Source organism: Pseudomonas sp. N-1-13, assembly GCF_057787095.1.
The window spans coordinates 225,945-282,034 of the sequence record NZ_JBYNRI010000001.1 but is presented as its reverse complement, the minus strand read 5'-3'; the positions used below and the strand labels follow the sequence as shown (position 1 = coordinate 282,034).

Sequence of the window (56,090 nt, the reverse complement as noted above, 5' to 3'; positions counted from 1 at the left end):
TCCAGGTGGAAAGCTACCTGCGCTACCAGGGCGAAGAATTCTCCGGACGCTTCGATGCCAACACCTACCTGTTGATGACGAAAGCCCTGGACTACTTCGATCCGGCGGCGAACTTCGACGATGACCTGGCAAAAACCTTTGCAGGCGCCACCGCCAGGTTCTGCGTGATGTCGTTCACCACCGACTGGCGCTTCTCCCCGGCCCGCTCACGGGAGCTGGTGGACGCGCTGATGGCTGCCCGCAAGGACGTCTGCTACCTGGAAATCGACGCGCCCCAGGGTCACGACGCCTTTCTGATCCCGATCCCGCGCTACCTGCAGGCGTTCGGCAACTACATGAACCGTATAACGCTGTGAGGACGCCATGAGAGCCGATCTGGACATCATCCAGGAATGGATCCCCGCCGGCAGCCGCGTGCTCGACCTGGGCTGCGGCAACGGCGAACTGCTGACCTGGCTGCGCGACCACAAGCAAGTCACCGGCTACGGCCTGGAAAACGACCCGGACAACATCGCCGAGTGCGTGGCCAAGGGCATAAACGTGATCGAGCAGGACCTGGACAAGGGCCTGGGCAACTTCGCCAGCAACAGCTTCGACATCGTGGTCATGACCCAGGCGCTGCAAGCGGTGCACTACCCGGACAAGATCCTCGACGAAATGCTGCGGGTCGGGCGCCAGTGCATCATCACCTTCCCCAACTTCGGTCACTGGCGCTGCCGCTGGTACCTGGCGAGCAAGGGGCGCATGCCGGTGTCGGAATTTCTGCCCTACACCTGGTACAACACGCCGAACATCCACTTCTGCACCTTCGAGGATTTCGAGGCATTGTGCCGCGAACGCCAAGCCAAGGTCATCGATCGCCTGGCGGTGGACCAGCAGCACCGCCACGGGTGGGCCAGCAAGCTATGGCCTAATCTGTTAGGTGAAATAGGCATCTATCGGGTCAGCAGCCCAGGCCTTGCCGATCATCAGGTCGCGGTGTGAAGCCCGACCTTACCAGGAGCACGACATGAAACGTCTAGCGTTGTTTCTCATTACCGCATGCCTGAGCGCCGGAGCCATGGCCGCGGATGTCATCAAGAGCGATCGCAAGGAAGTGTTCGGCGACATCACCGTGCACTACAACACCTTCAATTCCACCTTCCTGACGCCGGATATTGCCGACGCCGCCGGATTGATCCGCGACAAGACCCAGGGCGTGATCAACGTTTCGGTACTCAAGGATGGTAAACCCTTGAAGGCCGAGGTCAGCGGGACAGTCAAGGACCTTACCAGCAGCAGTGTCACGCTGAACTTCAAGGAGGTGGCCGAACCCAACGCGACCTATTACATCGCCCAATACCCGGTGAAACAGCAGGAAACCCGCACCTTCAACATCCAGGTGAAAACGGGCGATAAGATCAACACCCTCAACTTCAACCAGGAACTGTTCCCCGGCGAATGATGAATTTCACCCAACTCGTACTGGCCAGCCACAACGCCGGCAAACTCAAGGAACTCCAGGCCATGCTCGGCGGGTCGGTGCAACTGCGCTCGATTGGCGAGTTCAGCCAGGTCGAACCTGAAGAAACCGGCCTGTCGTTCGTCGAGAACGCCATCCTCAAGGCCCGCAACGCCGCGCGCATTTCCGGCCTGCCGGCGCTGGCCGACGACTCCGGGCTGGCGGTGGACTTTCTCGGCGGCGCGCCGGGCATCTATTCAGCCCGCTACGCAGATGGCAAAGGCGACGCGGCGAACAACGCCAAGCTGCTCGAGGCCCTCAAGGATGTGCCCGAAGCCGAGCGCGGCGCACAGTTCGTCTGCGTCCTGGCCCTCGTCCGCCATGCCGACGATCCACTGCCGATCCTCTGCGAAGGCTTGTGGCACGGGCGCATTCTCACCGAAGCCAGCGGCGAGCACGGTTTTGGCTACGATCCGCTGTTCTGGGTGCCGGAGCGCAACTGCTCCAGCGCCGAACTGGGCCCGGTGGAAAAAAACCAGCTGAGCCACCGCGCCCGCGCCATGGCTTTGCTGCGCCAACGCCTGGGCCTGCAATGATCGATGAGTCCCCCGCACCTCTGATCCATGGCGGTGCGCAAACGCCTCGGGCACCGCTGCCAATGCTGCCGCCCCTGGCGTTGTACATCCACATTCCGTGGTGTGTACGCAAATGCCCGTATTGCGATTTCAACTCCCATGCCGCCAGCCCGCAGTTGCCGGAAGAAGAATACGTCGACGCCTTGCTGGCCGATCTCGACCAGGACCTGCAGGCGGTGTATGGCCGGGAACTGAGCTCGATCTTTTTCGGCGGCGGTACTCCAAGCCTGTTCAGCGCCCAGGCCCTGGGCCGGCTGCTCAAAGGTGTCGAGGCGCGAATCCCCTTCGCCCATGACATTGAAATCACCCTGGAAGCCAACCCAGGGACCTTCGAGCAAGAGAAATTTGTCGCTTACCGGGCACTGGGCATCAATCGCCTGTCCATTGGCATCCAGAGCTTTCAGGAAGCCAAGCTCAAGGCTTTGGGCCGGATTCATAACGGTGACGAAGCTGTGCGCGCCGCCGGCATGGCCCGTCAGGCCGGGTTCGACAACTTCAACCTGGACCTGATGCATGGCCTGCCCGATCAGTCCCTGGACGACGCCTTGAGCGACTTGCGCCAGGCCATTGCACTGAAGCCCACGCATCTGTCCTGGTATCAGTTGACCCTGGAGCCAAACACGGTGTTCTGGAACCAGCCGCCGACCTTGCCGGAGGACGACACGCTGTGGGACATCCAGGAAGCCGGGCAAGCGCTGCTGGCCGAACATGGCTACAGCCAATACGAAGTCTCGGCCTACGCCCAGCCCGGGCGACCGGCGCGGCATAACCTCAATTACTGGAGTTTCGGCGACTTCATCGGCATCGGCGCGGGCGCCCACGGCAAGCTCAGCCATCCGGACGGGCGTATTGTGCGCACCTGGAAAACCCGCCTGCCCAAGGACTACCTCAACCCAGCCAAACGCTTCCTGGCCGGCGAGAAAACCCTGAGCAATGAAGAACTGCCCTTCGAGTTCCTGATGAACGCGCTGCGCCTGACCGAAGGTGTGGACGCGCGGCTTTACCCCGAACGCACCGGCCTGCCTTTGCAGAGTCTGGCTGAAGGCCGACGCGAGGCCGAACAAAGCGGGTTGTTGCGGGTCGAACCGGCACGTCTGGCAGCCACCGAGCGCGGACAGTTGTTTCTCAATGACCTGTTGCAGAAATTTTTGAGCTAATCACACAAGGAAACCCCATGGATCTGGTACTCGACCTGCTCGCCACCGTGTCCCGCTGGAGCCGCAGCAACCTGTCGGAAATCTCCCTGGCATTGGTAGGCTGCCTGCTGGTGCTGTTTGGTGCCGACATCAAGGGCTGGGTCGAACAACGCCTTGGCAATATTGCCGGGGCCTTGCGCGTCCCGCTGATCGCCCTGCTGTGCATGATCGGCAGCGGCGCGGCCTTGATCTACGCCACGCCGTGGGTCGTCCGGGGCTTGAGCCAGTTCAACAACTACAGCCTGGCACCGGTGCTGTTGGTGGTGCTGGTGTTGATTGGGGTGGTCGCTGACCGTCGCTGATTTTCGATGTAGCACAGAACGAAATGTGGGAGCGAGCTTGCTCGCGATGGCGGCCTGACAGTCAACATTGATATTGAATGTTTTGGCCTCATCGCGAGCAAGCTCGCTCCCACAGGGGATCCCATTTCAGCAGGATCTTCTGGTGTTTAAGCCACCTTCTCGAACTTCAAATCCCAAACCCCATGCCCCAAGCGTTCGCCACGGCGTTCGAACTTGGTGATCGGTCGTTCGGCCGGGCGCGGTACGCACTTGCCGTCTTCGGCCAGGTTACGGTAACCCGGGGCGACGTTCATCACTTCCAGCATGTACTCGGCGTAGGGTTCCCAGTCGGTGGCCATGTGCAGCACACCGCCGACCTTCAACTTGCTGCGCACCAACTCAGCGAACGACGCCTGGACGATACGGCGCTTGTGATGGCGGCTCTTGTGCCATGGGTCAGGGAAGAACAGCATCAGCCGGTCGAGGCTGTTGTCGGCCACACAGCGGTTGAGCACTTCGATGGCGTCGCAGTCGTAGACCCGCAGGTTGGTCAGTCCTTGGGTCAGTACGCCGTTGAGTAGCGCGCCCACACCGGGACGATGAACTTCCACACCGATGAAATCCTGTTCCGGCGCCGCGGCGGCCATTTCCAGCAGCGAGTGGCCCATGCCGAAGCCGATTTCCAGCGAGCGCGGCGCCGAGCGGCCGAACACCTGGTCAAAGTCCACCGGCGCATCGGCCAGGGGCAGGACAAACAGCGGCGTGCCCTGTTCCAGGCCGCGTTGCTGGCCTTCGGTCATGCGCCCGGCGCGCATCACGAAACTCTTGATGCGGCGGTGTTGGCGCTCTTCGCCTTCTTCCGGGAGGACAGGCGTGTCGTTCGATTCAGTCATCAATGGCTCTTACTTGATCAGACCATCCAGCGGCGAAGAGGCGCTGGCGTAGAGTTTTTTCGGCATGCGGCCGGCGAGGTACGCCAGGCGACCGGCCACAATGGCGTGCTTCATGGCTTCGGCCATCAGGATCGGTTGCTGGGCATGGGCGATGGCCGAGTTCATCAGCACTGCTTCACAGCCCAGTTCCATGGCGATAGTGGCGTCGGAGGCGGTGCCAACACCGGCATCCACCAACACCGGAATCTTGGCTTCTTCCAGGATGATCTGCAGGTTGTACGGGTTGCAGATCCCCAGACCCGTGCCGATCAGGCCAGCCAGCGGCATCACCGCGATGCAGCCGATTTCCGCCAGTTGACGGGCGATGATCGGGTCATCGCTGGTGTAGACCATCACGTCGAAACCTTCCTTGACCAGGGTTTCGGCAGCCTTGAGGGTTTCGATCACGTTGGGGAACAGGGTTTTCTGGTCCGCCAGCACTTCCAGCTTCACCAGGTTGTGGCCGTCGAGCAGCTCACGGGCCAGGCGGCAGGTGCGCACGGCCTCAATGGCGTCGAAGCAACCGGCGGTGTTGGGCAGGATGGTGTAGCGATCTGGCGGCAGGATATCCAGCAGGTTCGGTTCGCCCGGGTTCTGGCCGATGTTGGTGCGGCGCACGGCAACGGTCACGATTTCAGCGCCCGAGGCTTCGATGGCCAGGCGGGTTTCTTCCATGTCGCGGTATTTGCCGGTGCCAACCAGCAGACGCGACTGGTAGGTACGACCGGCCAGGACGAAGGGCTTGTCGCTACGAACGATGCTCATGGGAAATCCTCTGTTGGGGTGAGGTTCTGGCGAAATACTGGAAAACCGCAGGGACTAGCCGCCGCCGATGGCGTGGACCACTTCGACGCTGTCGCCATCGTTCAACGTGGTGTCGGCGTGCTGGCTGCGCGGGACGATATCCAGATTGAGCTCCACCGCGACGCGGCGTCCGGTCAGTTCCAGACGGGTCAGCAGGGCCGCAACGGTTTCACCGTCGGGCAGATCAAGGGGTTCGCCGTTCAATTGAATGCGCATGCCGGATGCCGCCATCATTTTTAGGGGCTGGCATTCTAGCCCGATCAGTCTGGACGACCCAAGCCATTCGTCATGAATTGGACCGTGCGGTCAGCCCAACCGCCAGGCGGCAAGCCCCAGGCACAACCAGCCGATCAGGAACGCCACCCCACCGAACGGCGTGATAATGCCCAGTTTGCTGATGCCCGTGAGCGTCAGCAGATACAGACTCCCGGAGAACAGCAGGATACCGATGACAAACGAAATCCCGGCCCAGGTGACGATACGTCCGGGGATGTGCGTGGCCAGCAGCGCGACGCCCAGCAACGCCAGGGTGTGTACCAACTGATAGGTGACGCCGGTATGAAAGATCGCCAGGTAATCGGCGCTCAGGCGATTTTTCAGGCCGTGGGCGGCAAACGCTCCCAGTGCCACGCCGGTGAAGCCGAAAAAAGCAGCCAGCATCAGAAAACTACGCAGCATGAGAACTCCAGTCAGACTCGGTGGACAGGGTCTGTATAATGGCCCGCTCGACGGGTTCGGCCAAGCCATCTCTATGTTGCGTTCATTGTTTCGACGATTCGTTAAAGCCCTGCTCTGGTTCGCCGTCGGCAGCGTTGTGCTGGTGCTGTTGTTTCGCGTGGTGCCGCCGCCGTTCACCGCGCTGATGATCGAGCGCAAGGTTGAGTCCTGGTTCGGTGGCGAGCCGATCGACCTGCAGCGTACCTGGCAACCCTGGGATCAGATTTCCGACAACCTCAAAATCGCGGTAATCGCAGGTGAGGACCAGAAATTTCCAGAGCACTGGGGCTTCGACTTCGGTGCGATCCAGGCCGCGCTTACCCATAACGGACGTGGCGGCTCGATTCGCGGCGCCAGCACCCTCAGCCAGCAAGTGTCCAAGAACTTGTTCCTGTGGCCGGGCCGCAGCTGGCTGCGCAAGGGCCTGGAAGCCTGGTTTACCGCGCTGATCGAAATACTCTGGCCCAAGCAGCGGATCCTCGAGGTGTACCTCAACAGCGTCGAGTGGGATGACGGTGTGTTCGGTGCCGAAGCCGCAGCGCGGCATCACTTTGGGGTAAGCGCCGATGCATTGTCCCGGCAACAGGCCAGCCTGCTGGCGGCGGTCCTGCCCAACCCCCGGGTATGGAGCGCCGCACGCCCAAGCCCTTATGTACTGCGGCGCGCGAACTGGATCCGCCGGCAGATGAGCCAGTTGGGGGGTGACAGCTACCTGCTGGGGCTCAATGATTCGCGGCGGGCGCCTTGGGCCCAGTAGCCGAGGCGCTGAAGATCCCCTGTGGGAGCGAGCCTGCTCGCGATGGCGTCGGATCATTCGACATCGTCATCGACTGACCCGACGCCATCGCGAGCAGGCTCGCTCCCACATCAGGGATCTGCGTGGCGTCAAACATTGGCGCACAAAAAAACGCCCCGATCATCACTGATCGGGGCGTTTTTTATGGCTGTTGCGCCGGTCAAGCCGCAATCGACACCTTGAGCTTGTTCATCGCGCTCTTCTCAAGCTGGCGAATCCGCTCGGCCGACACGTTGTACTTCTGCGCCAGGTCGTGCAGCGTGGCTTTTTCCTCGGCCAGCCAGCGCTGGTAAAGGATGTCACGGCTGCGCTCGTCCAGCACTTCCAGAGCTTCGTGCAGGTTGGTGTTGGAGTTGTCGCTCCAGTCGGCGTCTTCCAGTTGACGCGCCGGGTCATACCGGTGGTCTTCCAGGTAGTTGGCCGGCGACTGGAAAGCGCTGTCGTCGTCCGCTTCGGCGGCCGGGTCGAAGGCCATGTCATGGCCGGTCAGGCGACTTTCCATCTCGCGCACTTCCCGCGGCTCGACGCCCAGGCTCTCGGCCACACGATGGACTTCTTCATTGTTCAGCCAGGCCAGACGTTTCTTCTGGCTGCGCAGGTTGAAGAACAGCTTGCGCTGGGCCTTGGTGGTCGCGACTTTCACGATGCGCCAGTTGCGCAGGATGAACTCGTGGATTTCCGCCTTGATCCAGTGCACTGCAAACGACACCAGGCGCACACCCATTTCCGGGTTGAAACGCTTGACCGCCTTCATCAGGCCGACGTTGCCTTCCTGGATCAGGTCGGCCTGGGCCAGCCCGTAGCCGGAATAGCTGCGGGCGATATGTACAACAAAACGCAGGTGGGCGAGCACCATCTGCCGAGCCGCCTCAAGATCCTGCTCATAATAGAGACTCTCGGCCAGTTCACGCTCCTGCTCGGGCGTCAGCAAAGGGATGCTGTTCACCGTGTGCACATAGGCCTCCAGGTTCGCACCCGGGACCAGAGCATAAGCAGGTTGCAAAGAAGTGGTCATACGAAAAAACCTCCGACTCACATAACTCGTGCAGTTCAGCACTGCGAAAATTGACCGGGAACCGTAGGACAAGTTCCCACAAAAACCGAAAGGTCAATACGCGCAAAAAACACTATTTTGGAGCAAGCTCACGCAAGTGGCGTGCTACCGCAATCCATGCACCGATATAACCCAACAGCACCGCGCCAAGCAAGAGCGACAGACCGTCGGCGGCTGGCACTCCGGCCAGGGAAAAATCACTGCCGTACAAACCGGCCAGCCCCACTACCGCGTCATTCAGCCAGTCCAGGCCAAACGCCAATACGCCCCAGGACAGAATCCCCGCACCGAAGCCATACAGCGCCCCCATATAAAGGAAGGGCCTGCGTACATAACTGTCCGTACCGCCGACGAGTTTAATCACTTCTATCTCGGTGCGGCGGTTTTCAATATGAAGACGAATGGTATTGCCTATCACCAAAAGTAATGCAGAAACCAGAAGCACCGTCAGACCGAAGACAAATCGGTCGCCGAGCTTGAGGATCGCCGCAAGACGCTCGACCCAGACTAGATCAAGTTGCGCCTGTTGTACCTTCGGCAACTCGGAAAGTCTTTGTCTTAATGCTTCAAGGGTCGGCTTGTCGACTTCGTCGGGTGTCACCAGTACCACACCCGGCAGCGGGTTTTCCGGCAGTTCCTTGAGGGCATCGCCCAGGCCGGACTGCTGCTGGAATTCTTCCAGCGCCTGCTCGCGACCAATGTATTCGGCGTCGGCCACGCCCGGCATGGCCTTGATCTGCTCGCGCAACGCCTGGCCTTCGGCAGGGGTCGCTTCCAGCTGCAAATACAGGGAAATCTGCGCGGCACGCTGCCAGGAGCCACCCAGGCGCTCCACATTACTTAGCAATAATGACAGGCCCATGGGCAAACTCAGGGCCACCGCCATCACCATGCAGGTAAAAAAGCTGCCGATCGGCTGCTTGCCTAGACGCTTGAGGCTGTCCAGCAGGCTGGCGCGATGGCTTTCGACCCAGGCGTGAAACAGTGTCGCGAAATCCGGGCCGTCGTCATCGTCGCGCTTCTTCTTTGGCGGCTGCGGATCGGAGGCTTTCGGAGCCACGCGCTCGGCCACCTTGGGGCTGCGGGTCGCACTCATACGCCAGCCTCCCCGTCACCGATCAGTCGACCGCGTTGCAAGGTGAGCATGCGGTGACGCATGCGCGCGATCAGGGCCAAGTCGTGACTGGCAATCAGCACGCTGGTGCCCAAGCGATTGATGTCTTCGAATACGCCCATGATTTCCGCCGCCAGACGCGGGTCCAGGTTACCGGTAGGTTCGTCCGCCAACAGCAAGGCCGGGCGATGAACGATGGCGCGGGCGATGCCCACGCGCTGTTGCTGGCCGGTGGACAGGTCGCCGGGGTACAGATCGGTCTTGTCCGACAGCGCCACACGCTCCAGGGCCGAATCCACGCGCTTGTTGATCTCGGCCTTGGACAGGCCAAGGATCTGCAAGGGCAACGCCACGTTGTTGAACACCGTGCGATCGAACAGCAACTGGTGATTCTGGAACACCACGCCGATCTGCCGACGCAAGTAAGGAATCTGGGCATTGCTGATGGTGCTCAGGTCCTGGCCGGCCAACAGTAATTTGCCGGTGGTGGGCCGTTCCATCGCCAGCAGCAGGCGCAGCAAGGTACTTTTACCGGCGCCAGAATGGCCGGTGACAAACAGAAACTCGCCACGACGGACCCGAAAGCTCAGCTCATGCAAGCCGACGTGACCGTTCGGATAGCGTTTACCGACCTGTTCGAAACGAATCATGAGTGCTCCCGCTCGGCAAACAGTGCCTGGACAAAGGGCTCGGCTTCAAAGGTGCGCAGATCGTCGATGCCTTCACCCACGCCGATGTAGCGAATCGGCAGGCCGAACTGCTTGGCCAGGGCGAAAATCACCCCGCCCTTGGCGGTCCCGTCGAGCTTGGTCAGGGCCAGTCCGGTCAGTTGGACGGTCTGGTTGAACTGCTTGGCCTGGTTGATGGCGTTCTGGCCAGTGCCGGCGTCCAGCACCAACAGCACCTCATGGGGTGCGTCGGCATCGAGCTTGCCGATCACCCGGCGAACCTTCTTCAGCTCTTCCATCAGGTTGTCTTTGGTGTGCAGGCGACCGGCCGTGTCGGCAATCAGCACATCGATGCCACGGGCCTTGGCGGCCTGCACGGCGTCGAAAATCACTGAAGCGGAGTCGGCGCCGGTGTGCTGGGCGATTACCGGAATCTTGTTGCGCTCGCCCCACACTTGCAGCTGTTCGACCGCAGCGGCGCGAAAGGTGTCGCCGGCGGCGAGCATGACTTTCTTGCCCTCCAACTGCAGCTTCTTCGCCAGTTTGCCGATGGTCGTGGTCTTGCCGGCGCCGTTGACGCCCACTACCAGGATCACGAACGGCTTGTTCTGCGAGGCAATCACCAGCGGCTGTTCCACCGGTTTGAGCATGTTGGTCAACTCGCCCTGCAAAGACTTGTACAAAGCGTCGGCGTCGGTGAGCTGCTTGCGCGCCACCTTTTGAGTCAGGCTCTGGATGATCACCGACGTCGCCTCGACGCCGACATCGGCGGTCAGCAAGCGCGTTTCGATGTCTTCCAGCAATTCGTCGTCGATGACTTTCTTGCCCAGGAACAGGCTGGCCATGCCTTCGCCGATGCTGGCGCTGGTCTTGGACAGGCCTTGCTTGAGGCGGGCGAAGAAGCCGACCTTGTTCTCTTCGGCGGCAGGCGCGGGCTCTGCGAGAGCTGGCAATTCAACTGCAACAGGCTCCGGTTCAGGGGCGGCTGGGGCAGCGACAGGCATGATGGCAGGCGCTGGCACTTCGACGATCGGCTCCACGGCCGGGGCCGCGACAGATGGGGTCAGTGCCGGAATCGGCGGGGCGATATGCGGCGCCTGCGCCTCCTCCACCAGCGCTACCGGCTCTTCCGCCACGGGCAAGGTCAGCCAGGGGGTTTGCCCTTCGGGTGGGGTCAGCGGTTGCTCGGCCACCGGTTCAGCGCTCGACTTCGGCTCGGGCTCGGCCGGTTGCAATACCGGCTCGGCAATCGGCAGGACAATCGGGGCAGCTTGTTCGGCCACCGCCTCGGCATCGGGCTCAGGCAGCGGTTGCGGCTGTTCGACGACAGTTTCCTGCGGCTTCTTGCGCAGCCATCCGAACAGGCCTTTTTTCTCGCCAGCCGCAGCTGGGGTCTTCTTGTCGTCGTTGGAACCAAACATGGAGGACGGCTATCTCACGGTAGCGACGCGCCACCAGGGCGCCTCGGTGATAAATATTCGATGCTGAACAGACTGCGTTTCACCCAGCTTGTTCACGCGCAACATTTTGTCGAGTTGTCCCCAGGACACCTCAAGGTCGATTTTTTCGAAGGACTGGCAGGGCATCATCGGCGAAAACGCTGGGATCAACGAACAAACCCAGGGCTTCTTCCGAGAACCCAAACAACCCCGGACCGAGAAAAGGCCCGATAGGCGTGGCCGCCAGTAAAACGGATCAGTATCCTAGCACCCTCTCGCCCGCCGACGCTAAGACCTAGCGGGCAGCCCAACAGGTTTAAACACGAATGAATGCTCTTGCCCGCCGTGCTGCAGGCCTGCTGCTCAGCACAGTTTGTCTGCCTTTTTCAGCCTTGGCTGCCGATCCACAACCCACCCATGAATTTACCCTCGACAACGGCCTGAAGGTCGTGGTGCGCGAAGATCATCGCGCACCAGTGGTGGTGTCCCAGGTCTGGTACAAGGTTGGCTCCAGTTATGAAACCCCGGGCCAGACCGGTTTGTCCCACGCGCTGGAACACATGATGTTCAAGGGCAGCTCGAAAGTCGGCCCCGGCGAAGCTTCGCTGATCCTGCGCGACCTTGGCGCCGAAGAAAACGCTTTCACCAGCGATGACTTCACCGCTTACTACCAGGTGCTGGCCCGCGATCGCCTGGGCGTTGCCTTCGAACTGGAAGCCGACCGCATGGCCAGCCTGCGCCTGCCGCCGGAGGAGTTCAGCCGCGAGATCGAGGTGATCAAGGAAGAGCGCCGCATGCGCACCGACGACAAGCCGATGTCCAAGGCCTATGAGCGCTTCAAGGCCATGGCTTACCCGGCCAGCGGCTACCACACGCCGACCATCGGCTGGATGGCCGACCTGGAGCGGATGAAAGTCGAGGAACTGCGCCACTGGTACGAATCCTGGTACGCGCCGAACAACGCGACCCTGGTGGTGGTCGGCGACGTCACGCCCGACGAGGTCAAGACGCTGGCCCAGCGTTACTTTGGTCCGGTTGCCCGGCGCGACGTACCGCCAGCGAAGATCCCCTTGGAACTGGCCGAACCTGGCGAGCGGCAGATTACCCTGCATGTGCAGACCCAACTGCCAAGCCTGATGCTGGCCTTCAACGTACCGAGCATCGCCACCGCGACCGACAAACGCTCGGTCAATGCCCTGCGGCTGATCTCGGCCTTGCTGGATGGCGGCTACAGCGGGCGGATCCCGACCCAGCTGGAACGCGGCGAAGAGCTGGTGTCCGGCGGTTCGTCGAGCTACGACGCTTATACCCGTGGCGACACGCTGTTCACCTTGTCGGCCACGCCCAACACCCAGAAAAACAAGACAATGGCCCAGGCCGAGGCCGGTCTGTGGCGCTTGCTCGAACAGTTGAAAACCACTGCCCCGACCGCCGAGGAACTGGAGCGCGTCCGCGCCCAGGTCATCGCTGGCCTGGTGTACGAGCGCGATTCGATCACCAGCCAGGCCACCGCCATCGGCCAGCTGGAGACGGTCGGTTTGTCCTGGAAACTGATGGACACCGAACTCGCCGAACTGCAAAGCGTGACCCCGCAAGATATCCAGAAGGCAGCCCAGCTGTATTTCACCCGCTCGCGCCTGAGCGTCGCGCACGTCCTGCCCGAGGAGAAAGCTCATGAGTGAGCGCAAATCATCGCGTCTGGTGCTGATCGGTGTGGTGTTGATCGCCCTGATCGGCGCCTTGGCCTTTTACCTGTCGCCATCCAATGACACCAACGCCAGCCAGGCGCTGGACAAAGCCAAGGCCAGCAACAAGCTGCAATCTTTGGCCGAACTGGACGGCAAGGCACCCAGCCGTCGCCAGCTCGACGTACAAACCTGGACAACCGCTGACGGCGCCAAAGTGTTGTTCGTCGAAGCCCGGGAATTGCCCATGTTCGACCTGCGCCTGACATTCGCCGCCGGCAGCAGCCAGGACGGCGATACACCCGGCCTGGCGCTGTTGACCAACGCCATGCTCAATGAGGGCGTAGCGGGCAAGGATGTCAGCGCCATTGCCCAAGGGTTCGAAAGCCTCGGCGCCGACTTCGGCAACGGTGCCTTGCGGGACATGGCCCTGGCGTCACTGCGCAGTCTCAGTGCGGTGGACAAGCGCGAGCCGGCGCTGAAGCTGTTCGCCGACGTCGTTGGCAAACCGACCTTCCCCGCCGACTCCTTTGCGCGCATCAAGAATCAGCTGCTGGCAGGTTTCGAGTACCAGAAGCAGAACCCCGGCAAACTGGCGGGGCTGGAACTGATGAAGCGTCTGTACGGTGATCATCCGTATGCCCATTCCAGTGACGGCACCGCGCAAAGCATTCCTGCGATCACGCTGGCCCAGGTCCAGGCTTTCCACGCCAGGGCCTATGCCGCCGGCAACGCGGTGATTGCGCTGGTGGGGGACCTGTCCCGCGCCGAAGCCGAAGCGATTGCCAATCAGGTGTCCGCCGCACTGCCGAAGGGCCCGGCGCTGGCAAAGACCGTGCAACCGGTTGAACCGAAGGCGAGCATAGGTCACATCGAGTTCCCGTCCAAGCAGACCAACCTGATGCTCGCGCAACTGGGCATCGATCGGGACGACCCGGACTATGCGGCCGTGTCCCTGGGCAACCAGATCCTCGGCGGTGGTGGTTTCGGCACGCGACTGATGACCGAAGTCCGGGAAAAGCGTGGCTTGACCTACGGCGTGTATTCCGGCTTCTCGCCGATGCAGGCCCGTGGCCCGTTCATGATCAACCTGCAGACCCGCGCCGAAATGAGCGAAGGCACGCTGAAACTGGTGCAGGAAGTTTTCGCCGATTACCTGAAGAACGGCCCGACCCAAAAAGAGCTCGATGACGCCAAGCGCGAGCTGGCCGGCAGTTTCCCGCTGTCCACCGCCAGCAACGAAGACATCGTCGGCCAGCTCGGGGCCATGGGTTTCTATGACTTGCCGCTCAGCTACCTGGAAGACTTCATGCGTCAGTCCCAGGAACTGACCGTCGAACAGGTCAAGGCCGCGCTGAACAAACACCTGAGCACGGATAAAATGGTCATCGTCACCGCCGGTCCGACCGTGCCGCAAAAGCCGCTGCCGGCACCCACTGAAAAACCTGCCGAGCAACCGCTCGGGGTTCCGGAGCACTAATGGCCCGCCCATCCAATTCCAGCAAGAAACCCGTGCATAACGGTGTGAATCAGTTGCGCATCATCGGCGGCCAATGGCGCAGCCGGCGCTTGAGCTTCCCCGACGCGCCGGGCCTGCGCCCAACCCCGGACCGGGTACGCGAAACCCTGTTCAATTGGCTCGCGCCCTACGTGGCCGGCGCTCGGGTACTCGACCCGTTTGCCGGCAGCGGTGCATTGTTTCTTGAGGCGTTGTCTCGTGGCGCCGCCATGGGGCAGGCGCTGGACGCCAGCAGCCTGGCGGTCTCCAGCCTAAAAGAGCACCTGGGCACACTGCGCTGCACCGTCGGTCAGGTGCAGACCGCCGACGCGCTGCGCTATCTGGACAGCCAGCCAGCGACGCCTTTCGACTTGGTGTTCCTCGACCCGCCTTTCAATCAGAACCTGCTGCCGGCCGTTTGCACCCTGCTCGAAGAACGTCATTGGCTGGCCGACGATGCCTGGGTCTACACTGAAAGCGAAGCCGCCCCGTCCACATTGGGGTTGCCGGGCAACTGGCGCCTGCATCGTGAACAGAAATCCGGACGGGTGTATTACGCGTTGTGGCAACGTGTGGCCGAGGCCGTTGGCTGAACGGCTGGCCAGTGCATCGAGAAATGATCGTGTCTGCTGCATCTGAACACTTCGTCCCGGCCCTGGGCCTTGGCAACCCGCACTTGCAAACCTTGTGGGGACCGCTGTGGCGCAAGACCATCCACATCACTCGGGAACGTGAGCGCCTGTGGCTGGAAGACGGCGACTTTCTCGATCTCGACTGGCATGGCCCACATCGAGTCGACGCGCCACTGGTGCTGGTGCTTCACGGGCTGACCGGTTCTTCCAACTCGCCCTACGTGGCCGGCCTGCAACAGGCTCTTGGCAATCAGGGCTGGGCCAGCGTGGCGTTGAACTGGCGCGGTTGCTCGGGAGAACCGAACCTGTTGCCCCGCAGCTATCACTCGGGGGCCAGCGAAGACCTGGCCGCCGCCATCGCCCATCTGCGGTCCCGCCGCCCCTTGGCACCGCTGTTTGCGGTGGGCTATTCACTGGGCGGCAACGTGCTGCTCAAGCACCTGGGGGAAACAGGCGGCGACAGTCAGTTGCAAGGAGCGGTCGCGGTGTCGGTACCGTTTCGCCTCGACCAGTGTGCCGATCGCATCGGACAGGGATTTTCCAGGTTTTATCAGGCCCATTTCATGCGCGAGATGGTGGCCTACGTGCGCAACAAGCAACGCCAGTTCAAGCACGACGGACGCCACGAGGGTCTGGCGACCCTCACAGCGCTGGGCTCCCTGGAAAACATGCGCACCTTCTGGGACTTCGATGGACGCGTGACGGCGCCGCTGCACGGCTTCTCTGACGCGGCGGACTATTACCGCCGCGCCTCCAGTCGCTACTTTCTGGGCGAGATCAGCACGCCGACCCTGGTCATCCAGGCCTGCGACGATCCTTTCGTATTCCCCCACAGCTTGCCCGAATCTGGCGAGCTGTCTGCCTCTACCCAACTTGAACTGCATGCACAAGGCGGGCATGTGGGCTTTGTCGACGGGAGCTTGCGCCGCCCGGGGTATTACCTGGAGCGGCGAATCCCCAGTTGGCTGGCGGACCTGTCCTGTAGGAGCTGAGGAGCGTAACGAGGCTGCGATCTCCTGCGGGGCCTGCGTTCAGTCACCGACCGCCACTTGCCTTTGGGGATCGGTGATCCACTCACTCCATGAACCGGCGTACAACCTCCCCAACGGATACCCCGCCAGGCACAAGGCAAACAGGTTATGGCATGCCGTCACGCCGGAGCCGCAATAGGCCACCAGTTCCGTCGGCGAGCGTCCTCCCAATTTCTCGGCAAAACGCTGCTTGAGCTGGTCGACTGGCAGGAAGCGCCCATCAGCACCCAGGTTCTCGGTGAACGGTGCGCACTGCGCGCCCGGAATATGTCCGGCCACCGGATCGATCGGCTCGACCTCACCCTTGAAACGCGGCAACGCCCGGGCATCGAGCAAGGTCATGTCCGGCTCACCGAGACGCTGCTCAAGCGCCTCGGCACTGAGCAACAGGGTCGCGTCCGGCGAACCACTGAAGGTCCCGGGACCGTTGACCGGTGGATCGAGACTTAAGGGCAAACCGGCGGCATGCCAAGCCTTGAGCCCGCCATCGAGGATATAAACGCCATCGCGCTTACCCAGCCAGGCCAGCAACCACCAGGCCCGGGCGGCATAGGCGCCAGGGCCGTCATCGTACAAAACGATGTCACTGTCGTTGCCGATCCCCCAGGCCCGCAAACGCTTCATCAGGGCCTCAGGCTCCGGCAGCGGATGGCGGCCCGTCACGCCTTTGGTGACCGGCCCACTCAGGTCCCGTTCGAGGTCAGCGAAGGACGCCCCGGCAATATGGCCTTCGGCGTAACTGCGCTGGCCGTAGTCCGAGTCCTCCAGGGCAAAACGACAATCGAGGATCACCAGCCCGGGCTGCGACCGCCTGTGTTCCAGGGCTTGAGGACTGATGAGTTGCGCAATGGGCATAACGGGCTCCTGTGGCTCGATCGAATTTGAATCTTACGCCCCTTCTTCCAGGGTCTGGGCCAGGGGGACATAGAACTCCTTGAACAGCGCATCCACCGCTTCGCGGGCCTGCTCAGTCACGAAACCGGCCTCCAGCACCAGCACTTGATAGACCCCACGCTTGATGGCCTGCTCGCTCAAATGGTTGGAGTTTTCCCGTGTGGTGCAGAGGAAACGAACCCAGGACGTGAGGATGATCCAGGCATTGAGGGTGAGAGACTCGATTTGCACCCGGTCCATTTTCAGGATACCGGCGGCCACAAAGCCCTCGTAGATAGCGGTGCCGTGAATCAGACTACGCTGGGAAAACCGACGATAGCGCGCGGCAAGGTCCGGGTCGCTGTCGAGCAGATGCTCCAGGTCTCGGTGCAGGAAGCGGTAGCGCCACATCGCCGAGAGCAACTCCTGCAGATAGAAACGCTTGTCCTCGACAGTAGCCGCACGGCCTTGGGGCGGACGCAGGAAACTGTCCACCAGGTTTTCGTATTCACTGAACAATACGGCGATGATCGCCTGCTTGTTGGGGAAGTGGTAGTAGAGATTGCCCGGGGACATGTCCATGTGGGCGGCGATATGGTTGGTGCTGACGCTGCGCTCACCCTGCTGATTGAACAGCTCAAGGCTGTTCTGCACGATGCGCTCGCTGGTTTTTATTCGTATGGCCATGGCTTGAGCTTTAATTCGACGAAAGCATTGAACGGCATCTTACGACCTATCGGTCACGGGACAAACCCAAAGGCGTCACGGATGTCGGTTGACTTTTTAGAGCACAAGCTCTAGAAAACACTCACTCTAATACTATCGGTGCCCGCCCATGCCTGCCGACGTTGCTTACCTGCGCGAATCTCAACAGCACCTGGGCGAACTGCAAGCGCTTTTCGACACCCAGCGCCAGGCCTTTGCCGCCCACCCCATGCCACCTGCCGAGCAGCGGCGGCAATGGCTCAAGGCGTTGCGCGAGTTACTGAGCAACGAGCGACAAGCACTGATCGACGCTATCAGCCAGGACTTCAGCCACCGCAGCGCGGACGAAACGCTGCTGGCCGAGCTCATGCCGAGCCTGCACGGCATCCATTACGCCAGCCGACACCTCAAGGGCTGGATGAAACCTTCCCGGCGCAAGGTAGGCGTGGCCTTCCAGCCGGCGTCAGCCAAAGTGGTGTACCAACCGCTGGGCGTGGTCGGGGTCATCGTGCCTTGGAACTACCCGCTGTTCCTGGCTATCGGGCCGCTGGTGGGGGCATTGTCGGCGGGCAACAGGGTGATGCTCAAGCTGAGCGAATCGACCCCTGCCACCGGGTTGCTGCTCAAACAACTGCTGGCGCGCATTTTCCCTCAGGATCTGGTGTGCGTGGTGCTCGGCGAGGCTGAGGTCGGCATGGCGTTTTCCAGGTTGCCCTTCGACCACTTGCTGTTCACCGGCGCCACCAGCATTGGCAAGCACGTGATGCGCGCCGCCGCCGAGAACCTGACCCCGGTCACGCTCGAACTGGGAGGCAAATCGCCCGCCATCGTATCCGCGGACGTGCCCCTCAAGGACGCCGCCGAGCGCATTGCATTTGGCAAAACCCTGAATGCCGGACAAACCTGTGTCGCACCGGACTACGTACTGGTGCCGCAGAACCGTGTCGGCGAATTCGTTGAAGCGTATCGCGAAGCGGTTCGCGGGTTTTATCCGACCCTGACTGACAATCCGGACTACACCGCGATCATCAACGAACGACAATTGGCGCGACTCAACGGCTACATAAGCGATGCCACCAGCAAGGGCGCATTGCTGATCGAGTTGTTCGATCGAGGTCAGGGGCGACGCATGGCCCACAGCCTGTTGCTCAACGTCAGCGATGACATGACCGTCATGCAGGACGAAATCTTCGGCCCGCTGCTGCCCATCGTGCCTTATCAGGACCTGGACCAGGCATTTGCCTACATCAATCAGCGGCCTCGCCCGCTGGCGCTCTACTACTTTGGCTACAACAAGGCCGAGCATCATCGCGTGCTCAACGAGACCCATTCCGGTGGCGTTTGCCTGAACGATACGCTGCTGCACGTCGCCCAGGACGACCTGCCCTTCGGCGGCATTGGCGCCTCGGGGATGGGGCACTACCACGGTCACGAAGGCTTCCTGACGTTCAGCAAGGCCAAGGGCGTACTGAGCAAACAGCGGTTCAACGCGGCGAAACTGATTTATCCACCATACGGCAAGCCCCTCCAGAAACTGATCCAGAAGTTGTTTGTCCGTTAGCAGCAGTCTTTCCGGGTAATAACAATAATGAATCCAAGCCTGACCGATACACCTGCCCTCTCACGACGCGGCCTGTTGCAGTTCAGCCTCGGCGCCAGCGCCTTCCTGGTCACCGTCGGGCTGGGTGCCAGCCTGAGCGGTTGCGGCCCCAGCCGCTCGGCCAGCGGTTTTGTAGCCTTGCGTGACAACGACCTGCCGTTTTTGCGCGCCGTCATTCCCGTGATGCTGGACGGCTCCGTGGTCGCTGAAAAGCTTCCTGGCGCCGCTGAAGCGACCTTGCAAAGCCTGGACACCACCCTGGCTCATCTGTCCCCATCCATGCTCAAGCTCACGCACCAGTTATTCGACGTGCTCACGCTGGGCGTTACCCGTGGGCCACTGACCGGAATCTGGGGCTCGTGGGAAAACGCCAGCGTCGATGACATCCAGAAATTTCTCGGTCGGTGGGAAAACAGCTCGCTCGACCTGCTTCGCCAGGGGCACAGCTCGTTGCTGCAAATGGTCATGATGGCGTGGTACAGCCAGGCCGAGGCCTGGGCGCATTGTGGATACCCGGGACCGCCAACGGTTTAACAGTCACATCCAAACCCTTTGGGAGCGAGCAGGCTCGCTCCCAAAGGGGGGCATCACATACTCATAAAAATAAGAGAACACCAACATGCCCGTACCCGATCTCTTCCGCGAAGGTCTTGCCCGCGGCTGGACCACCTACAACGGTGCGCAGTTGACCCAGGACCTGACCCTGGAAGCGGACGTTGCGATCATCGGCAGCGGCGCCGGCGGGGGCACCACGGCAGAAATCCTCAGCGCCGCCGGCTACAAGGTGGTGTTGATCGAGGAGGGTCCCCTCAAGACCAGCCATGACTTCAAGCTGCTCGAGGACCAGGCCTACACCAGCCTTTACCAGGAAGGCCTCGGACGCATGAGCAAGGACGGCGCCATCACCATTCTTCAGGGGCGCGCGGTGGGTGGCACGACATTGATCAACTGGACCTCCTGTTTCCGCACGCCCGATCAGACCCTGGATCACTGGGCCACCGAGCACAACGTCAAGGGCCACAGCCCCGAGGAAATGGCGCCCTGGTTCGAAAAAATGGAACAGCGCCTTGGGGTGGCACCCTGGCAGGTTCCGCCCAATGCCAACAACGACGTGATCCGCAAAGGCTGTGAACAGCTGGGCTATAGCTGGCACGTCATCCCGCGCAATGTGCGCGGTTGCTGGAACCTGGGCTATTGCGGCATGGGCTGCCCGACCAACGCCAAGCAGTCGATGCTGGTCACCACCATTCCGGCCACGCTGGACAAGGGTGGCGCGCTGCTTTACCTGGCACGGGCCGAACGGCTGATGATCAAAAACGCTGCGGTTGTCGGCCTCGAATGCCTGGCCATGGACGAACGTTGTGTGGCACCGACAGGACGGCACGTCACGGTCAAGGCGCGGCACTACGTACTGGCCGGCGGCAGCATCAACAGCCCGGCCTTGCTGTTGCGCTCCGAAGCGCCCGACCCGCACGGACGCCTGGGTAAACGCACCTTCCTGCACTTGGTAAACATGTCGGCCGGTCAATTCGACGAGGTGATCAATCCGTTCTACGGCGCACCACAATCGATTTATTCAGATCATTTCCAGTGGCAGGACGGCGCCACCGGCAAGATGTCCTACAAACTGGAAGTTCCGCCCCTGCACCCGGCCCTCGCCGCCGCGCTACTGGGCGGGTTTGGCAGCGAGAACGCCGAGCATATGGCGCAACTGCCCCACACCCACGCCATGCTGGCGCTGTTGCGCGATGGTTTTCACCCCGACAGCAGCGGCGGCAACGTTCAGTTGCGCAGCGACGGCACACCTGTGCTCGACTATGCGGTGTCTCCTTATGCCTGGGACGGCTTGCGCCGGGCGTTTCACAGCATGGCCGAGATTCAGTTTGCCGGCGGCGCCAGGGCGGTCATGCCAATGCACAGTGACGCCCGTTACGTGAAAAACCTGGCCCAGGCCCGTACGCTGATCGACGGCCTGGACCTGGCCTTGTACCGCACGCGCCTGGGCAGCGCCCATGTGATGGGTGGTTGCGCCATGGGCGAAGATCCGAAAAGCGCCGTCACCGACAGCCTTGGGCGACATCATCAATTGAGTAATCTTTCCATCCATGACGGCTCGCTGTTCCCCACCAGCATTGGCGCCAATCCGCAATTATCGGTGTATGGGCTGACGGCACAATTGGCCACATCCCTGGCCGATCGCTTGAAAAACCCATGAGTTGGCGGATTATTCGCACTGTCTATAGTGCTTACTTACCTTACAGCCGACTTGGCCGACCGAGTAGGCTGCGATACCATCCGACTCCCCAACGGACACCCGCCAGGACGACGCGATGAACCGAGTGTTGTACCCAGGTACCTTCGACCCTATTACCAAGGGCCATGGCGATCTGGTCGAACGCGCCTCGCGCCTGTTCGACCATGTGATCATCGCCGTCGCCGCCAGCCCGAAGAAAAACCCGCTGTTCCCGCTGGAGCAACGTGTGGAGCTGGCCCGCGAGGTCACCAAACATCTGCCCAATGTGGAAGTGGTCGGCTTCTCGACGCTGCTGGCGCACTTTGCCAAGGAAAAGAACGCCAATGTGTTCCTGCGTGGCCTGCGTGCGGTCTCGGACTTCGAATACGAGTTCCAACTGGCCAACATGAACCGCCAGTTGGCGCCGGACGTCGAAAGCCTGTTCCTGACGCCGTCGGAGCGCTACTCCTTCATTTCCTCGACCCTGGTGCGGGAAATTGCGGCGTTGGGCGGCGATATCACCAAGTTCGTCCACCCGGCCGTGGCCGATGCGTTGACCCTGCGCTTCAAGAAATAACCCGCTGGCTGCGATCCGCTTCGCAGCCAACACAGCGCAGTCCATCGCGCCCGCGTGCACTGCGCTCGCCAATGCGGCACAATTGCGCACATACGTTTTTCAGATGCCCGGGCCCAACGCCCCGGCAGGAGCCTGCATGTCCCTGATCATCACCGACGACTGCATCAATTGCGACGTCTGCGAACCCGAGTGCCCGAACGAGGCCATCTCCCAAGGCGAAGAGATCTACGTCATCGACCCGAACCTGTGCACCCAGTGCGTCGGCCATTACGACGAACCTCAGTGCCAACAGGTCTGCCCGGTAGATTGCATTCCGCTGGACGAGGCCCATCCGGAAACGGAAGAACAGTTGATGGCGAAATATCGCAAGATTACTGGCAAGGTTTGAGCCAGGTAGTTCTGTAGGGCCTGTGCCGGCCTCATCGCGAGCAGGCTCGCTCCCACAGGGTTCTGTGGTGGCGACACCATTCATGTCTTAAGCAAAATCCCTTGTGGGAGCGAGCCTGCTCGCGATGAGGCCAGCAGCCACAGCGACATCACTCCTGCTCAAACCCCTCCCCAACACACCCCAGGCACCGCACAAACGTCGCCTTCGCCGGGTCCACCACCAACGCCTTCCCCGCATCGCCGACGCCACCGCCCAACGCCGTAAAGGGTAACGACACCACAAATGCCCCGGCACCGATCACGGTGGCGGCGAGCAGCAGCGGACGGGCGATCAGCAGGTCGCCGATCATGGCGTAGGCCGGCGGATTCTGGATGGTGTAGCGCGGGTCGCCGCTGCCGCTGTTCGCCTGGGCAGGCAAACCGAGACACAACAGCAGCGCGAGAACGACAGGTCGGAGCAGATTCATCGGGCGATCCTTCGGCTAGGCAGTATGACAACTGACTATAAGACTATAGACCGCAGGACGGATCAGCTCTGACAGCGTGGGCACCAGACGCTGGCGCGCTGGCCCAGGCGAATCTCCCGCAGCCCCGTACCGCAGACCTTACATGACTCGCCGCCCCGGCCATACACGAAGAGTTCCTGCTGGAAGTAACCCGGCTGGCCGTCTCCCCCGATGAAATCACGTAGCGTCGTACCGCCGCGCTCGATGGCATGGGCAAGGATGCGTTTGATCTCGATCGCCAGTTTCAGATAGCGCGCCCGGGAAATGCCCCCGGCTTCGCGGCGTGGGTCGATCCCGGCGGCGAACAGCGCTTCGGTCGCATAGATATTGCCCACCCCCACCACCACCGCGTTATCCATGATGAACGGCTTGACCGCCATGGAGCGTCCTCGGGAAAGCTGGAACAGACGCTCGCCATCGAATAGATCGGTCAACGGTTCCGGCCCGAGGCGAATCAGCAATTCGTGGTTGAGCGGGTCGAGGCTCCAGAGCATCGCCCCGAAGCGGCGCGGGTCGGTGTAGCGCAAGGCCAGGCCGGATTCCAGTTCGATGTCCACATGCTCATGCTTGGCGGCAGGCATGCCGACTTCCACCAAGCGCAGGTTACCGGACATGCCCAAGTGGCTGATCAAGGTGCCAACTTCGGCGTTGATCAGCAGGTACTTGGCCCGCCGCTCCACCAGCACTATCCGCTGACCCGACAGTCGCACATCAAGGTCTTCGGGGATCGGCCAGCGCAAGCGCCGGTCGCGTACGACCACACGGCTGACACGCTGCCCTTCCAGGTGGGGCGCAATTCCGCGGCGGGTGGTTTCGACTTCCGGCAGTTCTGGCATGGGGGTTCTCGAATAAGGCGAAGGCCTGGTGCTGGTTTTCGATGCTTAGCGCGTGGCGAGGTCGCGAATTTCCTGCTTCTGGGTCTGGAAATCGTATTCCGACAAACCGATGTAATCGAGCACCAGAGCGCCGACACAGGCCCACTCATGATCGACCGGCTGATTGCCCAGGACCCGGTGCGATGAGCAGATGTTTTCGGACATTTTCAGGATCGCCAGCAGGTTTTTCAGCTGACTGTTGTTGCGTGACGTCTCATCGCTGAAAATCGCCAGGGCGTTGTGATGGTTGGCGATGGCCTGGCTGACATGGTCCGGCAGGCGCCAGGATTTGGAAGTGTAGTACCCGACCACCGCATGGTTGGTGTTGAATTCGCGGTTCTCGGTGTCCACCACCCGGCACTCGGCGCTGGCATTGGCGTAGGCCTGCTCCAGCACACTCATGTAGTTGGGGAACTGCTTGAGCATCAACGGCACGCCGCAATCATGGAACAGCCCCAAGGCGTAGGCTTCATCACCGTTTTCCAGACCGACGCGCTTGGCCAGGGTCAGGCAGGTCATCGCCACGTCCTGGGCCGTATCCCAGAAGCGATTGAGGGTGACGATGGCATCATCGTGCAGCTCGCCCTTGATCGACTGCGCGTTGATCAGGTTGATGATCGAACGGCTGCCCAGCAGGTTCACCGCGCGCTGGATCGAAGTGATCTTGTTGCGCAGGCCGTAGTACGGCGAATTGACGATCTTGAGCAAGGCACCCGAGAGGCCCGGGTCATGGGAGATCAGCTTGGCAATGGTCTCCAGGTCCGGATCAGGCATGTACTGCTCCATCTGCAGATCCACCATGATCTGCGGCTGGGGCGGCACACTGATGCCTTGCAGGGACTGTTGGATCTGTTCGGCGGAAAGCTCTTGGGACATGGGCATACACTCTGGGTCAGGCGGCGATTCTAACCCTTAAAGATGGATCCGATACACCGTCGGGCAAATCGCGCCACATGTCCATCACAAGCCCCGCACAGGCCGCAACACGCTATACTCCCGCTCTTTTTTCCGGAGCGACGTCATGTCCCTGCCCAGCCTGCGCCTCAAAGCCAACGCCGACCGTCGCCTGCGCGCCGGCCATCTGTGGGTCTACAGCAACGAAATCGATGTAGCCGCTACCCCGCTGCACGGCTTCAAGGCCGGCGACCAGGCCATCCTCGAAGCCGCTGGCGGCAAGCCGTTGGGCATCGTCGCGATGAGCCCCAACAACCTGATCTGCGCCCGCCTGCTGTCCCGTGACGTGAAGCTGCCGCTGGACAAATCCCTGCTGGTGCATCGTCTCAACGTGGCGCTGTCGTTGCGTGAGCGCTTGTTCGACAAGCCGTTCTATCGCCTGGTCTACGGCGACTCCGACCTGCTGCCTGGCCTTGTAGTCGACCGTTTCGGCGACATCCTGGTGGTGCAGATCGCCTCGGCCACCATGGAAGCCCACAAGGACGACGTGATCGCCGCCCTGACCCAGGTGCTCAAGCCCAGCGGCATCCTGTTCAAGAACGATTCCGCCGCCCGCGATGCCGAAGGCCTGAACCGCTACGTCGAGACAGTGTTCGGCCTCGTACCGGAGTGGGTCGCCCTGGAAGAGAACGGCGTGAAGTTCGAAGCTCCAGTCATGGCAGGTCAGAAAACCGGCTGGTTCTACGACCACCGCATGAACCGCGCACGCCTGGCGCCGTATGCCAAGGGCAAGCGCGTACTGGATCTGTTCAGCTACATCGGCGGTTGGGGCGTGCAGGCCGCGGCGTTCGGTGCCAGCGAAGTATTCTGCGTCGACGCCTCGGCCTTCGCCCTCGATGGCGTAGAGCGCAACGCGGCGTTGAATGGCTTTGCCGAAAAGCTGACCTGCATTGAAGGCGACGTGTTCGAAGCCCTGAAAGAACTCAAGGCCAGTGAAGAGCGTTTCGACGTCATCGTTGCCGACCCGCCAGCGTTCATCAAGCGCAAGAAAGACCTGAAAAACGGTGAAGGCGCCTATCGCCGCCTCAACGAACAGGCCATGCGCCTGCTCAGCAAGGATGGCATCCTGGTCAGCGCTTCGTGCTCGATGCACCTGCCCGAAGACGACCTGCAAAACATCCTGCTGACCAGCGCCCGGCACCTGGACCGCAACATCCAGCTGCTCGAACGCGGGGGCCAGGGACCGGACCATCCGGTACACCCAGCCATCGCCGAGACCCGCTACATCAAGAGCATCACCTGCCGGTTGCTGCCCAACAGCTGAATCATTTGCTGACCCTTATTAAACGCAGCCCTGGCTGCGTTTTTTTTGCACGTGTGAAAAGTTACCGAGCGCTTAAGCAAAAGCCTACAAAATAACTTTTTGTATGAGTCATCCCACATTATTACTGGAACTTTCCTACTCAATATCCGCTTGCCAAGCACTCATTAAAAACTATGATTGAACTGTCACTTCGCAAGTGATGACCCTCGAAAAAAACAACATTTATTCAAACCTCTTATTCAAAAAAGGAGCTGTATCATGAAAGCAATCAATCTGGAAGCTAACAAGATCGCAAACCTGGCCGGCCTGATTGTTCCAACAGGCCGCTAAGTAAGTAAAGGGTGGAGCTGAGGAGTGCCGGCGCCTCAGCCCATCCATGCTCGCCCCCTCAGCGGAAAACCTTAATGCATATAAATCCGTGCGTTTTCATACTTGCGCGCCCGCCGCACCAGATTGTATGGAACTATGAGCAGCACACTCAGTTCGAGCTCGATCTGCATTATTCAACGCGACTGGCACAACTTATTCACAACCCTTCACACTTCGACACTTGCAACCCCATCGACATTGAATTCCTGAATGCCGGCATATTGACTGCAGAACCCAAGGAAGCCCTCGAATGGCGATGGGACGAGTTATCCAGAATATTTCATATCGGCACAAAAAATATTCCTTGCGAAAGTGTTCCCCAAAATGTCGAGGAATGGGCAACCCTGTACCTGCAGCATTGCCAAGAGGTTCTATCATCACCGCCGCCGGCCTGCCGCATAAAACCGTGCTCGGTTGACCTGATTGCCTTGACGCCCTGCTCCCTGGTCGACATCGAGGACGTTTCGGTGGGGCAGACGCTTGTCAGTCGAAGCACCTCTCGCTCATTCAGCGAACGAGCCATTTCAATCGAGCAGGTCAGCACCCTCCTCTACCTGACCCTGGGTTACCTGAACGAGCGCCCTTTTGCTCACGAGACCGGTCATCCCGAAACGCTGGGCGCGCGACGCAGTAGCCCCTCGGGCGGCGGCCTGAATGCCTGCGAAGGTTACCTGTACGTGCGTCACGTGGCCGGGCTGGAACCGGGAATCTACGCCTACCACCCGGCCGAACATGCCTTGAGCCTGATCCGATCACTTCCGGATGAACCCCTGGGCCAATTGTTAGCCGGACAGCACTTCATCAATCCGTTGCCATTCGGGCTATTCATCACTTCGCGCTTCGACAAGCTCTGGTGGAAGTACGAACACTCGCGCGCCTATCGAATGGCGTTTGTCGAAACGGGCCACGTGTCCCAGACCTTTTTGATGGTGGCGACTGCGCTGGGCCTCAAGACCTGGCTGACCGGGGCATTGAGCGACCGTCAGGTAGAACGGCTGCTTGACCTTGAAGACACTCCCGAACAGCCGTTGTTTTTTGTCGGTTGCGGTCATGGCGATGGGCAGGTCCACTGCCAGGCGCTGATGGCGCTGGTCAATGGCCAGGACTCTGCATCATGACCTTCACTCAGAGGCCGCGCTACACCTTGGGCGACTGGGATAACAAAGCTGCGGTGCGCGTGCGCAAAAACCACTACCGCCTACCCGACGATCTGGAGCATCAACTCGCCAGTCGGGACTGGTTTGCGCCAGCCTTCATACCCTATATCGAACATCCGCTGATCAATAAGGCGGGGCGCGCCATTGCCCAACGCCTGGCGGCCAATCACCTGGTGTACTTCCTCGACTACACCACCTTGCTCGAACACCGGGTGGTCAATCGCGCAGTGGAAACCATCGTCCATGGCGAACTGAGCGTACCCATCCCCAGCCAGATGAAAACCGCCGCCCTGCAGCTCTACACCGACGAGGGTTACCACGCACTGTTTTCCAATGAAGTGGCCGAACAGATCGTCGCCCTGTACGACATCCGCGACCGCTCGCTCCCCAGGCGCATCGACCGCCTGGTGGGCGTGATCGAAGCCACAAGCCCCCCGGATCGCCCTCTGGCGTGGTTTCTGCTGGGGTTCGTTTCCGAAACGATCATCGCCAAGGAGCTGCTGTCCATTACCCGCGAGACCTTGGTCTCCACGGTTTACCAGATGCTCAGGGATCATCTCGAGGACGAGGCACGCCATAGTCGCTATTTCAGCGAGGTGTTCCAGTATCTGTGGTCCTCCCTGGCCCCTGACCAGCGTGCTCTGGCCGCAAAGCTGCTGCTGGACATCATCGGCCTTTACTTCGAGCCCGACATCCCTTGGTTAACGCGCAGCCTCGCCAGCGTCGGCTTTGACGAACAGGACGCGTTGAAGATCGTTGCAAACCTCCTGCAACCGGACGCTCACGCCCAGCGAGTTCGCTCGGGGGCAGTCTCGACCTTCACAGCCATGCAGCAGGCAGGTTTCTTCGAAGACGGCCCCAATCGGCAGAGGTTCTTCCAGGCGGGGTTTATCGATGGCTGACACTCATGATCTCGCCACACGCAAAACGGCCACTGTCGGCTTATTGTTGATGCTGACCTTGCTCGGCGTATTCCCCATCGATGTGGTGCTGCCTTCGTTTCCGGCGCTGTCCGAACACTTTGAGCGTCCATCGCCCGATATCGCCCTGTCTGTCAGCCTGTTCGCAGTGGGGATCGCAGTGTCCCAACTGCTGGTCGGCCCGCTTTCCGACGCCATGGGACGAAAGAACCTGCTGCTGATCGGGATCATCGTCTCGGCCGTTGGCGCGACCGGGTGCGTCGTTGCCAATGACTACTGGTCCTTCCTGCTTTTCCGGGTCATCCAAGCCGTGGGATGCGGTTGTTTCGTGCTCTCTCAGGCACTGATCCAGGACCTGTTTACAGGTCAGGAGCAGCAGCGATTACGGATTTTCCTGGTCACCTGCGGCGGCATTTTCATTTCCGTTTCGCCCTTGGCCGGCACCGGACTGCAAAGCTGGATGGGCTGGCGCGGCAGCTTCCTGGTATTCATTGCCCTGGCTGTCAGTGTGTTCTTGAGCGCCAGTCTTCTACTCAAGCCTTTGCCAGCGGATAGCCAACCCAGGCGCCCGGACTTCATCGCGTCCTACCGGACGGTATGCAGTGACTTCAACTTCATGGCCTACTGGCTGACGTCAGCATTGGCTTTTTCTTGCCATTTCTCGTTCATCGTCATCTCACCGCTGGTTTTCATTGACCAGTTGCAACTGTCGCCGCAGGCATTTTCGCTGACGTTGCTGGGCTACGGGCTGGCCTATATCGGCGGTGGAGCGGTCGCGACCGTGCTGAGCAACCGGATCGACCCACAGACGCAAATCCTCACGGGGCTGTGCCTGATCCTGACGGCGGGAGTGTTGATGCTTGGGCTCTCCAGCCATCTGGGCTTGTCGGTCACCACGCTGCTGCTGCCCATGATCGTGTGCACCGCCGGAACGACCATTGCTCGTGCGGCGGCCCACACCCGGGCGATGAATATCTTCCCCGAGCAAGCCGGTACATCGGCCTCGGCAGGCAGCGTGCTGATCTTCATTGTCGGCGGTTTGACCAGCGCTGCGCTCAGCCTCACGCCGCTGGACCTGCAAACCACCCTGGCTCTATGCCTGATGTTGCTCAGCCTCCTGGGGCTGGCACTCAATGGTCTGCTCCGGCATCGTCACAGGACGCTGTTGACGGGTTGAACATCGCCAGTCGTCATCCCGAGCACGACATTGGCACCCGATCAGCGCTTTGCGTCATTTCATCCTGACGCCAGGGGTGTAGAATCGCGACATTCATCGCCATTCATCCCCGGCGGGTTTATGAGCTCATGCTGAGGCGCGCAGCGATCCTGCAAAGTCATCGGCCACTTCCGGACACACGGCCAAACCCGGGTGTTCCAGACGTCAACAGAAGCTCACTTCCCATTGATACCTGATACGTACCTGATTTGCCGCCCGGAGTGCTCCATGCCTGATTACCGCTCGAAAACATCCACCCATGGCCGCAACATGGCCGGCGCCCGTGCATTGTGGCGCGCCACGGGGATGAAGGATGACGACTTCAAGAAGCCGATCATCGCCATTGCCAACTCCTTCACCCAGTTCGTGCCAGGCCATGTTCACCTCAAGGACCTGGGTCAACTGGTTGCCCGGGAAATCGAACGCGTGGGTGGCGTAGCCAAAGAGTTCAACACCATTGCCGTGGATGACGGTATCGCCATGGGCCACGACGGCATGCTTTATTCGCTGCCCAGTCGCGAGATCATCGCCGACTCCGTCGAATACATGGTCAATGCCCATTGCGCCGACGCCATCGTGTGCATTTCCAACTGCGACAAGATCACCCCCGGCATGCTCATGGCGGCCTTGCGCCTGAACATCCCGGTGATCTTCGTTTCCGGCGGCCCGATGGAAGCCGGCAAGACCAAGCTCGCCAGCCATGGCCTTGACTTGGTCGACGCCATGGTGATCGCCGCCGACTCCAGCGCTTCCGATGAAAAGGTCGCGGAGTATGAGCGCAGCGCCTGTCCGACCTGCGGTTCGTGCTCCGGCATGTTCACCGCCAACTCGATGAACTGCCTGACCGAAGCCCTTGGCCTGGCCCTGCCGGGCAACGGTTCGACCCTCGCCACCCACAGCGATCGCGAACAGCTGTTCCTGCAGGCCGGCCGGACCATCGTCGAGCTGTGCAAGCGTTACTACGGCGAGGATGACGAGTCGGTGCTGCCGCGCAACATCGCCAACTTCAAGGCGTTCGAAAACGCCATGACCCTGGACATCGCCATGGGCGGCTCCACCAACACCATCCTGCATTTGCTGGCCGCCGCCCAGGAAGCCGAGATCGATTTCGACCTGCGCGACATCGACCGTCTGTCCCGTCACGTGCCGCAGCTGTGCAAGGTCGCGCCGAACATCCAGAAGTACCACATGGAAGACGTGCACCGCGCTGGCGGGATCTTCAGCATCCTCGGCTCCCTGGCCCGTGGTGGCCTGTTGCACACCGACCTGCCGACCGTACACAGCAAAACCATGGCCGAGGCCATCGCCAAGTGGGACATCACCCAAACCACCGACGAAGCCGTGCATCATTTCTTCAAGGCCGGCCCGGCAGGTATTCCAACGCAAACGGCGTTCAGCCAATCGACTCGTTGGGAAACCCTGGACGATGACCGTGAAAACGGCTGCATCCGCAGCGTCGAGCACGCGTACTCCAAAGAAGGTGGCCTGGCTGTGCTGTACGGCAACATCGCTCTGGATGGCTGCGTGGTGAAAACCGCCGGCGTCGACGAATCGATCCATGTGTTCGAAGGCAACGCCAAGATTTTCGAAAGCCAGGATAGCGCCGTGCGCGGGATCCTCGCCGACGAAGTGAAGGCCGGCGATATCGTGATCATCCGCTACGAAGGGCCAAAAGGTGGTCCGGGCATGCAGGAAATGCTTTACCCCACGTCCTACCTGAAGTCCAAAGGACTGGGCAAAGACTGCGCACTGCTGACCGATGGCCGTTTCTCCGGCGGCACCTCGGGCCTGTCCATCGGCCACGCTTCACCGGAAGCCGCTGCTGGCGGTGCCATCGGCCTGGTGCGCGACGGCGACAAAGTCCTGATCGACATTCCGAACCGCTCGATCAACCTGCTGATCAGCGATGAAGAACTGGCCGGACGCCGTGTTGAACAGGACAACAAAGGCTGGAAGCCGGTGGAAGTGCGTCCGCGCAAAGTCACCACCGCCCTCAAGGCCTATGCCCTGCTCGCCACCAGCGCCGACAAGGGCGCGGTGCGTAACAAGGCGATGCTCGACGGGTTGTAAGCGTCCATAAACAGCAATAAAAATGCCCCACTCAAGGTGGGGCATTTTTTTGCAGTGAAACAAACCATCGATGATCAACTGTGGAGCGAGCCTGCTCGCGATAACGTTCAGTAACATCTCAGTTGGCTGACACACCGTCATCGCGAGCAGGCTCGCTCCCACAAGGAGTCCTGGGGTTTACTGGATATCTTCCGGCTTGACGATCACCCAGTTCTTGTCCGCCGTCACTGGCAGCCCTTCCTTGGCCTGGGCCGCGGCGTGCTTGGCCATCATGCCGTTGATCTGGTCCATGTACTTGTCCTTGCGGTTGACCCACAGGTGAATGCCGCCCTTGGCCACGTTCACATCGTGGAACAGCATGTAGCCGTCGCTGCTGGGGGTGTCGCCAGCCACAAGCACCGGTTTTTTCCATTCGTCGATGTACGTCAGGATTGCCGCGTGCTTGCCGGCCATCCAGGTCGCCGGAGTCCACAGATACGGTGTGTACTCAAGGCTCAGGTTGGCCTTCTCGTCATATTTGCCATTGCTGATCTGCTTGCGGGCGGTGGTCAGTTCGCCGGTCTTGCGATCCTTGAGCAACGTGGTCACGCCGATGATGTTCTGCGGCTTGAGGTTGTAGCCGTACTTCGGATCGGCGGCGACCATGCGCACCAATTCTTCCGAAGCCGCGGTCATGACATAGACCTCGATGCCGTTTTCCATCAGTTTGTTGTACAGCTCGACCTGACCGGTGAAAATCTTCGGCGGGTTGACGTTGTAGTTGACCACCTTGTCGCCGTCGTAATACGTGGTCGGGACCGGCTTGCCAGAAGCCATCAATTCGTCAACGTAGCCTTTGAGTTCTTTGAGGGTAAAGCCGGAAAACACCTGGGCGACCCAGGGGTAGCAGACCATGTCGTCCACTTCGCACAAACGGTAGTAGTAGCTGAACAGGCTTTCCTTGTGTTCGGCCGTGTCTTTGAACGGCATCAGCTTCAGAGATGGGTCGAGGGTTTCGCGGGTGATGAGGCCCTTGTTCTCCATGAACGGCAGCAACGACTCTTCCAGGTCGTAGCGGTAACTGGTGTTGTCCATGTCGAACACCGCGTAGTTACCTTTGTTGGCGTTGGCCGCGATCATCGCGTCCAGCGCCTTGGCCTGTTCCGCTGGCCAGTGCTTGAGCTCAGTGGCGAGCGCCTGGCCAACGAGGCCCAGGCCCATGGCGACAACGAGAAGGTGAGGTGCAAGCTTCATCGGCGTTTCTCCAAGGTTCAAAGAACTCGACGCTAACAAATGCTTGTGACGTTTCTCTCCTGCCCGCGACCGCTTGCGTCTTGATACCGCCAGCGGCATGCCCATAAACGTCATTGCCTTATTCCATAAACGACAATCTACATACCTTTTTATTATTAATTCATTAGATATCAGGCTGTTAGGCTTCCCGCCTCGCAGTCGCGGCTTCAGGCGACTGGCACAAGTCCTATCGGAGTTTTTTTGATGAATCTGCCGCTGATCCTCAATCTGCTGGTGTTCCTCGCCTTGCTGTTTGGTCTGGCGCAAACCCGTCACAGCACCTGGAGCCTGGCCAAAAAAGTCCTGCTGGCACTGGTGCTGGGCGTGGTGTTCGGCACCGTCCTGCACACGATTTACGGCGCCGGCAACCCGGTGTTGAAAGCCTCGATCGGCTGGTTTGACCTGGTGGGCAACGGCTATGTGCAGTTGCTGCAAATGATCGTGATTCCGCTGGTCTTCGCTTCAATTCTCAGCGCGGTAGCGCGCCTGCATAACGCCTCATCCCTGGGCAAGATCAGCTTCCTGACCATCGGCACACTGCTGTTCACCACCGCCATCGCCGCCCTTATCGGTATCGGCCTGACCAACCTGTTCGGTCTCACCGCCGAAGGCCTGGTGGCCGGCACCCAGGAAATCGCACGCCTGCAGGTGATCCAGAGCGACTATGCCGGCAAGGTCGCAGACCTGAATATCCCGCAGTTGCTGCTCTCGTTCGTTCCGCAGAACCCCTTTGCCGACCTGGCCCGGGCCAAGCCGACCTCGATCATCAGCGTGGTGATATTCGCGGCCTTCCTGGGTGTCGCGGCACTGCAATTGCTCAAGGATGACGTGGAAAAAGGTCAGAAAGTGGTCAACGCCATCGACACCCTGCAAAGCTGGGTGACACGTCTGGTGCGGCTGGTGATGAAGCTGACCCCGTACGGCGTGCTGGCGCTGATGACCAAAGTGGTGGCCGGCTCCAACGTCCAGGACATCATCAAGCTTGGCAGTTTCGTGGTGGTGTCGTACCTGGGTCTGGGCCTGATGTTCGTGGTTCACGGTCTGCTGGTGTCCGCCGCTGGAATCAACCCGTTACGTTTTTTCCGCAAGATATGGCCGGTCCTGACCTTCGCCTTCACCAGCCGCTCCAGCGCCGCGACCATCCCGCTGAGTATCGAAGCCCAGACCAGCCGCCTCGGCATTCCACGGGCCATTGCCAGCTTCAGCGCGTCGTTCGGCGCCACCATCGGCCAGAACGGCTGCGCCGGCCTCTACCCGGCCATGCTGGCGGTGATGGTCGCGCCGACCGTGGGCATCAACCCGCTGGATCCGGTGTGGCTCGCGACGCTGGTAGCGATCGTGACCTTGAGCTCGGCCGGGGTGGCCGGTGTCGGTGGTGGCGCGACATTTGCCGCGTTGATCGTGCTGCCGGCCATGGGCTTGCCGGTTTCACTGGTGGCGCTGCTGATTTCCGTCGAGCCACTGATCGACATGGGCCGCACGGCGTTGAACGTCAGCGGTTCGATCACTGCCGGGGCGATCACCAGCCAGGTGATGCAGCAGACCGACAAGGCTTTGCTGGATGCCGAGGAGCATGGGGAGTTGGTGCAGGCTTGATTGCCCGATACTTGTGGGAGTAAAGCTTGCTCGCGAAGAACGGTGATGCGGTTCGACTGAAGCGCCGCGTCGTCTGAATCGCGAGCAAGCTTTGCTCCCACATGGCTTACAGCTTTTCCCACACCTCAAAGCTGTAGGCCGGCTTGTCACCCTCGGCCGGGTTCGGCTGGTTCGACACCTGTTTCCACTGGCTCGAATCGAACGCCGGAAACCAGGCATCGCCATCCGGGCTCAGCGCCACACGGGTCAGGTACAGTCGGTCCGCCTGCTCCAGGGCCTGGGCGTACAGCTGGGCGCCGCCGATCAACATCAGTTCGTCGACACCCTGCTGCAACGCCCACGCCTCAGCCCGTTCCACCGCTGCCTCCAGCGTGGAAAAGACTTCCGCGCCCTCCAGCACGAGGCCAGGCTGACGACTGACCACGATGTTCAAGCGCCCCGGCAGCGGCCGCCCCAGGGAGTCCCAGGTCTTGCGGCCCATGATGATGGGCTTGCCCAAGGTGGTAGCCTTGAAGTATTTAAAGTCCCCCGGCAAGTGCCAGGGCATGCTGTTGTCGACGCCGATCACACGGTTTTCACCGAGGGCTGCGATCAGGCTTAAAGGGAGTGTTTTTTTCATGCCGGCGAGGATACCAGAGGCCACAGCGGTTATGCTCAACCCTCATTTGCGACGGAAGCGCCTGTGTCTGAGCCTCTGACTGAACTGCATGACCTCTGGTTGACCGAGACGGTACGTCTGCGTGAAGAACACGCCGGCCCGCTCGAAGATCAGGAGGCCAATCGCCTGGCCCGCGCGGCGGGTGGCGATTTATCCAGCCGTATCCGTCACCGCGCCCGCTGGCTGGCCGAGCGCGACGGCCTCAGCCAGGCCTTGCATCACTGGCTGCAAGGGGCGCGCCTGGCGCTGATCATAATGGCCGTACTCGCCATCATCAGTGGCGCTGGCCTGGGCTTTGCCGCACTCGGCGACGGACGCACGCCGATCAATGTGTTCTGGGCCCTGGGCAGCCTGTTGGCGTTGAACCTGATCTTGCTTATCGGCTGGGCCCTGGGCCTGATCTTTGCGGGTGAGCAAGGTGCAGCGCTGGGGCGCCTGTGGTTGTGGCTCAGCGAAAAACTCGCCCGCGATGCCAAGGCTGCGCAACTGGCGCCGGCCCTGCTGCTGTTATTGCAACGACACAAGCTCAATCGCTGGGCCCTCGGTGCGCTGGTCAATGGTTTGTGGTTGCTGGCGATGCTCAGCGCGCTGGTCATCGTACTGATGCTGATGGCCACCCGGCGCTACGGTTTTGTATGGGAAACCACCATTCTCGGCGGTGAGACCTTCGTCGTCATGACCCAGGCCCTCGGCGCCCTGCCCGCCCTACTGGGTTTGAGCGGGCCAACCGAAGAGATGATTCGCGCCAGTGGCGACGCCGCGCTGAATATCGAAAGCGCCCGCCAGGCCTGGGCCGCTTGGCTGGTGGGCGTGACGCTGGTCTACGGCGTGTTGCCGCGCCTGTGTCTGGCGCTGTTGTGCCTGTGGCGCTGGCGTCGCGGCCGCGCCACGCTGCGCCTGGACTTGAACCTGCCAGGTTATGCCCAACTGCGGGAGCGGCTGATGCCCAGTAGCGAGCGCCTGGGCATCAGCGATGCCGCGCCCGCGCAATTGCATCAAATTGAAAGTGACGTTGGCGCGCTGCAAAGCGACGGTGCGCTGCTGGTGGCGATCGAACTGGACGACCGGCCTTGGCCACCGAAACTGCCAGGCACGGTGAAAAACGCCGGAGTGCTCGACAGCCGCGAATCGCGCCACAAGCTCCTCGAACAACTGTCACGCTTTCCTCCCGCGCGCCTGGCGATTGCCTGCGACCCACGACGTTCACCGGATCGTGGCAGCCTGGCGCTGATCGCCGAACTGGCCCGCAGCGCCGGCGCCACCCGCATCTGGTTGTTGCAGGCACCGCCCGGGCAAGCGCTGGACGCCGAACGCCTGGGCGATTGGCACAACGCGCTGCAACAGTTGCAATTGCCCTTCGCGGACTGCGCGCCTTTGAACTGGCTGGAGACCGGCCATGACTGAACCCACCAAGCCGCTGAAGCTGGCCGTGGTTGGCCACACCAATGTGGGCAAAACCTCCTTGCTGCGCACACTGACCCGGGACGTCGGCTTCGGCGAAGTGTCCCACCGCCCCAGCACAACCCGACACGTCGAGGGCGCGCGCCTGTCGGTGGACGGCGAAGCGTTGCTGGAGCTGTACGACACGCCGGGCCTGGAAGACGCCATCGCCCTGCTTGACTACCTCGAACGCTTGGAGCGCCCCGGTGAGCGCTTGGACGGGCCGGCACGCCTGGCGCGATTCCTGGACGGCAGCGAGGCACGACAACGCTTCGAACAGGAAGCCAAAGTGCTGCGACAATTGCTCGCCAGCGATGCCGGACTCTATGTGATCGATGCGCGAGAGCCGGTGCTGGCCAAGTACCGGGATGAGCTTCAAGTACTCGCCAGTTGCGGCAAACCGCTGCTGCCAGTGTTGAATTTCGTCAGCAGCGCCAGCCACCGCGAGCCCGACTGGCGCGAAGCCCTGGCACGGTTGGGGCTGCACGCTCTGGTGCGTTTCGACAGCGTCGCTCCGCCCGAGGATGGCGAGCGACGCCTGTATGAAAGCCTCGCCCTGTTGCTGGAAAGCGCCCGTGGGCAACTGGAACGACTGGTCGCCGATCAACAGGCCCAACGCCTGGCCCGTCAGCAGAGCGCGCAGCGCTTGATCGCCGAACTGCTGATCGATTGCGCCGCTTGCCGACGCAGCGTAGCCAGCGATGCCGAGCTGGAACGACAGGCCATCAGCGAGCTGCGCAACGCCGTACGTCAACGGGAGCAGCGCTGCGTCGAAGCCTTGCTCAAGCTCTACGCCTTCCGTCCCCAGGACGCCGCGGCTAGCGATTTGCCTCTACTTGACGGCCGCTGGGGCGATGACCTGTTCAATCCCGACACCCTCAAACAGCTGGGTGTACGTGTGGGTGGTGGGATCGCCGCGGGCGCAGCGGCCGGTGCCGGCGTGGATTTGCTGGTGGGCGGTCTGACCCTCGGCGCCGCCGCCCTGGCCGGCGCCATTGCCGGTGGCGCCCTGCAAACCGCCCGCAGCTACGGGAACAGGTTGATGGGCAAGCTCAAGGGCCAGCGGGAGCTGACAGTGGACGACAGTGTGCTACGCCTGTTGGCCCTGCGCCAACGGCAACTGTTGCAAGCCCTCAACCAGCGCGGCCATGCGGCAATGGACAGCATCCACATCGCCACACCCCAGGATAAAACCTGGCGCGAGGGCAAACTGCCCGAAGCGCTGAACAAGGCCAGAGCGTACCCGCAATGGTCGTCGCTTAATCCGCAGGCGCGGTTGAGCCAATCGGAACGCCAGGAACAGATCGAGCAGCTGGCTGAGCAGCTCTAGATGACACAACCCCTGTGGCAAGGGGATTTGTGGGAGCAAGGCTTGCCCGCGATGAGAGCGTCGCTACCGGTGCTTATTCGTCGGTCAAGGCCCTGAGCGCCGCCGCAGCTTCTGCCAATTCCAACTCACTGAACACTTGCACCCCATGACGTTTGAGCAAGGCCGCCGTCACACCTTCGCCAGGCACTTTCACGCCGCTGAACGTCCCGTCGTAGGTCAGCAGATTGCCGCACGACGGGCTGTTGGCCTTGAGCACGGCGATACGGATAGCGTGTTCGCGCACCCGCTCCAGCGCTTGATACGCGCCGGACAGAAACTGTTCACTGACGTCTTCACCCTCGGTGGTGATCACCGTCGCCTGGCCGTCGAGCACCTGCGTACCTTGCCCACCGGGAATTTCTGCCGCCGCCCGAGGCGTGGGCAAGCCGCCGGCGACTTCCGGGCACAGCGGCACGACCCGACCTTCGTCGAGCCAGCGTTGAAGCTGATCGAACGGGCCACTGGCACCGCCGTCGTAGCGCACGCGATGTCCGAGCAGGCAGCGGCTGACGAGGATCTTTTCCATGCTCAGAACACCTCGGTGCCGCGGCGCCGGAACCAGCCGGTCAAGGACAGGCGATCTCGCGCCGCCGGCAGGACTTCATGGGGGATGTCCCCCGACAGGAACACCACCAGACAACCGCCGGTGGGCACCACGTCGTGCTCCACGCCATCGTCCAGGTACATGCGTAACTGGCCGCCATGCTCCGGCAACCAGGCGTCGTTGAGGTAAAGCACCGCCGACACCATGCGTCGATCGTCATCGCGAAAGCGGTCGACGTGCTTGAGGTAGAAGGCGCCAGGAGGGTACAGCGCGAAGTGGCTTTCGAAATCCTCCAGCCCCAGGAACAACCCGCGATTGATCGCCTCCCGCAAGCTGTCCATCAAGCCCAGGTAACGGTCGCACGCTTGCGCCTGACCGGGCTCGATCCATTGGATACGATCACCCCGAATCCCTTCACGAATCTCCGAAAACGGCCCACGTCCGACCGCCGCCGGAGCCAGCTCGCCTTCGGCGGCGCGCTGGCGACATTCGGCTGCCAGGGCGCGGGTCAGCGCGTCCGGCAGGAAGATATTCTGCTGCGACCAGCCGCGCTCGGCCAGGTCGTCGACGATACGTAACAGCAGTGGGTGATCAGAAGGTATTTGCATGGCGCGCATAGTATTCCTGTGCCTGCAAAACCGACAGCGCCGCGCAGCGGGTTTGTCACGCCTGATGGCGCAGGCGCAGGAACTTGATACGAATTCTCGACAAGTCCCCACACCCCACGGAGAATAGTCGGCTGCTGACAGGAGTCCCTATGCGCCGTTTGCTTTTCTCATTGTTGATGTTCTGTGCGTTGCCCGCCTGGGCAGACAGCTACGACCAGTTGTACAAGGTCGCCGGCTGGCCGGAACAACGGGCGCATTTCAATGACGCCTTGAGCGCCGCGCAGCAGCGTTACCAGAGCAGCCTGCCACCGGCAGTGTTCCAGGCACTGGTCAACAACAGCAATCAACGCTTTGCCCCCCAGGCCATGGACCAGCGGGCCGAGGCGCAATTGCGCAAGAACCTCACCGACCCAGCCCCGGCCCTGAGTTTTTTTCAGTCGCCCCTGGGCCGCAAAGTCGTGGCAGCCGAGCTGCTGGCCACCCGTCGCGACCAATTGGCGAAGAACGCCAAGGGCCTGCCGAAGATGCAAGTCAGCGACAACCGCCTGTTGATCATCGGCCATCTTGCCCAGTCCCTGCCCGCCCGCGAGGCCGGCGCCGAAGTCAGCCTGGCGATCGCCGGCGTGGCGGCGGACAGCCTGAGCTCGATGATCCCCGGCCTGCTGGGTGCTGGCCAGGCCCAGGGCATGCTGAACGGTCAGCGCCAGCGTCTGATGGAGCAGATCGGCGCAGACCTGAACAACACACTGCTGTACGTCTACCGCGACCTGACGGACACCGAGCTGGAGGAGTTCGCCACCTTCGCCGAGTCGGCGGAGGGCCAGGCCTATTATCAAGCGGCCTTGGCAGCGATTCGGGCGGGGTTGGCGGTGGGGCAGACTCTCGGGCAATAGATAGATCTTCAGCGCCCCTGACACCGTTATCGCGAGCAGGCTCGCTCCCACAGGGTGTTTGAGTGAACTCAGATTTTGTGATCGTCGAAAAACCAGTGTGGGAGCGAGCCTGCTCGCGATAGCAATAGCCGGGTCAGCGCCGAACCCGGCTCATCCGCTTCGTCAGAAATCCAAACATCTCCTGCCGCATCGCCAGCGCCTCATTCGCCAGGTGATGCCGGCCTTCGGGCAACATCAGCACCTGGGGCCGATCGAACTTGCTGCGCAACACTTGCAGGTTATGCGCCCAATCCACCGTCATGTCCGCCTGGCCCTGCACGATCAAGGGCTGGCGCGGACTGCTCGGGGCGACTTCGATACGCTTGATCCATTGCCCCAACGCTCCGACCCACGCGGTGGGCAGGCGTAGCGGTTGCAACGGGTCGGCTTGCAGGAATGGCAGGAAGTCCGGGTCGGTGGAGTTCTCGCTGAAACGTCGGGCGATGCCGGTTACAAAGGGTTTGAGCAAGTAGTAACTCAGGCGCGACCAGCCCCAGGCCCGCGGCCGTACCAAGGGCGACAGCAGTATGACCTGACCTTGGGCAGGGCTGTGCTGGCCCTGGTTGAGCACGTGATCAACCACGATGGCCCCTCCGGTGCTTTGTCCGCACAGATGCCAGGGTTGCGGCAGCTCCAGCGTCCCGGCCTCGGTCAGCAGGCCTTGCAACGTGGCCTGGTACTCGGCGAAATCACCGATGCTGGCGCGCTCGCCACTGGACAGGCCGTGGCCCGGCAGGTCGCAGGCGATCACGGCGAATTTCTGCTCCAGCGCCCACTCGATCAAGTGCCGGTACAACCCCATATGGTCGTAATAGCCGTGGAACAGAAACAGCGTCGCTAGCGCTTTTTCCGGCCACCAGACCTGACCGACCAGCTCATATCCGTCTATCTCGAAACGCCCCAGGCCCTTGCGCAACGTGCGGTGAGGAAAATCCAGGCCGTAGAACCGCTGATAAGCCAGCGCCTGCGCAGACAGCGGCTGCCACTGAGCCAAAGGTTGCAGGCTGGCACGCAGGTGATCGGGGTCGAAACTGACGGGCATAGGATTTCCACATAAAAGCGCAACGCGCGAAACAGACTTTGTAGGCCTGCGATATTCATCTGTCGCGCCAGGCATGGCAAGCTACGCGGCCTCAGAGGATCGACTCCATGCGCCCGTCCCACCGCACGACCTTGCTTGCCAGCTTGCTTGCCCTCGGGTGCGCCGCCGTGTTGTGGATCGCCTACGACTGGTTCCAGGGCCGCTTTCTGCGAGCGTTCAGTGAACACACGGCGGTATTTTCCGGCGACCCTTTGCGCCTCCCCCCCGGCCTGGCCGGCCCTGGCCCGATCCGTCTGGTGCATTTCTGGGATCCCGCCTGCCCATGCAACGTCGGCAACCAACAGCACCTTTCCGAGCTGGTGGAGAAATACGCCCCCCAAGGTGTCGAGTTTTATGCAGTCCAAAAAACCGGCAGTCAGGGCCAATTGCCGACCACGCTGAGCAGCCTCAAACCGCTTTCGGTGCTCCCCGGCTCAAGCCAGATTCCCGCCAGTCCGGCAGTAGCGATCTGGGATCGCAGCGGCAAACTGGCGTACTTCGGTCCCTACAGCGAAGGCCTGACCTGCAATTCGAGCAACAGCTTCATCGAGCCGATTCTCGAGGCCCTGAGCAGCGGCCGGGCGGTGAATGCGACCCACACGCTGGCGGTAGGGTGTTATTGCCCGTGGGGGCAGGACACATCCGCCAAAGAATAGGCCGCAGGGAAAATCCCCCCGAGCAAGGATACGCAGACACCCGGCGGCATGTTAAACATGGGAATAAACAGCGAAACCATGGGACCGCTGTCACTCAATAAGGATTTAGCATGAAACGCACCCTCATCGCCTTCCTGTCATTGGTCGTCACCGCCATCATCGTCGCGGGCGGCTACCTCTACAGCAAGCAGCCCACCCGCCAGGGCACGGTGCAGCTGCAAGGTCTGCAAGGCTCGGTGACCGTGCGCTACGACGAACGCGGCGTGCCGCATATCCGTGCTGAAAACGAAACCGACCTGTACCGCGCCCTGGGTTATGTCCATGCCCAGGACCGGCTGTTTCAAATGGAGATCATGCGCCGCCTCGCCCGTGGCGAACTGGCCGAGGTACTCGGGCCGAAGCTGCTCGACACCGACAAACTGATGCGCAGCCTGCGCATTCGCGAACGCGCCGCGACCTATCTGACGGAACAGGACCCACAGTCCCCGGCCTGGATCGCGATGCAGGCGTACCTGGATGGCATCAACCGCTACCAGGAAACCCACGCCAGGCCGGTGGAGTTCGATGTGCTGGGCATCCCCAAGCGTCCTTTCACCGCCGAGGACACCGTGAGCATTGCCGGCTACATGGCCTACAGCTTTGCGGCCGCGTTTCGCACCGAGCCGCTTTTGACTTACGTGCGCGATCAGCTTGGCAGCGACTACCTGAACATTTTCGACCTCGACTGGCAGCCCAAGGGCGTGCTGGCCGAGACTCGCAAGAGCGGCCTGCCCCTGGCCGCCGCCGACTGGAAAGACCTCAACACCCTGGCCCGTCTCAGTGAACAGGCCCTGGCCGAAAACGGCCTGCCGCAGTTCGAAGGCAGCAACGCCTGGGCGGTCTCCGGCAGCCGCACCCACAGCGGCAAACCGTTGCTGGCGGGCGACCCGCATATCCGCTTTTCCGCGCCGTCGGTGTGGTACGAGGCGCACCTGTCGGCCCCGGGTTTCGAGCTTTACGGGCATTACCAGGCGCTGATGCCCTTTGCGACGCTGGGCATGAACAAGGATTTCGGCTGGAGCGTCACGATGTTCCAGAACGACGACCTGGACCTGATCGTCGAACGGGTCAACCCGGATAATCCCGAGCAGGTCTGGTATCGCGACCAATGGGTGGACATGACCCGCAGCGAACAACAGATCGCAGTCAAGGGCCAGGCGCCGGTGACGCTGCAACTGCGCCAGTCGCCCCATGGCCCGATCGTCAACGACGCCCTCGGCTCCAACGCCGGCAAGACACCTATCGCCATGTGGTGGGGGTTCCTGGAAAGCCGCAACCCGATCCTCGAAGCCTTCTACCAGCTCAATCGCGCCGACACCCTGACCAAGGCTCGCAGCGCGTCAGCCAAGATCCACGCGCCAGGGCTGAATGTGGTGTGGGCCAACGCCAAGGGCGATATCGGTTGGTGGGCCGCGGCGCAATTGCCCAAGCGGCCGGCCGGCGTGCAGCCCGGTTTCATGCTCGATGGCGGCAGCGCAGAGGCGCAAAAGGAGGGCTTCTACCCTTTCAGCAGCAACCCCCAGGAAGAGAACCCGGCCCGAGGCTACATCGTGTCGGCCAATTTCCAGCCGGTATCGGCCAGCGGCATCGAGATTGCGGGTTACTACAACCTTGCCGATCGCGGCCAGAAACTCAACCTCCAACTGGGCGACAAGCAGGCCAAGTGGGACATCGAAACCACCCGCAAACTGCAATTGGGCACCACCACCGCCTACGGTCCGCGTTTGCTCGCGCCTTTGCTGCCGGTGCTGCGTAACGGGGTCAGCGCCCCCCGGGAGCGTAAATGGGTGGAACAACTGGCCCAATGGCAGGGCGACTATCCGCTGGACTCCATAAGCGCCACGCTGTTCAACCAGTTCCTCTTTAACCTGGCCGACGCCGCACTGCACGATGAATTGGGCGACGGGCTCTTCGAAACCGCGCTGTCGACCCGAGTGATCGACGCCGCGCTGCCACGCCTGGCGGCATCAGAGGATTCGCCCTGGTGGGACGATCGCACCACCCCGGGCAAGGAGACCCGTGCCGACACGGTGATGAGGGCCTGGGGCAAGAGTCTGGCGCACCTGAAGGCCACCCTGGGTGACGATGCCAGCCAATGGCAATGGGGCAAGGCGCACACCCTCACCCACGGTCATCCGCTGGGCCTGCAAAAGCCGCTGGACCGGATCTTCAACGTCGGCCCCTTTGCTGCTCCCGGTACCCATGAAGTGCCCAACAACCTCTCGGCCAAAATCGGTCCGGCGCCCTGGCCAGTGACCTATGGCCCGTCCACCCGACGCATTATCGACTTTGCCGATCCGGCCCACAGCATCACGGTCAACCCCGTCGGGCAAAGCGGCGTGCCGTTCGACGCGCATTACGCGGATCAGGCCGAGGCTTACATCGAAGGGCTGTACTACCAGGCGCATCTGGCCGAAATAGAAGTGATGGCCAATACCCGCAGCACCTTGAAGCTGCTGCCGGTCGGGGCTAAGCCTTGAGCCCAATGACGGGTAACGCTTTTCATCAATCAACAGGCTTGGACGCTATTTATGGTCAAGACTGGAAGGGTTTAACAACTACCCCTTTTTATGGAGTCAACCCCATGTTCATCAACTGGTCCGAACTGCTGCCCACCATCAAAAGTGCCTTCGGCGCCCTGGGCAAAAGCAATCCGAAAATGGTCAAGGCCTACATGGCCCTGGATGAAGCCGCGGCCGATAACAACGTGCTGGATGCCAAGACCCGGGAGCTGATCTCCATCGCCGTGGCGATCACGACCCGCTGCGACGGCTGCATCGGCGTGCATACCGATGCGGCCATCAAGGCCGGCGCCACCCGCGAAGAGATCGCCGCCACCCTGGCCACTGCGGTTTCGCTGAATGCCGGCGCGGCGTATATCTACTCCCTGCGGGCGCTGGAAGCGCATGATGCGTTGAAGAAGTGAGAGGCGATCACTGAGATCTTCATTGACTGCTACGCCGCTATCGCGAGCAGGCTCGCTCCCACCTTGGATTTGGGCCTGACCCTGGATTTGTGGGCAACAAAAAGACCTGTGGGAGCGGGCTTGCTCGCGAAGGCGGACTGACACTCAACCTCTTCGTCGACTGTCACACCGCTTGCGCGAGCAAGCCCGCTCCCACAGTGACTCAGCGTCCGGTCAGACCGGCGCGGCTGCCCGGCGCGGGTCTGGCTGTTTCCAGGAGTCGGCGGCGCTTTCTTCGATGGCTTGCTGGATCGCCCGCTTGCGGTTTTCTTCGGCGCGGTGGCTGAAGTACCAGACCAGGAAAGTCACCAACGATACGGCCAGCAGGATCAGGCTCGCCACGGCATTGATTTCCGGTTTGACCCCCAGGCGTACCGCCGAAAACACTTCCATCGGCAAGGTTGTCGAGCCCGGGCCGGAGACGAAACTCGCCAGCACCAGATCGTCCAGCGACAAGGCGAACGACATCATGCCCCCCGCCGCCAGCGATGGCGCGATCATCGGGATGGTGATCAGGAAGAACACCTTCCACGGCCGCGCACCCAGGTCCATGGCCGCTTCTTCGATAGACAGGTCCAGTTCACGCAAGCGTGCCGAGACCACCACCGCCACATAGGCCGAGCAGAACGTGGTGTGGGCGATCCAGATCGTGACGATGCCACGTTCCTGGGGCCAGCCGATCATCTGCGCCATCGCCACGAACAGCAGCAACAGCGACAGACCGGTGATCACTTCCGGCATCACCAATGGTGCGGTGACCAGGCCGCCGAACAGCGTGCGACCCTTGAAATGGGTAATACGGGTCAACACGAAGGCCGCCAGTGTCCCCAGGGCCACTGCGGCGATCGCCGTATAGCAGGCGATTTCCAGCGAGCGCACCACCGAGCCCATCAACTGGCTGTTGTCCAGCAGACCGACGTACCACTTGATCGACCAGCCGCCCCACACCGTCACCAGTTTCGAAGCGTTGAAGGAGTAAATCACCAGGATCAGCATTGGCGCATAGATGAACAGCAGACCCAGCACCAGCATCAGGCTTGAAAAACTGAAGCGCTTCATTCCTTGCCCTCCATTTCTTTGGCCTGACTGCGGTTGAACAGGATGATGGGCACGATCAGGATCGCCAGCATCACCACTGCCAGCGCGGACGCCACCGGCCAGTCACGGTTGTTGAAGAATTCCTGCCACAGCACTTTGCCGATCATCAGGGTTTCCGGGCCACCCAGCAGTTCCGGGATCACGAACTCGCCCACCACCGGGATGAATACCAGCATGCAGCCGGCGATGATGCCGTTCTTGGACAGCGGCACGGTGATTTTCCAGAAACTGTTGAAGGTGCTCGACCCCAGGTCGGACGCCGCTTCCAGCAGGCTCGGGTCATGCTTCACCAGGTTGGCGTAGAGCGGCAGGATCATGAACGGCAGGTACGAGTAGACGATGCCGATGTAGACCGCCAGGTTGGTGTTGAGGATCTGCAGCGGTTCGCTGATCCAGCCCATGCTCATCAAAAAGCCGTTGAGCAGACCGTTGTTGCTGAGGATACCCATCCACGCATAGACGCGGATCAGGATCGCGGTCCAGGTCGGCATCATGATCAGCAGCAGGAGCACCGTTTGCAGGTCCGGGCGGGCCTTGGCGATGGCGTAGGCCATCGGGTAGCCGATCAGCAGGCACAAGACGGTGCTGATCAGGGCCATCTTCAGCGAGCCGAGGTAGGCGGCGATGTACAGATCATCTTCGCTGAGCAGCACATAGTTACTGAAGTTGAGCAGCACCTGCAGCTTCTGGTCGATGTAGCTGTAGATCTCGGTGTACGGCGGAATGGCCACGTCGGCTTCGGCGAAACTGATCTTCAGGACGATGAAGAACGGCAGCATGAAGAACAGGAACAGCCAGATGAAGGGCACCCCGATGACCAGTTGACGGCCACCGGGCGTTATTCGGTCGAGTCGGCGTTTGAATTTGCGCATGTTCATGAGCGAAGCACCACGCCGCTGTCGTCTTCCCACCACACGAATACCTGGTCGCCCCAGGTCGGACGCTGACCCCGGCGCTCGGCGTTGGCGACAAAGGACTGCACCAGCTTGCCGCTCGGCAATTCGACGTAGAACACCGAATGGCCGCCCAGATAGGCAATGTCATGGACCTTGCCGCTGGACCAGTTGTGCTCGCAGTCCGGCTGCTCGGCGGTGACCAGCAGTTTTTCCGGGCGGATGGCGTAGGTGACCGATTTGTCCTGCACCGAGGTACTGATGCCGTGGCCCACGTAGATGTTGCGGTCCAGGTCCTTGCAAGTCAGCACCGCGTGGCCTTCGGCGTCGTCCACCACTTCGGTCTCGAAGATGTTGACGTTGCCGATGAACTCGCAGACCAGCCGGCTGGTGGGGGTTTCGTAGATGTCGATCGGGCTGCCGATCTGGGCGATCCAGCCCAGGTGCATGATCGCGATGCGCTCGGCCATGGTCATGGCCTCTTCCTGATCGTGGGTCACCATGACGCAGGTTACGCCGACCCGCTCGATGATCTCGACCAGCTCAAGCTGCATCTGCGAGCGCAGCTTCTTGTCCAAGGCCCCCATCGGTTCGTCGAGCAGCAACAGCTTGGGCCGCTTGGCCAAGGAACGGGCCAGGGCCACACGTTGACGCTGGCCGCCGGAGAGCTGATGCGGCTTGCGCTTGGCGTACTGGCTCATCTGCACCAGCTTGAGCATTTCGGCCACGCGGGCGTCGATCTCGGCTTTCGGGATTTTGTCCTGCTGCAGGCCGAAAGCAATGTTCTGCGCCACGGTCATGTGGGGGAACAAGGCGTAGGACTGGAACATCATGTTGATCGGCCGCTCATAGGGCGGCATGTCGGTGATGTCTACACCGTCGAGGAAAATGCGCCCCTCCGTGGGCCGTTCGAAACCCGCCAGCATGCGGAGCAAGGTGGATTTGCCCGATCCCGAACCGCCGAGCAGGGCGAAGATTTCGCCTTTCTTGATTTCCAGGGACACATCGTCCACGGCAATCGTCTCGTCGAACTTTTTCGTGACCCGGTCGATTTTGACCAGCACCTGCTTGGGTGTCTGGTCGCCCTCGAGGGCTTTCTTATAGGCGCCGGAGGCAACTGCCATTTACGAAACTCCCACAAAATTTGCAGCTCGCCCTGCGCGGACGAGCCTTGGAATAGTTAAAGCGCTTGACCCTATTTGCCTGACTTGACCCTGGTCCAGCTGCGGGTCATGACGCGCTGGATCTTGGGCGGCAGCTCGGAGTTGACGTACAGCTTGTCAATGACCGCTTGCGGTGGGTAAACCGCTTCGTCGGTGCGCACTTGCTGGTCCATCAACTCGCCGGCCTTGGGATTGGGGTTCGCATAGCCGACGGCGTCACTGACTTGGGCGATCACCTCAGGCTTGAGCAAATAGTTGATGAAGGCGTGGGCTTCTTTGACGTTGGAGGAATCGCGCGGGATCGCCAGCATGTCGAACCAGAGGTTGGCGCCTTCCTTGGGAATCACATAAGCGATCTCGATGCCCTTTTTCGCTTCTTCAGCACGTTCGCGGGCCTGGAAGATGTCACCGGAGAAACCGGCAGCCACGCAGATCTCGCCATTGGCCAGATCGGAGATGTATTTGGAAGAGTTGAAGTAGGTGACGTAAGGCCGGATCTTGAGAAGTTGAGCCTCGGCCTTCTTGTAGTCTTCAGGGTTCTGGCTGTTGGGGTCCAGGCCCAGGTAATTGAGCATCGCCGGGATCATCTCGTCGCCCGAATCGAGGAACGAAACGCCACAGCTGGAGAGTTTCTTGATGTTTTCCGGTTCGAACAGCATGGCCCACGAGTCGATCTTGTCGACGCCCAGCGCAGCCTTGACCTTCTCGACGTTGTAGCCGATGCCGTTGGTGCCCCACAGATAAGGCACGGCGTACTGATTGCCCGGATCATTCTTTTCCAGGCGCTTGAGCAGCACCGGGTCCAGGTTGGCGTAGTTGCTCAACTGCGACTTGTCGAGCTTCTGGAACGCCCCGGCCTTGATCTGTTTGCCCAGAAAATGGTTGGACGGCACGACCACGTCGTAGCCGGTACGACCGGCCAGCAGTTTGCCTTCCAGGGTTTCGTTGGAGTCGAAGACGTCGTACACCGGCTTGATCCCCGTGGCCTTTTCAAAGTCCGCCAGGGTGGTCTCGCCGATGTAATCCGACCAGTTATAAATATGCACGGTGGAGGCAGCCTGGACGCTGACGGCAAGCGTCAGTCCGGCACCGATCAGCATGGCATTGCGTAACAAAGAAAAAACAGGCACGTGGAGGTCCTCTTAAATAGTTGGGCCCAAGTTGCCCCCGTTACCTGGCAGCGATGTGCCCTGCAACAAAACCGGCGCGCAACTTACCCTCGATAAACCGATCCAGCAAAACTTTTAGTCATTTAATTATTCCCGTTGCCGCCGCCGCGATGCCGGCGACAACAGGAAGATGCCTCAGACCGGCTTACTTGCCAGACTTGATCTTGGTCCAGCTGCGGGTGATCAGACGCAACGTGCCGGCATCCAGATCACTGATTGCATACAGCTGCTTCTTCACTTCGTCAGACGGGTAGATGCTCGGATCGCTGGTGATGTCCTTGTCCACCAGTGGCGTGGCCGCCTTGTTGCCGTTCGGGAAACGTACGGCGTTGGTGATTTCAGCCATGATCTGCGGCTGCATCAGGAAGTTCATGAACTTGTAGGCGGATTCGACGTTCTCGGCGTCCTTGGGAATGGCGACCATGTCGTAGAAAGTGCCGGCGCCTTCTTTTGGAATGACGTAGCTGAGCTTGACCTTGTCTCCCGCTTCCTTGGCGCGCTCCTTGGACTGCTCCAGGTCACCGGAGTAACCCACCGCCACGCAGATGTTGCCGTTGGCCAGGTCCGAGATGTATTTGGAGGAGTGGAAATAGGCAACCGAAGGACGAATCTTCAGGAACAGGTCTTCAGCGGCCTTCAGGTCAGCCTTGTCCTTGCTGTCGGTCGGCTTGCCCAGGTAATGCAGTGCCGCCGGGATCATCTCGGTCGGTGCATCGAGGAAGCTCACGCCGCAGCTCTTGAGCTTGGCCATGTTTTCCGGTTTGAACACCACGTCCCACGAATCGATCTTGTCGATACCCAGTGCAGCCTTGACCTTCTCCGGGTTGTAGCCAATACCGATGGAGCCCCACATGTAGGGGAAGGCATATTTGTTGCCCTTGTCGCTGGCATCGCCCACGGCCTTGAGCAGGTCGGTGTCCAGGTTCTTCCAGTCCGGCAGCTTGGACTTGTCCAGCTCCTGGTAAACACCGGCCTTGATCTGCTTGGCCAGGAAGTTGTTCGACGGCACCACGATGTCATAGCCGGACTTGCCCGCCAGCAACTTGGCTTCCAGGGTCTCGTTGCTGTCGAACACGTCGTAGACGACCTTGATCCCCGTCTCTTTCTCGAACTTGGCGACCGTGTCCGGTGCAATGTAATCGGACCAGTTATAGACGTGCAGCACTTTGTCGTCCGCCTGAACAGCACTCGCCATCACGCCCGTCAGGGACATGGCGAGGAGGGTCTTGCCAGCCATCTTCATACCTAATGTCTTCATGCCTAATGCCTTCATGAAAAATGCTCCAGTTATTCTTCTTAGCCGTCGTTCAGTAGCCGGCTCGCGGGCAACTTGAACAGCCGGTAGTCTGGCAAGTTACAGGCCAGCCTTTCAACAAAAGCCCAGCCTTTTGTTCACGCCGGACGAGGCCCGTACGGGCGCCTCGCTCAGAGCCTAGCACTTAGCCTTGCAACGCACTGAGCGTCAGGTCCAGGCAGTGCCGCGCCTTGGTCACCAGCTCATCGATCTCGGCCTTGCTGATCACCAGCGGCGGCGCAATGATCATGGTGTCACCCACGGCGCGCATGATCAGCCCGTTATCAAAACAGAACTGCCGGCAGATCATGCCCACACCCCTGCCTTCGTAGCGCTTGCGCGTGGCCTTGTCCTGTACCAGTTCGATCGCCCCCAGCAAGCCGACACCGCGTACCTCACCCACCAGCGGATGATCGTTCAGTTCCCGCAGGCGCTGTTGCAAATAGGGTGCCGTTTCGCCATGAACACGCTCGACGATCTTTTCGTCGCGCAGAATGCGTATGTTTTCCAAGGCCACCGCAGCGGCTACCGGGTGACCGGAATAGGTAAACCCGTGGTTGAAGTCGCCGCCTTCGTTGAGCACCGCCACCACATCGTCACGCACGATCAGGCCGCCCATGGGGATGTAACCGGAGGTCAAGCCCTTGGCGATGGTCATCATGTGGGGTTTCAACCCGTAATGATCGGTACCGAACCACTCACCGGTGCGACCGAAACCACAGATCACTTCATCGGCCACGAACAGGATGTCGTACTTGGCGAGGATTTCCTTCATGCGCGGCCAGTAGCTGTCCGGCGGCACGATGACTCCGCCCGCGCCCTGGATCGGCTCGGCGATGAAGGCACCGACATTGTCCACGCCGATTTCCAGGATCTTTTCTTCCAGCTGGTTGGCCGCCCATACGCCGAACTCTTCCGGGCTCATGTCGCCGCCCTCGCCGAACCAGTACGGTTGGGCGATGTGGACAATGCCGGGGATCGGCAGGTCGCCCTGCTCGTGCATGTACGTCATGCCGCCCAGGCTCGCGCCGGCCACGGTCGAACCGTGATAACCGTTCTTGCGGCTGATGATGACTTTTTTGTTCGGCTGGCCCTTGATCGCCCAGTAGTGGCGGACCATGCGCAGCATGGTGTCGTTGCCTTCGGAGCCGGAGCCGGTGAAGAACACGTGGTTCATGCCTTCAGGGGCGATGTCGGCGATGGCTTTGGACAATTCCAGCACCGGCGGGTGAGCGGTCTGGAAGAACAGATTGTAGTACGGCAGCTCGCGCATCTGCTGACTGGCGGCGTCGGCCAGTTCGTCGCGGCCGTAGCCGACGGCCACACACCAGAGGCCGGCCATGCCATCGAGGATCTTGTTGCCTTCACTGTCCCACAGGTAAACGCCCTTGGCGTGGGTGATGATGCGCGGGCCTTTCTCTTTGAGCTGCTTGAAGTCGCTGAATGGCGCCAGGTGGTGATCGTTGCTCAGGGCCTGCCATTTACGGGTTTGCGGATTGTTGCCGGTCATGCGAATTCTCCTTGTAGATCGGTGGGGACGGAACTGCCTGAAGCAGTCCCGTCCGGCGCTTCAGACGGCAAAGAGCAGGAATTCCCGCTCCCACGAACTGATGACGCGCTTGAAGTTTTCATGCTCGGCCCGCTTGACCGCGACGTAGCCTGTGATGAATTTCTTGCCCAGGTATTTCTCGATGGTGGCGCTGTTTTCCATGCGCTCGAGGGCATCTTCGATGGTCAGTGGCAGGCGCAGGTTGCGACGTTCATACCCTCGCCCCACCACCGGCGCGCTCGGGTTGATGCCTTCGACCATGCCGATGTAGCCGCACAACAGGCTGGCGGCGATCGCCAGGTACGGGTTGGCGTCGGCGCCCGGCAAACGGTTTTCCACCCGACGGTTCTGCGGCCCGGCTTCCGGCACGCGCAGGCCCACGGTGCGGTTCTCTTCACCCCATTCCACGTTCACCGGCGCCGACGTATCCGGCAGGAAGCGGCGGAACGAGTTCACGTTGGGGGCAAACAGCGGCAGCAGCTCGGGGATGAACTTCTGCAGACCTCCAATGTGATTCAGGAACAGCGTGCTCATGGTCCCGTCTTCATTGGAAAAGACGTTCTTGCCGGTGTCTTTGTCGATGATGCTCTGGTGCAGGTGCATCGCACTGCCGGGCTCGCCGGTCATGGGCTTGGCCATGAAAGTGGCGGCTACGTTGTGCTTGAGCGCCGCTTCGCGCATGGTGCGCTTGAACACCAGGATCTGGTCGGCCAGGGACAAGGCGTCGCCGTGACGGAAATTGATCTCCATCTGCGCCGTGCCGTCCTCATGGATCAGCGTGTCGAGGTCCAGCTCCTGCAGTTCGCACCAGTCGTAGACGTCTTCGAACAACGGGTCGAATTCGTTGGCCGCTTCGATCGAGAACGACTGACGGCCGGTTTCCGGGCGACCGGAGCGGCCAATGGGCGGCTGCAACGGGAAGTCCGGGTCGTCGCTGCGCTTGGTCAGGTAGAACTCCATTTCCGGCGCGACGATCGGCTGCCAGCCCTTGTCGGCATAGAGCTTGAGCACTTTCTTGAGCACGTTGCGCGGCGACAGTTCGATGGGATTGCCATGCTTGTCGTAGGAGTCGTGGATAACCTGGGCGGTGGGCTCGATGGCCCAGGGCACAAGGAACACTGCGTTTTCGTCCGGGCGGCACATCATGTCGATGTCGGCAGGGTCGAGCAGTTCGTAATAGATGTCGTCTTCGACATAGTCGCCCGTAACGGTCTGGAGCAGAACGCTCTCGGGCAGGCGCATGCCTTTTTCGGCAATGAACTTGTTGGTCGGCGAAATCTTGCCCCGGGTGATGCCGGTCAGGTCGCCAATCATGCATTCGACTTCTGTGATCTTATGGTCTTTCAACCAATCGGTGAGCTGGTCGAGGTTGTTACTCATAAATGCCTCTAGGCGTGAGTTTCCTGGCTGCTATTTAGTAGTCAGGCGTTGTTTGACGCATCGGCGTCGCGTTGTGTTGCCCTTGCCCGGCAGGCATCGCCAAATGCCTGGAAAATCGCAAGGTAGTACGGGTTGGAGCTTACCTCCCATTCAGGGTGCCATTGCACACCTAAAGCAAAAGCCTTGCCTCCTGGCACCGAAACAGCCTCGATCAGGCCATCCGGCGCCACCGCTTCGGCCTGCAACCCAGGTGCCAGACGCTCGATACCCTGGCTATGGATCGAATTGACCTGAATCGCCAGCGGCAGCCCCAGCCCTGCCAGAATACCGCCAGGCTGGATATGCACAGCGTGGGCAGGACCGTATTGGACATCCACCGCTTGAGTGTCGTCTTCACGATGATCGATGAACGTTCCGACTTCATGAACTTTCTGATGCAGGCTGCCGCCAAAGGCTACGTTCATCTCCTGGAACCCACGGCAGATACCCAGCACCGGGATGCCGGCCGCTACAGCGGCACGGATCAACGGCAGGGTGGTGGCATCCCGTGCAGGATCATGAGCAGTGCCCGGCGCGCTGGCGGGGCCCTGATAGTGAAAAGGTTCTACATTAGAAGGAGAGCCGGTAAAAAGAATGCCGTCCAGGGCGTCCAGAATATCGGACGGCGGGAACAGATCCGCCAGGGACGGAATCAGCACTGGCAAGCCCTTGGCGGCTGTCGCGACAGCCCGGGAATATTTATCGCCACTGACGTGATACGCATGCAGACCCATCTGCCTGGAGCAGGTGGTGACGCCGATTAACGGCAGGCGAGACATGAAGCACCCCGGTATTATTGCTGTTATGGGTTTGAATCGAGCTTAGCCTTGTTCATTTTTTTACACAACACCCCCGTAAAAAATACAACACGGCCCGCTCAAGCCTGCGGGCGCCATCTCCTCCAAAGGGAAAAAAACGCCCCAAATTGCCTCAAAAAAGCCCCGCAGGTGCTTTTTTAGAGCAAAAAAGGCCCAGCTTGACTTCGGCATGCCGTTCGGGTTGACTGGGTTTAGAAGAGATCAATGATTGATATTTTTAACAACAAAGGTGTTGCATCATGTCGGTACCCCCGCGTGCCGTTCAGCTTAACGAAGCGAACGCGTTCCTTAAGGAACATCCTGAGGTTCTGTACGTTGACCTTCTGATTGCGGATATGAATGGTGTGGTGCGCGGCAAGCGCATTGAACGCACCAGCCTCCACAAGGTTTACGAGAAAGGCATCAACCTGCCGGCCTCTTTATTTGCCCTGGATATCAACGGCTCCACGGTGGAAAGCACCGGCCTGGGCCTGGACATCGGCGACGCTGACCGGATCTGTTATCCAATCCCTGACACCCTGTGCAACGAGCCCTGGCAGAAGCGCCCTACCGCGCAACTGCTAATGACCATGCACGAACTTGAAGGTGACCCTTTCTTCGCCGACCCTCGCGAAGTCCTGCGCCAGGTCGTGACCAAGTTCGATGAGCTGGGCCTGACCATCTGCGCGGCATTCGAACTGGAGTTCTACCTGATCGACCAGGAGAACGTGAATGGACGCCCACAACCGCCCCGCTCGCCGATCTCCGGCAAACGCCCGCACTCGACACAGGTCTACCTGATCGACGACCTCGACGAATACGTCGATTGCCTCCAGGACATTCTGGAGGGAGCCAAGGAGCAAGGCATTCCCGCCGATGCCATCGTCAAGGAAAGTGCCCCGGCGCAGTTCGAAGTGAACCTGCACCACGTGGCCGACCCGATCAAGGCCTGCGACTACGCGGTACTGCTCAAGCGCCTGATCAAGAACATCGCCTACGACCATGAAATGGACACCACCTTCATGGCCAAGCCGTATCCGGGCCAGGCGGGCAATGGCCTGCACGTCCACATTTCGATCCTGGATAAAGATGGCAAGAATATTTTTGCCAGCGAGGATCCCGAGCAGAACGCCGCACTGCGTCACGCGATCGGCGGTGTGCTCGAGACCCTGCCGGCGCAGATGGCTTTCCTCTGCCCGAACGTGAACTCCTACCGTCGTTTCGGCGCACAGTTCTACGTGCCGAACTCGCCGACCTGGGGCCTGGACAACCGCACCGTGGCCCTGCGCGTACCCACCGGCTCCGCCGATGCGGTGCGTCTGGAACACCGCGTGGCCGGCGCCGACGCCAACCCGTATCTACTGATGGCCGCCGTACTGGCTGGCGTGCACCATGGCCTGGTCAACAAGATCGAGCCCGGTGCGCCGGTGGAAGGCAACAGCTACGAGCAGAACGAGCAAAGCCTGCCGAACAACCTGCGCGATGCCCTGCGCGAGCTGGACGACAGCGAAGTCATGGCCAAGTACATCGATCCGAAATACATCGATATCTTCGTGGCCTGCAAGGAAAGCGAGCTGGAGGAGTTCGAACACTCCATCTCCGACCTTGAGTACAACTGGTACCTGCATACCGTGTAAGCGGGTTGCAGTAAAAAACGCCGCAGGCCTTCGAGGCTGCGGCGTTTTTTTATGCCTTGGGGTGGATGGCCGCCTTCGGCGGATCGCGAGCAGGCTCGCTCCCACAGGGAACTGTGGTGAGCATGATTAACTGACCACCAAAGATCCAATGTGGGAGCGAGCCTGCTCGCGATGACGGCCTTGAAGACAACACTGAACCCGGCTCGTACAATGCCCGGCAGCCCCGCAGGAGACACCGATGACGCGCACCGCCACCCCTCGCAAGCCTCGCGCCCGCAGCCA

56 protein-coding genes (2 of these 56 cut by a window edge) are annotated in these 56,090 nt (G+C 61.0%); 30 read left to right on the top strand and 26 right to left on the bottom strand.

All coding sequences use genetic code 11. The features are described 5' to 3' along the window. The 6 genes from metX to AC3I65_RS01300 all read left to right on the top strand — a co-directional run. Nucleotides 1–356, top strand: the final stretch of a protein-coding gene (metX, locus tag AC3I65_RS01325; RefSeq protein ID WP_047226011.1) for a homoserine O-succinyltransferase MetX. It extends 784 nt beyond the left edge of the window; only the last 356 of its 1,140 coding nucleotides appear in the window; the start codon falls outside the window, past its left edge; its stop codon occupies nt 354–356. Nucleotides 357–363: 7 nt separating this feature from the next. Then, complete coding sequence (gene metW, locus AC3I65_RS01320; RefSeq protein ID WP_047226012.1) at nt 364–984, top strand: methionine biosynthesis protein MetW; 621 nt, start codon at nt 364–366, stop codon at nt 982–984. Between the two features lie 25 nt (nt 985–1,009). After that, nucleotides 1,010–1,444 (top strand): DUF4426 domain-containing protein, encoded by a 435-nt coding sequence (locus AC3I65_RS01315; protein ID WP_047226013.1) that lies wholly within the window; start codon nt 1,010–1,012, stop codon nt 1,442–1,444. Continuing rightward, entirely contained in the window at nt 1,441–2,037 is a 597-nt protein-coding gene (gene rdgB, locus AC3I65_RS01310; RefSeq protein WP_047226014.1) for an RdgB/HAM1 family non-canonical purine NTP pyrophosphatase, read from the top strand. The genes AC3I65_RS01315 and rdgB overlap by 4 nt, the downstream gene beginning before the upstream one ends. Before the next feature lie 62 nt (nt 2,038–2,099). Further along, a complete protein-coding gene (hemW, locus tag AC3I65_RS01305; protein ID WP_218938991.1) occupies nt 2,100–3,233 on the top strand; it encodes a radical SAM family heme chaperone HemW in 1,134 nt (377 codons plus the stop codon). Between the two features lie 17 nt (nt 3,234–3,250). Further along, complete coding sequence (locus AC3I65_RS01300) at nt 3,251–3,574, top strand: DUF3392 domain-containing protein (RefSeq protein WP_047226016.1); 324 nt, start codon at nt 3,251–3,253, stop codon at nt 3,572–3,574. Nucleotides 3,575–3,720: 146 nt separating this feature from the next. On the opposite strand, the gene trmB is transcribed toward AC3I65_RS01300, so the two are convergent. The 4 genes from trmB to AC3I65_RS01280 form a co-directional block, all read right to left on the bottom strand. Further along, nucleotides 3,721–4,446 (bottom strand): tRNA (guanosine(46)-N7)-methyltransferase TrmB, encoded by a 726-nt coding sequence (gene trmB, locus AC3I65_RS01295; protein ID WP_047226017.1) that lies wholly within the window; start codon nt 4,444–4,446, stop codon nt 3,721–3,723. 9 nt (nt 4,447–4,455) lie between these two features. Continuing rightward, nucleotides 4,456–5,250 (bottom strand): thiazole synthase, encoded by a 795-nt coding sequence (locus AC3I65_RS01290; protein ID WP_003177480.1) that lies wholly within the window; start codon nt 5,248–5,250, stop codon nt 4,456–4,458. A gap of 54 nt (nt 5,251–5,304) precedes the next feature. Further along, the gene (gene thiS / locus AC3I65_RS01285; RefSeq protein WP_160893822.1) at nt 5,305–5,505 is read right to left on the bottom strand and encodes a sulfur carrier protein ThiS; all 201 of its coding nucleotides are present in this window, start codon (nt 5,503–5,505) and stop codon (nt 5,305–5,307) included. Nucleotides 5,506–5,595: 90 nt separating this feature from the next. Then, nucleotides 5,596–5,967: a DUF423 domain-containing protein gene (locus AC3I65_RS01280; RefSeq protein ID WP_047226019.1), complete on the bottom strand. Its 372-nt coding sequence runs from the start codon at nt 5,965–5,967 to the stop codon at nt 5,596–5,598. 73 nt (nt 5,968–6,040) lie between these two features. Between AC3I65_RS01280 and mtgA the strand changes: the two genes are divergently transcribed. Further along, nucleotides 6,041–6,763 (top strand): monofunctional biosynthetic peptidoglycan transglycosylase, encoded by a 723-nt coding sequence (mtgA, locus tag AC3I65_RS01275; RefSeq protein WP_047226020.1) that lies wholly within the window; start codon nt 6,041–6,043, stop codon nt 6,761–6,763. Nucleotides 6,764–6,962: 199 nt separating this feature from the next. Here the strand turns inward: mtgA and rpoH are convergent, their stop codons facing one another. From rpoH to ftsY, 4 genes are all read right to left on the bottom strand, one after another. After that, nucleotides 6,963–7,817: an RNA polymerase sigma factor RpoH gene (rpoH, locus tag AC3I65_RS01270; protein WP_003177476.1), complete on the bottom strand. Its 855-nt coding sequence runs from the start codon at nt 7,815–7,817 to the stop codon at nt 6,963–6,965. A gap of 112 nt (nt 7,818–7,929) precedes the next feature. Beyond that, nucleotides 7,930–8,952 carry a permease-like cell division protein FtsX gene (ftsX, locus tag AC3I65_RS01265; RefSeq protein ID WP_488523410.1) on the bottom strand — a complete coding sequence of 341 codons (1,023 nt, stop codon included), beginning with the start codon at nt 8,950–8,952 and terminating at the stop codon, nt 7,930–7,932. Next, a complete protein-coding gene (ftsE, locus tag AC3I65_RS01260) occupies nt 8,949–9,620 on the bottom strand; it encodes a cell division ATP-binding protein FtsE (RefSeq protein ID WP_024778908.1) in 672 nt (223 codons plus the stop codon). Before ftsE ends, ftsX begins: the two co-directional genes overlap by 4 nt. Further along, entirely contained in the window at nt 9,617–11,059 is a 1,443-nt protein-coding gene (gene ftsY / locus AC3I65_RS01255) for a signal recognition particle-docking protein FtsY (protein ID WP_488523409.1), read from the bottom strand. The genes ftsE and ftsY overlap by 4 nt, the downstream gene beginning before the upstream one ends. A gap of 344 nt (nt 11,060–11,403) precedes the next feature. Here ftsY and AC3I65_RS01250 point away from each other — a divergent pair, with 344 nt between their 5' ends. Genes AC3I65_RS01250 through AC3I65_RS01235 form a run of 4 tightly spaced genes read left to right on the top strand, consistent with a single transcriptional unit; the run spans nt 11,404 to nt 15,884 of the window. After that, a complete protein-coding gene (locus tag AC3I65_RS01250) occupies nt 11,404–12,759 on the top strand; it encodes a M16 family metallopeptidase (RefSeq protein WP_047226023.1) in 1,356 nt (451 codons plus the stop codon). Next, nucleotides 12,752–14,242: a M16 family metallopeptidase gene (locus AC3I65_RS01245; RefSeq protein ID WP_107321395.1), complete on the top strand. Its 1,491-nt coding sequence runs from the start codon at nt 12,752–12,754 to the stop codon at nt 14,240–14,242. Before AC3I65_RS01250 ends, AC3I65_RS01245 begins: the two co-directional genes overlap by 8 nt. After that, on the top strand, nt 14,242–14,853 hold the full coding sequence (rsmD, locus tag AC3I65_RS01240; protein WP_047226025.1) for a 16S rRNA (guanine(966)-N(2))-methyltransferase RsmD: 612 nt from the start codon (nt 14,242–14,244) through the stop codon (nt 14,851–14,853). The genes AC3I65_RS01245 and rsmD overlap by 1 nt, the downstream gene beginning before the upstream one ends. Nucleotides 14,854–14,882: 29 nt before the next feature. Then, nucleotides 14,883–15,884 (top strand): hydrolase, encoded by a 1,002-nt coding sequence (locus AC3I65_RS01235; protein ID WP_488523408.1) that lies wholly within the window; start codon nt 14,883–14,885, stop codon nt 15,882–15,884. A 39-nt stretch (nt 15,885–15,923) separates the two neighbouring features. Here the strand turns inward: AC3I65_RS01235 and AC3I65_RS01230 are convergent, their stop codons facing one another. Then, nucleotides 15,924–16,778, bottom strand: coding sequence for a sulfurtransferase (locus tag AC3I65_RS01230; protein ID WP_488523407.1), 855 nt, complete (start codon nt 16,776–16,778; stop codon nt 15,924–15,926). Nucleotides 16,779–16,811: 33 nt separating this feature from the next. Continuing rightward, on the bottom strand, nt 16,812–17,483 hold the full coding sequence (locus tag AC3I65_RS01225; protein WP_047226027.1) for a TetR/AcrR family transcriptional regulator: 672 nt from the start codon (nt 17,481–17,483) through the stop codon (nt 16,812–16,814). 148 nt (nt 17,484–17,631) lie between these two features. On the opposite strand from AC3I65_RS01225, the gene AC3I65_RS01220 reads away from it, so the two are divergent. The 5 genes from AC3I65_RS01220 (at nt 17,632) to AC3I65_RS01200 (ending at nt 22,299) form a co-directional block, all read left to right on the top strand. Next, on the top strand, nt 17,632–19,062 hold the full coding sequence (locus AC3I65_RS01220; protein WP_488523406.1) for a coniferyl aldehyde dehydrogenase: 1,431 nt from the start codon (nt 17,632–17,634) through the stop codon (nt 19,060–19,062). Nucleotides 19,063–19,089: 27 nt separating this feature from the next. After that, nucleotides 19,090–19,635 (top strand): hypothetical protein, encoded by a 546-nt coding sequence (locus AC3I65_RS01215; RefSeq protein ID WP_047226029.1) that lies wholly within the window; start codon nt 19,090–19,092, stop codon nt 19,633–19,635. Between the two features lie 85 nt (nt 19,636–19,720). Continuing rightward, a complete protein-coding gene (locus tag AC3I65_RS01210) occupies nt 19,721–21,316 on the top strand; it encodes a GMC family oxidoreductase (protein WP_322834311.1) in 1,596 nt (531 codons plus the stop codon). A 115-nt stretch (nt 21,317–21,431) separates the two neighbouring features. Beyond that, nucleotides 21,432–21,911 (top strand): pantetheine-phosphate adenylyltransferase, encoded by a 480-nt coding sequence (coaD, locus tag AC3I65_RS01205; protein ID WP_007897855.1) that lies wholly within the window; start codon nt 21,432–21,434, stop codon nt 21,909–21,911. Between the two features lie 136 nt (nt 21,912–22,047). Next, nucleotides 22,048–22,299: a YfhL family 4Fe-4S dicluster ferredoxin gene (locus AC3I65_RS01200; protein WP_047226031.1), complete on the top strand. Its 252-nt coding sequence runs from the start codon at nt 22,048–22,050 to the stop codon at nt 22,297–22,299. A gap of 148 nt (nt 22,300–22,447) precedes the next feature. Here the strand turns inward: AC3I65_RS01200 and AC3I65_RS01195 are convergent, their stop codons facing one another. From AC3I65_RS01195 to AC3I65_RS01185, 3 genes are all read right to left on the bottom strand, one after another. Next, nucleotides 22,448–22,765, bottom strand: a complete 318-nt coding sequence (locus AC3I65_RS01195; RefSeq protein WP_047226032.1) for a hypothetical protein — start codon at nt 22,763–22,765, stop codon at nt 22,448–22,450. A 62-nt stretch (nt 22,766–22,827) separates the two neighbouring features. Beyond that, nucleotides 22,828–23,640 (bottom strand): bifunctional DNA-formamidopyrimidine glycosylase/DNA-(apurinic or apyrimidinic site) lyase, encoded by an 813-nt coding sequence (mutM, locus tag AC3I65_RS01190; RefSeq protein WP_047226033.1) that lies wholly within the window; start codon nt 23,638–23,640, stop codon nt 22,828–22,830. 45 nt (nt 23,641–23,685) lie between these two features. Next, complete coding sequence (locus tag AC3I65_RS01185; protein WP_171061309.1) at nt 23,686–24,501, bottom strand: HDOD domain-containing protein; 816 nt, start codon at nt 24,499–24,501, stop codon at nt 23,686–23,688. A 199-nt stretch (nt 24,502–24,700) separates the two neighbouring features. On the opposite strand from AC3I65_RS01185, the gene AC3I65_RS01180 reads away from it, so the two are divergent. From AC3I65_RS01180 to ilvD, 5 genes are all read left to right on the top strand, one after another. Beyond that, complete coding sequence (locus AC3I65_RS01180) at nt 24,701–25,897, top strand: class I SAM-dependent rRNA methyltransferase (protein ID WP_047226035.1); 1,197 nt, start codon at nt 24,701–24,703, stop codon at nt 25,895–25,897. Nucleotides 25,898–26,301: 404 nt separating this feature from the next. Then, nucleotides 26,302–27,384: a SagB family peptide dehydrogenase gene (locus AC3I65_RS01175; protein WP_488524295.1), complete on the top strand. Its 1,083-nt coding sequence runs from the start codon at nt 26,302–26,304 to the stop codon at nt 27,382–27,384. After that, entirely contained in the window at nt 27,381–28,325 is a 945-nt protein-coding gene (locus AC3I65_RS01170; protein ID WP_288911928.1) for a diiron oxygenase, read from the top strand. Before AC3I65_RS01175 ends, AC3I65_RS01170 begins: the two co-directional genes overlap by 4 nt. Continuing rightward, nucleotides 28,318–29,520, top strand: a complete 1,203-nt coding sequence (locus tag AC3I65_RS01165) for an MFS transporter (RefSeq protein ID WP_419417190.1) — start codon at nt 28,318–28,320, stop codon at nt 29,518–29,520. The genes AC3I65_RS01170 and AC3I65_RS01165 overlap by 8 nt, the downstream gene beginning before the upstream one ends. A gap of 267 nt (nt 29,521–29,787) precedes the next feature. Next, on the top strand, nt 29,788–31,629 hold the full coding sequence (gene ilvD / locus AC3I65_RS01160) for a dihydroxy-acid dehydratase (RefSeq protein WP_419417189.1): 1,842 nt from the start codon (nt 29,788–29,790) through the stop codon (nt 31,627–31,629). Nucleotides 31,630–31,806: 177 nt separating this feature from the next. Here the strand turns inward: ilvD and AC3I65_RS01155 are convergent, their stop codons facing one another. Further along, the gene (locus tag AC3I65_RS01155) at nt 31,807–32,862 is read right to left on the bottom strand and encodes an HAD family hydrolase (RefSeq protein ID WP_107321390.1); all 1,056 of its coding nucleotides are present in this window, start codon (nt 32,860–32,862) and stop codon (nt 31,807–31,809) included. Nucleotides 32,863–33,105: 243 nt separating this feature from the next. On the opposite strand from AC3I65_RS01155, the gene AC3I65_RS01150 reads away from it, so the two are divergent. Then, nucleotides 33,106–34,497 carry an L-cystine transporter gene (locus AC3I65_RS01150; RefSeq protein ID WP_274091164.1) on the top strand — a complete coding sequence of 464 codons (1,392 nt, stop codon included), beginning with the start codon at nt 33,106–33,108 and terminating at the stop codon, nt 34,495–34,497. A gap of 106 nt (nt 34,498–34,603) precedes the next feature. On the opposite strand, the gene AC3I65_RS01145 is transcribed toward AC3I65_RS01150, so the two are convergent. Continuing rightward, the gene (locus tag AC3I65_RS01145; RefSeq protein WP_047226191.1) at nt 34,604–35,116 is read right to left on the bottom strand and encodes a dihydrofolate reductase; all 513 of its coding nucleotides are present in this window, start codon (nt 35,114–35,116) and stop codon (nt 34,604–34,606) included. Between the two features lie 75 nt (nt 35,117–35,191). Between AC3I65_RS01145 and AC3I65_RS01140 the strand changes: the two genes are divergently transcribed. Then, nucleotides 35,192–36,559: a DUF2868 domain-containing protein gene (locus AC3I65_RS01140; RefSeq protein WP_488524294.1), complete on the top strand. Its 1,368-nt coding sequence runs from the start codon at nt 35,192–35,194 to the stop codon at nt 36,557–36,559. Beyond that, nucleotides 36,552–37,925, top strand: coding sequence for a GTPase/DUF3482 domain-containing protein (locus tag AC3I65_RS01135; RefSeq protein ID WP_160893846.1), 1,374 nt, complete (start codon nt 36,552–36,554; stop codon nt 37,923–37,925). Before AC3I65_RS01140 ends, AC3I65_RS01135 begins: the two co-directional genes overlap by 8 nt. A 73-nt stretch (nt 37,926–37,998) precedes the next feature. Here AC3I65_RS01135 and AC3I65_RS01130 read toward each other — a convergent pair whose 3' ends face one another. Both AC3I65_RS01130 and AC3I65_RS01125 read right to left on the bottom strand, forming a co-directional pair. Beyond that, nucleotides 37,999–38,490, bottom strand: a complete 492-nt coding sequence (locus AC3I65_RS01130) for a 2-thiouracil desulfurase family protein (RefSeq protein WP_107321386.1) — start codon at nt 38,488–38,490, stop codon at nt 37,999–38,001. Nucleotides 38,491–38,492: 2 nt separating this feature from the next. Beyond that, a complete protein-coding gene (locus tag AC3I65_RS01125; RefSeq protein WP_047226044.1) occupies nt 38,493–39,125 on the bottom strand; it encodes a 2OG-Fe(II) oxygenase in 633 nt (210 codons plus the stop codon). A gap of 140 nt (nt 39,126–39,265) precedes the next feature. On the opposite strand from AC3I65_RS01125, the gene AC3I65_RS01120 reads away from it, so the two are divergent. Further along, nucleotides 39,266–40,009: a DUF2059 domain-containing protein gene (locus AC3I65_RS01120; RefSeq protein WP_047226045.1), complete on the top strand. Its 744-nt coding sequence runs from the start codon at nt 39,266–39,268 to the stop codon at nt 40,007–40,009. Between the two features lie 133 nt (nt 40,010–40,142). Here the strand turns inward: AC3I65_RS01120 and bipL are convergent, their stop codons facing one another. Next, nucleotides 40,143–41,090 (bottom strand): phospholipase BipL, encoded by a 948-nt coding sequence (gene bipL / locus AC3I65_RS01115; protein ID WP_047226046.1) that lies wholly within the window; start codon nt 41,088–41,090, stop codon nt 40,143–40,145. A 107-nt stretch (nt 41,091–41,197) separates the two neighbouring features. On the opposite strand from bipL, the gene AC3I65_RS01110 reads away from it, so the two are divergent. From AC3I65_RS01110 to AC3I65_RS01100, 3 genes are all read left to right on the top strand, one after another. Then, nucleotides 41,198–41,785, top strand: a complete 588-nt coding sequence (locus AC3I65_RS01110; RefSeq protein WP_047226047.1) for a DUF6436 domain-containing protein — start codon at nt 41,198–41,200, stop codon at nt 41,783–41,785. Nucleotides 41,786–41,895: 110 nt separating this feature from the next. Then, nucleotides 41,896–44,304, top strand: coding sequence for a penicillin acylase family protein (locus AC3I65_RS01105; protein WP_488523405.1), 2,409 nt, complete (start codon nt 41,896–41,898; stop codon nt 44,302–44,304). 104 nt (nt 44,305–44,408) lie between these two features. After that, nucleotides 44,409–44,750 (top strand): carboxymuconolactone decarboxylase family protein, encoded by a 342-nt coding sequence (locus AC3I65_RS01100; protein ID WP_047226049.1) that lies wholly within the window; start codon nt 44,409–44,411, stop codon nt 44,748–44,750. A gap of 213 nt (nt 44,751–44,963) precedes the next feature. Here AC3I65_RS01100 and AC3I65_RS01095 read toward each other — a convergent pair whose 3' ends face one another. From AC3I65_RS01095 to AC3I65_RS01060, 8 genes are all read right to left on the bottom strand, one after another. Further along, on the bottom strand, nt 44,964–45,848 hold the full coding sequence (locus AC3I65_RS01095) for an ABC transporter permease subunit (RefSeq protein ID WP_047226050.1): 885 nt from the start codon (nt 45,846–45,848) through the stop codon (nt 44,964–44,966). Next, nucleotides 45,845–46,765, bottom strand: coding sequence for an ABC transporter permease subunit (locus AC3I65_RS01090; RefSeq protein ID WP_047226051.1), 921 nt, complete (start codon nt 46,763–46,765; stop codon nt 45,845–45,847). Before AC3I65_RS01090 ends, AC3I65_RS01095 begins: the two co-directional genes overlap by 4 nt. Further along, on the bottom strand, nt 46,762–47,904 hold the full coding sequence (locus tag AC3I65_RS01085; RefSeq protein ID WP_047226052.1) for an ABC transporter ATP-binding protein: 1,143 nt from the start codon (nt 47,902–47,904) through the stop codon (nt 46,762–46,764). Before AC3I65_RS01085 ends, AC3I65_RS01090 begins: the two co-directional genes overlap by 4 nt. Nucleotides 47,905–47,975: 71 nt before the next feature. After that, entirely contained in the window at nt 47,976–49,043 is a 1,068-nt protein-coding gene (locus AC3I65_RS01080) for a polyamine ABC transporter substrate-binding protein (RefSeq protein WP_139049040.1), read from the bottom strand. 214 nt (nt 49,044–49,257) lie between these two features. Further along, on the bottom strand, nt 49,258–50,370 hold the full coding sequence (locus AC3I65_RS01075) for a polyamine ABC transporter substrate-binding protein (protein ID WP_076386499.1): 1,113 nt from the start codon (nt 50,368–50,370) through the stop codon (nt 49,258–49,260). A gap of 181 nt (nt 50,371–50,551) precedes the next feature. Next, nucleotides 50,552–51,916: an aspartate aminotransferase family protein gene (locus AC3I65_RS01070; RefSeq protein WP_047226055.1), complete on the bottom strand. Its 1,365-nt coding sequence runs from the start codon at nt 51,914–51,916 to the stop codon at nt 50,552–50,554. Between the two features lie 60 nt (nt 51,917–51,976). Next, a complete protein-coding gene (locus tag AC3I65_RS01065) occupies nt 51,977–53,335 on the bottom strand; it encodes a glutamine synthetase family protein (protein ID WP_047226056.1) in 1,359 nt (452 codons plus the stop codon). Between the two features lie 41 nt (nt 53,336–53,376). Further along, a complete protein-coding gene (locus AC3I65_RS01060; protein ID WP_076383050.1) occupies nt 53,377–54,153 on the bottom strand; it encodes a gamma-glutamyl-gamma-aminobutyrate hydrolase family protein in 777 nt (258 codons plus the stop codon). Nucleotides 54,154–54,431: 278 nt separating this feature from the next. Here AC3I65_RS01060 and AC3I65_RS01055 point away from each other — a divergent pair, with 278 nt between their 5' ends. After that, nucleotides 54,432–55,808 (top strand): glutamine synthetase family protein, encoded by a 1,377-nt coding sequence (locus AC3I65_RS01055; RefSeq protein WP_047226058.1) that lies wholly within the window; start codon nt 54,432–54,434, stop codon nt 55,806–55,808. 238 nt (nt 55,809–56,046) lie between these two features. Continuing rightward, nucleotides 56,047–56,090: the 5' portion of a TetR/AcrR family transcriptional regulator gene (locus AC3I65_RS01050; protein WP_047226059.1), read on the top strand. 589 nt of this gene lie beyond the right edge of the window; 44 of the gene's 633 nt are visible here — the first part of the coding sequence; it begins with the start codon at nt 56,047–56,049; its stop codon lies beyond the right edge, outside the window.

Coding starts and splice junctions, on each gene's coding strand:
- AC3I65_RS01230 (WP_488523407.1), bottom strand. CDS start 16,778: ATGCCCATTGCGCAACTCATCAGTCCTCAAGCCCTGGAACACAGGCGG.
- ftsX (WP_488523410.1), bottom strand. CDS start 8,952: ATGAGTGCGACCCGCAGCCCCAAGGTGGCCGAGCGCGTGGCTCCGAAA.
- AC3I65_RS01065 (WP_047226056.1), bottom strand. CDS start 53,335: ATGAGTAACAACCTCGACCAGCTCACCGATTGGTTGAAAGACCATAAG.
- AC3I65_RS01060 (WP_076383050.1), bottom strand. CDS start 54,153: ATGTCTCGCCTGCCGTTAATCGGCGTCACCACCTGCTCCAGGCAGATG.
- AC3I65_RS01170 (WP_288911928.1), top strand. CDS start 27,381: ATGACCTTCACTCAGAGGCCGCGCTACACCTTGGGCGACTGGGATAAC.
- hemW (WP_218938991.1), top strand. CDS start 2,100: ATGCTGCCGCCCCTGGCGTTGTACATCCACATTCCGTGGTGTGTACGC.
- AC3I65_RS01085 (WP_047226052.1), bottom strand. CDS start 47,904: ATGGCAGTTGCCTCCGGCGCCTATAAGAAAGCCCTCGAGGGCGACCAG.
- AC3I65_RS01165 (WP_419417190.1), top strand. CDS start 28,318: ATGGCTGACACTCATGATCTCGCCACACGCAAAACGGCCACTGTCGGC.
- ftsE (WP_024778908.1), bottom strand. CDS start 9,620: ATGATTCGTTTCGAACAGGTCGGTAAACGCTATCCGAACGGTCACGTC.
- AC3I65_RS01095 (WP_047226050.1), bottom strand. CDS start 45,848: ATGAAGCGCTTCAGTTTTTCAAGCCTGATGCTGGTGCTGGGTCTGCTG.
- AC3I65_RS01180 (WP_047226035.1), top strand. CDS start 24,701: ATGTCCCTGCCCAGCCTGCGCCTCAAAGCCAACGCCGACCGTCGCCTG.
- AC3I65_RS01070 (WP_047226055.1), bottom strand. CDS start 51,916: ATGACCGGCAACAATCCGCAAACCCGTAAATGGCAGGCCCTGAGCAAC.
- rsmD (WP_047226025.1), top strand. CDS start 14,242: ATGGCCCGCCCATCCAATTCCAGCAAGAAACCCGTGCATAACGGTGTG.
- AC3I65_RS01215 (WP_047226029.1), top strand. CDS start 19,090: ATGAATCCAAGCCTGACCGATACACCTGCCCTCTCACGACGCGGCCTG.
- coaD (WP_007897855.1), top strand. CDS start 21,432: ATGAACCGAGTGTTGTACCCAGGTACCTTCGACCCTATTACCAAGGGC.
- thiS (WP_160893822.1), bottom strand. CDS start 5,505: ATGCGCATTCAATTGAACGGCGAACCCCTTGATCTGCCCGACGGTGAA.
- AC3I65_RS01210 (WP_322834311.1), top strand. CDS start 19,721: ATGCCCGTACCCGATCTCTTCCGCGAAGGTCTTGCCCGCGGCTGGACC.
- AC3I65_RS01250 (WP_047226023.1), top strand. CDS start 11,404: ATGAATGCTCTTGCCCGCCGTGCTGCAGGCCTGCTGCTCAGCACAGTT.
- AC3I65_RS01245 (WP_107321395.1), top strand. CDS start 12,752: ATGAGTGAGCGCAAATCATCGCGTCTGGTGCTGATCGGTGTGGTGTTG.
- AC3I65_RS01220 (WP_488523406.1), top strand. CDS start 17,632: ATGCCTGCCGACGTTGCTTACCTGCGCGAATCTCAACAGCACCTGGGC.
- trmB (WP_047226017.1), bottom strand. CDS start 4,446: ATGACTGAATCGAACGACACGCCTGTCCTCCCGGAAGAAGGCGAAGAG.
- AC3I65_RS01135 (WP_160893846.1), top strand. CDS start 36,552: ATGACTGAACCCACCAAGCCGCTGAAGCTGGCCGTGGTTGGCCACACC.
- AC3I65_RS01280 (WP_047226019.1), bottom strand. CDS start 5,967: ATGCTGCGTAGTTTTCTGATGCTGGCTGCTTTTTTCGGCTTCACCGGC.
- AC3I65_RS01200 (WP_047226031.1), top strand. CDS start 22,048: ATGTCCCTGATCATCACCGACGACTGCATCAATTGCGACGTCTGCGAA.
- AC3I65_RS01080 (WP_139049040.1), bottom strand. CDS start 49,043: ATGCTGATCGGTGCCGGACTGACGCTTGCCGTCAGCGTCCAGGCTGCC.
- metW (WP_047226012.1), top strand. CDS start 364: ATGAGAGCCGATCTGGACATCATCCAGGAATGGATCCCCGCCGGCAGC.
- AC3I65_RS01315 (WP_047226013.1), top strand. CDS start 1,010: ATGAAACGTCTAGCGTTGTTTCTCATTACCGCATGCCTGAGCGCCGGA.
- AC3I65_RS01105 (WP_488523405.1), top strand. CDS start 41,896: ATGAAACGCACCCTCATCGCCTTCCTGTCATTGGTCGTCACCGCCATC.
- rpoH (WP_003177476.1), bottom strand. CDS start 7,817: ATGACCACTTCTTTGCAACCTGCTTATGCTCTGGTCCCGGGTGCGAAC.
- AC3I65_RS01195 (WP_047226032.1), bottom strand. CDS start 22,765: ATGAATCTGCTCCGACCTGTCGTTCTCGCGCTGCTGTTGTGTCTCGGT.
- AC3I65_RS01175 (WP_488524295.1), top strand. CDS start 26,302: ATGCATATAAATCCGTGCGTTTTCATACTTGCGCGCCCGCCGCACCAG.
- mtgA (WP_047226020.1), top strand. CDS start 6,041: ATGTTGCGTTCATTGTTTCGACGATTCGTTAAAGCCCTGCTCTGGTTC.
- rdgB (WP_047226014.1), top strand. CDS start 1,441: ATGATGAATTTCACCCAACTCGTACTGGCCAGCCACAACGCCGGCAAA.
- AC3I65_RS01075 (WP_076386499.1), bottom strand. CDS start 50,370: ATGAAGACATTAGGTATGAAGATGGCTGGCAAGACCCTCCTCGCCATG.
- ftsY (WP_488523409.1), bottom strand. CDS start 11,059: ATGTTTGGTTCCAACGACGACAAGAAGACCCCAGCTGCGGCTGGCGAG.
- AC3I65_RS01120 (WP_047226045.1), top strand. CDS start 39,266: ATGCGCCGTTTGCTTTTCTCATTGTTGATGTTCTGTGCGTTGCCCGCC.
- AC3I65_RS01155 (WP_107321390.1), bottom strand. CDS start 32,862: ATGAAGCTTGCACCTCACCTTCTCGTTGTCGCCATGGGCCTGGGCCTC.
- bipL (WP_047226046.1), bottom strand. CDS start 41,090: ATGCCCGTCAGTTTCGACCCCGATCACCTGCGTGCCAGCCTGCAACCT.
- AC3I65_RS01100 (WP_047226049.1), top strand. CDS start 44,409: ATGTTCATCAACTGGTCCGAACTGCTGCCCACCATCAAAAGTGCCTTC.
- AC3I65_RS01290 (WP_003177480.1), bottom strand. CDS start 5,250: ATGAGCATCGTTCGTAGCGACAAGCCCTTCGTCCTGGCCGGTCGTACC.
- AC3I65_RS01055 (WP_047226058.1), top strand. CDS start 54,432: ATGTCGGTACCCCCGCGTGCCGTTCAGCTTAACGAAGCGAACGCGTTC.
- AC3I65_RS01090 (WP_047226051.1), bottom strand. CDS start 46,765: ATGAACATGCGCAAATTCAAACGCCGACTCGACCGAATAACGCCCGGT.
- AC3I65_RS01145 (WP_047226191.1), bottom strand. CDS start 35,116: ATGAAAAAAACACTCCCTTTAAGCCTGATCGCAGCCCTCGGTGAAAAC.
- AC3I65_RS01225 (WP_047226027.1), bottom strand. CDS start 17,483: ATGGCCATACGAATAAAAACCAGCGAGCGCATCGTGCAGAACAGCCTT.
- mutM (WP_047226033.1), bottom strand. CDS start 23,640: ATGCCAGAACTGCCGGAAGTCGAAACCACCCGCCGCGGAATTGCGCCC.
- AC3I65_RS01300 (WP_047226016.1), top strand. CDS start 3,251: ATGGATCTGGTACTCGACCTGCTCGCCACCGTGTCCCGCTGGAGCCGC.
- AC3I65_RS01110 (WP_047226047.1), top strand. CDS start 41,198: ATGCGCCCGTCCCACCGCACGACCTTGCTTGCCAGCTTGCTTGCCCTC.
- AC3I65_RS01125 (WP_047226044.1), bottom strand. CDS start 39,125: ATGCGCGCCATGCAAATACCTTCTGATCACCCACTGCTGTTACGTATC.
- AC3I65_RS01130 (WP_107321386.1), bottom strand. CDS start 38,490: ATGGAAAAGATCCTCGTCAGCCGCTGCCTGCTCGGACATCGCGTGCGC.
- AC3I65_RS01150 (WP_274091164.1), top strand. CDS start 33,106: ATGAATCTGCCGCTGATCCTCAATCTGCTGGTGTTCCTCGCCTTGCTG.
- ilvD (WP_419417189.1), top strand. CDS start 29,788: ATGCCTGATTACCGCTCGAAAACATCCACCCATGGCCGCAACATGGCC.